The sequence below is a fragment of the Pseudomonas sp. NPDC096950 genome, from assembly GCF_044762525.1.
Classification (GTDB): Bacteria; Pseudomonadota; Gammaproteobacteria; order Pseudomonadales; family Pseudomonadaceae; genus Aquipseudomonas.
In genome coordinates this window covers 1-44,285 of the sequence record NZ_JBIWEL010000002.1, presented here as the reverse complement: position 1 = coordinate 44,285, position 44,285 = coordinate 1, and the positions used below count along the sequence as shown (strand labels likewise).

Here is a 44,285-nt window from a genome sequence, read left to right as displayed (position 1 = left end):
TTGGCCGCACGTCTGCCTTGATCGCCATCGGCTAGACGATGGTTGTCGGGATCATTGGAATGATCAACTTCGCCCACGGCGAGGTGTACATGATCGGTTCCTACGTGGCGTTCATCGCCATCGCGGGCCTGGCCATGATGGGACTCGACAGTGTCCCGCTCTTGATGACCGCCGGTTTTATCGCGAGCATCGTCGTCTGCAGTGCCTACGGCTACAGCATCGAACGGATTGCCTATCGCCCCTTGCGCGGCAGCAACCGTCTGATCCCGCTGATTTCCGCCATCGGCATGTCGATTTTCCTGCAGAACACCGTTCTGCTGGCGCAAGACTCCAAGGACAAATCCATCCCCAACCTGATCCCCGGTAATCTCTCCTTCGGGCCAGGTGGCGCACATGAAGTGCTGATTTCCTACATGCAAATCGTCGTGTTCGTGGTGACCCTGATCGCCATGCTCGGCCTGACGCTGTTCATCTCCCGCTCTCGCCTGGGTCGCGCCTGCCGCGCCTGTGCCGAAGACATCAAGATGGCCAACCTGTTGGGGATCAATACCAACAACATCATTGCCCTGACCTTCGTCATCGGTGCTGCGCTGGCGGCCATCGCGGCCGTGCTGCTGAGCATGCAATACGGCGTGATCAACCCGAACGCCGGTTTCCTCGTCGGCCTCAAGGCCTTCACCGCCGCAGTACTGGGCGGTATCGGCAGCATCCCCGGCGCCATGCTCGGCGGGTTGGTGCTTGGGGTGGCGGAAGCCTTTGGTGCCGACATTTTCGGCGACCAATACAAGGACGTCGTGGCTTTCGGCTTGTTGGTTCTGGTGCTGTTGTTCCGGCCGACCGGCATTCTGGGCCGTCCGGAGGTTGAGAAGGTATGACTAAGAATCTTAAGCAAGCGCTTTTCAGCGCGCTCCTGGTCTGGGCGGTTGCATACCCGGTACTCGGTCTGAAACTGACCATCGTCGGCATCAACCTGGAAGTTCACGGCACCAGCAACATGACCCTGGCGATCATTGCGATCTGCTCGGTCCTCATGTTCCTGCGTGTCATGTTCAACGATCCGATCAGCAAGGCCTGGAAATCCTCGCCGAACATGCCGTTGATTCCGGCCAAGGCGAGCAATTTCCTGACCCTGCCGACCACCCAGCGCTGGATCATCATCGCGTTGATCATCGGCGCATTGGTGTGGCCGTTCTTCGGCTCACGCGGCGCAGTGGACATCGCCACCCTGATCCTGATCTACGTGATGCTGGGCCTTGGCCTGAACATCGTGGTCGGCCTGGCGGGTCTGCTCGACCTGGGTTACGTCGGTTTCTATGCCGTCGGCGCCTACAGCTATGCGCTGTTGTCGCACTATCTGGGCTGGAGTTTCTGGGTCTGCCTGCCGATTGCCGGTCTGATGTCTGCCACCTTCGGCTTCCTGCTCGGCTTCCCGGTCCTGCGTTTGCGCGGCGATTACCTGGCGATCGTGACCCTGGGCTTCGGTGAAATCATCCGTCTGTTCCTGCGTAACCTGACCGACATCACCGGCGGCCCGAACGGCATCAGCAACATCGAAAAACCGACGTTCTTCGGCCTGACCTTCGAGCGTAAAGCCGCTGAAGGCATGCAGACGTTCCACGAGTACTTCGGCCTGGAATACAACTCGATCAACAAGGTGATTTTCCTTTACCTGGTTGCCCTGTTGCTGGCCCTCGGTGCGTTGTTCGTCATCAACCGCTTGCTGCGCATGCCGATCGGCCGCGCGTGGGAAGCACTGCGTGAAGACGAAATTGCCTGCCGTGCGCTGGGTCTCAATCCGACCGTGATCAAGCTGTCGGCCTTCACCCTGGGCGCGAGCTTCGCCGGTTTTGCCGGTAGCTTCTTCGCCGCCCGTCAAGGCCTGGTGACACCGGAGTCCTTCACCTTCATCGAGTCGGCGATCATTCTCGCCATCGTGGTATTGGGTGGCATGGGCTCGCAGCTGGGTGTGATCCTCGCGGCCGTGGTGATGATCCTGTTGCCGGAAATGATGCGGGAGTTCAGTGAATACCGCATGTTGATGTTCGGCGCCTTGATGGTGCTGATGATGATCTGGCGTCCTCAGGGTCTGCTGCCCATGCAACGTCCTCACATGGAGCTGCGCAAATGAGCCGCGAGATCCTTAAAGTCGAAAATCTGAGCATGCGCTTCGGCGGCTTGCTGGCGGTCAACGGCGTGGCCCTGACCGTGCATGAAAAACAGGTCGTGGCGCTGATCGGCCCTAACGGCGCCGGCAAGACCACCGTGTTCAACTGCCTGACCGGTTTCTACAAGCCGAGCGGCGGCAGCATCTTGCTCGACGGCCAGGCCATCGAAGGTTTGCCGGGCCACGAAATCGCCCGCAAAGGCGTGGTGCGCACCTTCCAGAACGTGCGGCTGTTCAAGGACATGACCGCGGTCGAGAACCTCTTGATCGCCCAGCACCGTCACTTGAACACCAACTTCCTGGCCGGTCTGTTCAAGACCCCGGCGTTCCGCAAGAGCGAGCGCGAGGCCATGGAGTTCGCCGAGTACTGGCTGGACAAGGTCAACCTCAAGGAATTTGCCAACCGGACCGCCGGCACCCTGGCCTACGGCCAGCAACGTCGCCTGGAAATCGCCCGCTGCATGATGACCCGCCCGCGGATCCTCATGCTCGACGAACCGGCCGCCGGCCTGAACCCGAAGGAAACCGAAGACCTCAAGGCGCTGATCGGCATGCTCCGCGAAGAGCACAATGTCACCGTGCTGCTGATCGAACACGACATGAAACTGGTCATGAGCATTTCCGACCACATCGTCGTGATCAACCAGGGCACGCCCCTGGCCAACGGCACGCCGGAACAGATCCGCGACAATCCTGAAGTGATCAAAGCCTACCTGGGGGAAGCGTAAATGCTGCAATTCGAAAACGTTTCCACCTTCTACGGCAAGATCCAGGCCCTGCACAGCGTCAACGTGGAAATCCGCCAGGGCGAAATCGTCACCCTGATCGGTGCCAACGGCGCGGGTAAATCTACTCTGCTGATGACGCTGTGCGGTTCGCCGCAAGCCCACAGCGGCAGCATCAAGTACATGGGCGAAGAGCTCGTGGGGCAGTCCTCGGCGCAGATCATGCGCAAGAGCATCGCCGTGGTGCCGGAAGGTCGTCGGGTGTTTGCCCGTCTGACCGTGGAAGAAAACCTCGCCATGGGCGGCTTCTTCACCGATAAGGGCGACTATCAGGAACAAATGGACAAGGTTCTCGGACTTTTCCCACGCCTGAAAGAGCGTTTTGCCCAACGCGGCGGCACCATGTCTGGCGGCGAACAGCAAATGCTCGCCATCGGCCGTGCGCTGATGAGCAAGCCCAAGTTATTGCTGCTCGACGAGCCTTCACTGGGTCTGGCACCGATCATCATCCAGCAGATTTTCGACATCATCGAACAACTGCGCAAGGACGGTGTGACAGTGTTCCTGGTGGAGCAGAACGCCAACCAGGCGCTGAAAATTGCTGACCGCGCGTACGTTCTGGAGAACGGCCGGGTGGTGATGCAAGGCACTGGTGAAGCGCTGCTGACTGACCCGAAAGTGCGCGAGGCGTATCTGGGTGGTTGAGGATTTGCGGTGAACAAAAAAACGGCCTTCGGGCCGTTTTTTTGTGCACCGAAAACTGCATGGATTAATGTGAAACACGCTGTTTCAGAAAGTCTATTCCCTCTTGTACAGTTCTGATCATTTCAGTTTCTCCGTCGAAGATTTCTATATCAAACGAGTCCTCGAGATCCATGACTAGTTCAACGCCATCCAGGGAGTTAGCGCCCAGGTCTTCAAAAAAATTGGCTTCGTTCGTTACAGCTGCCTCGGGCACGCCCAGTTGTTTAGCAACCATTTGTTTAAACCGTTCTTCAATGTCGTCCATTTTCTCGCTCCCGGATCGCAGTTATCCATCTCCGAATTTATTCAATGAGCGGGTGGTTTTCTACTGTCAGAAATAACAGGTCCCGATAACTAATCACGATCAGCCGTGGCTGTTTATGCCGAACACTTCCATCGAAATTGTTCGCCATCTCTTGTGGGAGTGGCCTTGCTCGCGAATGCAATGTCACATTCAAAAGAGATGTTGATTGACCCACCGCATTCGCGAGCAAGCCCGCTCCCACAGGGGGATTTTTGGTGTTTAAGAGGGTGTGTTTAATCAGTGTCAGTCGTTACTTCCTGCAAGCTACAACGTCTTGCGCCGTTGCCTACAGCTAGGCCAGAATCCGCCGGCTTGTGCGCCTGGGGACCGACCTCTATCGTTTGCCTGCCACTGCCCATCAGTGGTCGGGTTTAGTCGCTCGGTTGTTTTTCACAGAAACGCATAAGTGCCAAAAAAGTCAGGTATCCCCTCCCTGCACTCAATGGCGGCTGTGTGCAGGGCGCTTTCGGGCGCGCCGAGTTTCTGTGCTCATCGGTCGACTAACCTGCACACCGCTGCCACCCCTACGTTTAGTCGCGGACCGGGCGCAGCTCATATCGCGAGCACATACTTATGTTCAAAAACACTCCCAATCCCCCGCACACCCCAAGCACGATGTTCGTCGTACCCCCCGGTCTCAAAACCGAAACCCTACTGGCCCACGCCTGCGAATCACTCGCCTCGGCCAGCGTCATGGCCAGCAACTTCGCCGCATTCCTCGAAGGCTCGAACCGCCACATGCTGCTCGGCATCCAGCAAAGCATCATGCTCGGTGAACTGGTGCTGAACCAGGCACTGGACCAAATCGACCCGCAAGATTCCTGACCACCAGGACCCCCTGTGGGAGCGGGCTTGCTCGCGAAAGCGGTGGGCCAGTCAGCATCAATGTTGAATGTCAGACCGCTTTCGCGAGCAAGCCCGCTCCCACAGGTATTTATGGGGTTTGCTGGAGTCGATCAAGCGCCTCACCACTGCGCTTGAACCACCCAATCAGATAATCCGCCAGCACTTGGGTGCGTTTCGGCAAACCACCCTGATACGGGTGCACCAGGTACATCGGCATGCGACGGGTCTGATAATCCCGCAGGAGCCAGCGCAAACGGCCGTCAGCCAATTCCGCTTGCAGCAGGTACGACGGCAATCGCGCAATGCCGGCGCCGGCCAGTGCCGCTTTCTTCAGCAGGCTGTAGTGGTTACTGGCGAACGGTCCCGAGACGCGGACCCGCAGCAACTCGTGTTGTTGGTGATAGAGCCATTCTTCGCGACCGCTGTAGTGGCTGTTGAGCAGACAGCGGTGTTCGGCGAGTGCTTGCGGGGTCGGCGGTTCGCCGTATTGCTCAAGGTACGCCGGGCTGGCACAGGTCATTTCGTGCCAGGCCAGCAGTGGTCGGGCCACCAGGCGTTCGTCGTTGCCCACCTCGGAGCGAACCGCCAGGTCAAAACCGTCGCGGGACAAATCCCGGAAGTTGTTGCTCAGGTCCAGTTCGATCTGCACTTCGGGGTACTTGCTGGAGAACTCCAGCAACAGGCCATCAAAGAAGGTTTCCCCCAGGGATACCGGAACTGTCATACGCACGGGACCGGCCATATCGTCCTTCAATCGCGCCAATGCCTGACGCGCTCGTTCCACTTGGACTACAAGCGCCTGGGCTTGCGGCAACAGTGCCGCCCCCGCTGCTGTGAGACTCAATCGGCGAGTGGTGCGTTGCAGCAGGACCACGGAAAACCGCGACTCCAGAAGACTGATGCGCTTTGAGAGTTGGCCCTTGCTGCAACCCAATTGCTGGGCCGCCAGGGTGAAACTCCCGGCTTCGATCAACACCGCGAACGCCGCCAGGTCATCCATTTCGCTCATGGATTGTTTCCATTTGAAAACCAAAGGTTGCCTATTAGTGCGCTTATCCACGAAAAAAACCACTCTAGACTTAAGCCTCGTTCAACCATTTCGAGGAACAGCACGATGAAGATTCTTTTGATAGGCGCAGGCGGCACCATCGGTTCGGCGGTGGACAAAGAATTGTCCCAGCGTCACGAAGTCATTCGCATTGGCCGCAACAGCGGTGATTTGCATGTGGATATCAGCGACAGCGCCTCGATCCGCGCCCTGTTCGAAAAAACCGGCAAGTTCGATGCACTGGTCTGCGCCGCCGGCAACGTGACCTTCGCCCCGCTGGACGAAATGACCGCCGACAGCTTCGCCCTGGGCCTGAAAGACAAGTTGATGGGCCAGGTCAATTTGCTGCTGATCGGCCGCGAATTCGCTAACGATGGCGCGTCGTTCACCTTCACCACCGGCGTGCTTAGCCACGACCCGATTCGCAGCGGTGCTTCGGCAGCCTTGGTGAATGGCGCGCTGGACAGCTTCGTCCGCGCCGCCGCCATCGAACTGCCTCGCGGCCTGCGGGTGAACTCGATCAGCCCGACTGTGTTGCTGGAAGCCATGGGCAGCTACGCGCCGTACTTCCGGGGCTATAAGCCAGTTCCTGCGGCAGATGTCGCGTTGGCCTACGCCAAAAGTGTCGAAGGCCTGCAGACCGGTCAGACATTCCACGTCGGTTAAGACCAACACCTCCTACGGGGGCGACGAACCGTAAGAAAATTCGCGGGGTTGTGATGAACGGTCAGGCTGCGTAACGTGGCGGCACTTGTCTGGAGAACCAAAGATGCGTGTTGCCCGTTCCCTTGTCCTCGTTGCCCTGCTTCCATTGTTCGCCGCGTGCCAGTTGTTCGATGGCCCGCGGCAGAGCGCTTCCCATGTAGGCCAGACCCGCATGCAGGGTCAATTGACCGCGGCGGACGGCAAGCTGATGTTCCAGCCGTGCAATGAATCGCGCAGCCTGGTGGTCAACGACGCCGGCGGCACCAGCGTCCTGCAAGAGGCCGCAAGCCTGGCGGATGATCAGGGTAAGTTGTTCGCCGACGTGCGTGGCCGGATCGATGGCAGCCGCCTCGACCTGGAGCAGTTGTACCGCGTCGAGCGCTCGGGCACGGCGTGCGACGATCCCAATTTCAAACTGTTGATCCTGCGGGCCGCCGGCCATGGGCCGGAGTGGAACGTCAAGGTCAGCGGCAAAGGCATGGCCATCGACCGTGTCGGCGAACCACCGCTGGCGGTGCCCTACGTTGAAGAGCAACTGGGCGATGGCCGTTTCAATCTCAGCAGCGAAGCCAACGGCAAGCACATTGAATTGTGGGTCGCGCCGAATCGTTGCGTCGACAGCAGCACCGGCAGCATCCAGCACATGAGCGCCGAACTGCGGATCGACGGCCAGGTACAGCGCGGCTGCGGGTATTTCGGCGGCTCGCGTAACGACTGATCGTTTTTGCCTCACGGGACCGGCGTTTGGGGCTTATAATCGCCGCCTTCAAACGCCTTGGCGCAGTTGTGCGCCCCGCGAACCGGATCCTGTCATGTTACGAATCACCGAACTCAAGTTGCCGATCGACCATCCCGAAGAAGACCTGCGCCCTGCCATCGTACAGCGCCTGGGCATCGCCAGTGATGACCTGCTCGATTTCACCTTGTTCAAGCGCAGCTACGATGCGCGCAAAAAGTCCTCCGAACTGTGCTTCATCTACACCATCGACCTCACCGCCAAGGATGAGGCCGCGCTGCTGAACAAGTTCGCCGATGACCGTAACGTCAACGTGGCGCCGGATGTCAGCTACAAAGTGGTCGGCCAGGCGCCGGCCGATCTGCAGCAACGGCCGATCGTGGTCGGTTTCGGCCCGTGCGGGATTTTCGCCGGGCTGCTGCTGGCGCAAATGGGCTTCAAGCCGATCATCCTCGAGCGCGGCACCGAAGTGCGCCAGCGCACCAAGGACACCTGGGGCCTTTGGCGCAAAAGCGTGCTCAACCCGGAATCCAATGTGCAGTTCGGCGAAGGTGGCGCGGGAACGTTCTCCGACGGCAAGCTCTACAGCCAGATCAAGGACCCGAAATTCATCGGACGCAAAGTCCTGCATGAGTTCGTGAAGGCCGGCGCACCGGAAGAAATCCTCTACGTCAGCAAACCGCACATCGGTACGTTCCGCCTGACCGGCGTCGTGGAAAACATGCGTGAGCAGATTCGCGCACTGGGCGGCGAAGTGCGCTTCCAGCAGCGGGTCACCGACGTGTTGATCGAGGACGGCCAACTGGTCGGCGTCGAGCTCAATGGCGGCGAGCAAATTCATTCGAAACACGTGATTCTGGCCCTCGGCCACAGCGCCCGGGACACCTTCCGCATGCTCCACGGCCGTGGCGTGTTCATGGAAGCCAAGCCGTTCTCGGTGGGTTTCCGTATCGAGCACCCACAGTCGCTGATCGACCGCGCGCGCCTGGGTAAATACGCCGGCCACCCGAAACTCGGGGCGGCCGACTACAAACTGGTGCACCACGCCAAGAACGGTCGCTCGGTCTACAGCTTCTGCATGTGCCCCGGCGGCACCGTGGTGGCGGCGACGTCCGAGCCAGGCCGCGTGGTCACCAACGGCATGAGCCAGTACTCGCGTAACGAGCGCAACGCCAACTCCGGGATCGTCGTCGGCATCACCCCGGAAGTCGATTATCCGGGCGGTCCGTTGGCCGGCATCGAATTGCAGGAACGCCTGGAATCCCACGCCTTTGTGCTCGGCGGCAGCAACTATGAAGCGCCAGCGCAACTGGTTGGCGACTTTATCGCTGGCAAGCCGTCCACCGAACTGGGCAGCGTCGAACCGTCCTACAAACCGGGGGTTGCCCTGGGTGATCTGGCCCTGGCCCTGCCGGCGTTCGCCATCGAAGCGATTCGTGAAGCGTTGCCGGCGTTCGAGAAGCAGATTCGTGGTTACTCGCTGCATGACGCCGTGTTGACCGGGATCGAGACGCGCACCTCGTCGCCGTTGCGGATTACCCGGAACGAGTCGATGCAGAGTTTGAACGTGAAAGGCTTGTTCCCGGCCGGTGAAGGCGCGGGTTATGCAGGCGGGATTCTGTCGGCGGGGGTTGATGGCATTCGGATTGCCGAAGCCGTGGCTCGCGACATCCTCGGACTGGAAGCCTGATCGGCAATCACTGAACCACTGCAAAACCCTGTGGGAGCGGGCTTGCTCGCGAAAGCGGTCTTTCATTCAACGGAAATGTTGTCTGATCCACCGCATTCGCGAGCAAGCCCGCTCCCACATTGGTTTTTCGGTGAATTAGATATTGGCGCGCAGCACAGTCGCCGGCAGCGGTTCGCCGCGCTCGACACTCGCCGCCACGGCGTTAATCAAACCACTCAATTCATAGCCCTGGCCCTTGAGCCAAGCCTGGTCGTAATAGGTGGTGGCGTAACGTTCGCCGCCGTCGCACAGGATCGCCACGATCGACCCCGACTCCCCCGCCGCGACCATTTGCTGGGCCGCGATCAAGGCGCCGATCAGGTTGGTGCCGCTCGACCCGCCCACGCGCCGACCCAAGCGCTGCGCCAGGTAATGCATGGCCGCCAGTGACAAGGCGTCCGGCACTTTGACCATCGCATCGATTACCTTGGGCAGGAACGACGCTTCCACCCGTGGCCGGCCAATGCCCTCGATCCGCGAACCGCAGTCCAGGCGCAACGTGGCGTCGCCGGTCTGGTAGTAGTCGAAGAACACCGAACGCTCGGCATCAGCGCACAGCACGCGGGTGCAATGCTGGCGATAGCGCACGTAACGGCCGAGGGTCGCGGTGGTGCCGCCGGTGCCGGGGCTGGAAATCAGCCAGCTCGGTTCCGGGTGCTGCTCGAAACGCATCTGCTGGAAGATCGACTCGGCGATGTTGTTGTTCGCGCGCCAGTCGGTGGCACGTTCGGCGTAGGTGAACTGGTCGATGAAGTGGCCGTCGTGTTCCCGGGCCAGGCGCTCGGACTCGGCGTAGATCTGGGTCGGATCGTCCACCAGGTGGCTCTTGCCGCCATAGAAAGCGATCTGCGCGATCTTCTCTTTGGAGGTGGTCGCCGGCATCACCGCAATAAACGGCAAGCCCAGCAAACGGGCGAAATACGCCTCGGAAATCGCCGTCGAACCGCTGGACGCCTCGATCACTGGCGCACCGGGCTTGAGCCAGCCGTTACACAGCGCATAGAGGAACAGCGAACGGGCCAGTCGATGCTTCAGGCTGCCGGTGGGGTGGCTGGACTCGTCCTTGAAATACAACTCGATGCCCGGCAAACCCGGCAGCGGCAAGGGAATCAGGTGGGTGTCGGCGCTGCGCTGGAAGTCGGCTTCGATGATCCGGATGGCTTCGCGGGCCCACTGTCGGTTGTCGCTCATGGTGGTGGTCTCGTTGAATCAGGCAAGAGTCGGCCTTGTTTCAAGGCTCAGCCCACAAGCTTAGGAAAATTCCTGCATCACGCACAGATACAGCTGAGGTCCAATACGTCCGGCAACTGCTAGGCTCAGTGCTCGTTGGGTCTTGCTGGCGTTCGCGCCGCAACGGCATATAACAAAAAAGAATATAACTTTTGTTTTAACAACTAACGGTACAGGTTAGGGTGTGCCACCTTTTGAATTCATCGATGGAGAGCGACCTTGCCTCTGCGTAGCACGTTCACGCGTTTCTTTCAGTTGGAAGCTGCCAGCGGTCTGTTACTGATCGCCGCTGCCGCCCTGGCTTTAATCATCAACAACTCTTCGCTGTCGTGGCTGTATAACGGCTTGCTGGACACCCCCGTGGTGGCTCAAATCGGCGCGTTGAAAATCGCCAAGCCCTTGCTGTTGTGGATCAACGACGGACTGATGGCGCTGTTCTTCCTGCTGATTGGCCTGGAAGTGAAGCGCGAAGTCCTCGACGGCCAGTTGTCTAAGCCTTCGCAAATCGTCCTGCCCGGCGCTGCGGCGATTGGCGGCATGGTGGTGCCGGCGTTGATCTACTGGTTCCTCAACCGTGACAACCCGGCGGCGCTGGGTGGCTGGGCGATCCCGATGGCCACCGACATTGCCTTCGCCCTCGGTGTGCTGGCCCTGCTCGGCAAGCGCGTGCCGGTGTCGCTGAAGTTGTTCCTGATGACCCTGGCGATCATCGACGACCTCGGTGCCATCATCGTTATCGCGATTTTCTATTCCGGTGCATTGTCGACCTTGTCCCTGGCCTTGGCCGGCGCCTGCATCGTCGCGCTAATCGCGATGAACCGGCTCGGCGTGGTCAAGCTCGGGCCGTACCTGATCATCGGCCTGATCCTTTGGGTGTGCGTGCTCAAGAGCGGTGTCCACGCGACACTGGCCGGCGTGACCCTGGCGTTCTGCATTCCACTGCGCACCAAGAACGCCGAACCTTCGCCGCTGATGACCCTGGAACACGCCCTGCATCCGTGGGTGGCCTACGGCATCCTGCCGCTGTTCGCCTTCGCCAACGCCGGCCTGTCCCTGAGCGGCGTGACACTGGAAAGCTTTACCCACCACGTGCCGATGGGCATCGCCGTCGGCCTGCTGCTGGGCAAGACATTGGGCGTATTCGGCCTGACCTGGCTGGCCGTGAAGATCGGCATCGCTGCCCTGCCCCAAGGCGCCAACTGGGGCCAGGTGCTGGGTGTGTCGATCCTCTGCGGCATTGGTTTCACCATGAGCCTGTTTGTCGGTTCCCTGGCGTTCGTGCCGGGCGCCAGTGACTACGCAGGGATGGACCGGATGGGGATTTTGACCGGTTCGATTCTGGCGGCGTTGATTGGTTATGCGGTGACAGCGGCGGCGAGTCGCAAGAGCGCCGCGCTGCAATCCTGAGTAACAGAGAACACTCCTAGGAACATCAGAGACTCGTCCTACAGCCACGCCAAGTCACATTCGATAACGTCGTGCAGCCTCCTTTTGGGGGCTGTCGACGGACGAATTTCAAGGACGATCAGTGGCTGGCAACAAGGACATTCCCCGGGTTAAAAACCCGCCGTCAGGTGACGGTCATCGCGTCACCCATCGCTTCATGACCGCCGCCGAACTGGCCGAGCGGGACGCCCGACAGCAAGCCTACGACGACATGCTCGCCAGGCAAGCGGCCTTCGAGCGCAATCTTCCCCTCGCCTCATCAAACGACGAAACCGTGCGCGCGGGTTGCGTCTTCGCCAAATCCTGCAAACTGCAGGACGCCATCATCGATTACTCGAACCCTTCGGGGATGGTGCCCACCGACAGCCTCAAGGACTACGGCGAAGTCGCCTGGCTCGGCGCTCGCGAGGCAGACAATGCAGGGCTGCTGAATCTGCAAACGATCAGCGCCAATACCCTCCCGCTGGGTATCGGACGCATCGCTTTACGCGCCCCGGCCATTCCTGCCGTGCCAGCCATTGGCGCGGCAGGCGCCGCTGTATTGGCCGGTTTGGTCGCGTTGTTCTGGACGCCGAGCCTGGGTGATAGCGCGCTCTACACCGAAGACCAACTGCGCGCCCTGAAACAGGCTCGCACCCGTGTGCGCCTCAGAGTTGAACAACAAGCGGACGGCAGTCTCAAGGGTTACGGCTTCTACACCGGCAAAAACCGCGATTGGGAAATGGTCGATGTCGCGCAGTTCGAGTTACGCGGCAGTCAGCAGGTGGCGGACCTCGGGGATGGCGTTGAACTGATCTGGACCCCGGCGGTGGATGGGTCTGACATCCTCGGTATTCCTGCTTTGGAAGCTGCACCGCGGGCGCCATATCTGGGTTTATCCGCCGACGGAAGCGGCGGATAGCATCATCGTGAATCCGGTTTATCCGCCTGAGTACAAGGATTTCATTCTTGTGTTTCCGGTGGGGTCGGGGGTAAAGCCGGTTTACGTAGTTGTTAACGTATCTGGAAGAAAACTTCCGAACCCTGATCACGACTATCACTCACCACCTGAAACAGAAGAGATCACAGGCTTTTCAGGGTTGAAGGAGGTTAAAAAGAAGACACCCAAACAAGGGGGCGGTGGGCTGCGGTCCCGTTGGATGGATGCAAAAGGACGGACGATTTACGAATGGGATTCCCTGCATGGTGAACTAGAGGCATACCTCGCTAGCGATGGCAGTCATCTAGGCTCATTCGATCACACGACGGGCGAGCAAATAGACCCACCCAAAAAGAAACGAAGCATTAAAAAGTATTTGTGAGGATTGTATGGGCTTGAAAGTCAGTTTGGATTGGTACGATAAAAAAACAGAAATAGCGGAAGGGAAAGAATATTCCGCAGATTTAGCCGACGACGGCTCAATAATTGACGCGTTAGGCTTGATGGATGAACGTTATATTTATGACGGTGGTTTCGATGTGAAAGCAGACTGGGTTCCGAAACTTCAGCCCTTGTTTACTCACAGAATTGAACCCGCCACCTTCGATTACCAAATATCGTTTCGGTATAGGAAGGAGTGGTGAGCATCTTTATCGCACTCTCTGGATTCTTCCCCGAACACGATACAGACAATTCACTACAGTACGAAAAAGATGTACCGCAAGCCTTGGAAGGAGCGGTGCTTAAGGCCATGGGCTGGTCGACCTTGTGGGATATACCTGAAGGTGAGCACGAGTTATCCCACATTCAAGCTGTTGCGATTGTGAAAACTGTTGGTGGCTCCTTTAGACACGATTTAGTTTATTACTTGGGGCTTTGCCAAAGCCTAACGAATAAATCCTAAACGGAAACATCAGACACAAAAAACCCCAACCAGTCACCTGATCGGGGTTTTGTTTTGCCACTCGCTTGCGCTTAGTGCGAAACGCGGCTGGTCCCGCCAACAGTGGAAATCCGTACCCGCTCGCCTACACGGAACACTTCATTTTCCTGAACCTGCTGCACATAGGCGCGCATGCTGCCGTCGTCTTCACGCACGGTGATTTCTACGCCTTGGGTACGCGTCAGGCCTTCTTCAGTGGCCGAACCAATCAGGCCACCCGCAACGGCACCGATCACAGCGGCAACGATGCTGCCACGACCGCCACCGATGGCGCTGCCGCCAACACCACCCACTACGGCACCGGCAACGCCGCCGACAGGGGTCTTGGTGCCTTCGATTTTCACGGGCCGCAGGGATTCGATGGTACCCATGCGAATCGTCTGCACGCGACGCGCTTCGTCACGGGAGTAGGAGTCACCGGTCAGGCTGGATTGGCAGCCGGTGAGCAACATCGCCATCGTGGAAAAGGAAGCAACCAGCAAAACAGACTTACGCATAGCATCAACTCCAAAGGACAGGTATTCATTAAACTCCGCAGCTTGACGCCTGTCACGGCACCGCCCGGATAAAATTGGTTTCATTCAGGCCCGGTACAGGCGCCTCTGAACTCACAACACAGTAGCGTCAAATCACCAAAGCTGCGCCGTTGACCCAGGGAATTTTCATGGATTACTTCATCATTGTCGTCACGACTGTGGCCGGTTTGTACTTCCACGGGTGGCTGTACGTTCGGATCAAACGCTGGATGGACCGCGATCTGGCGTTAGCATTGGCCGGGAAGGACGAGCACAAAAAAGCTTTTATGCTCCAGCAATTGGCGAATGCTCAGACGCAGAAAATCAAGCGTCGAGACCTGCCGCAATGGCTTGAGGCCGCAGCGGCAGGCTATCCCGATCGGTAGACTGCTTAGGGTGCCAGACGTTCAAGAATCCAGTCGGCGCCCTGCAAGCGGTAGTTGAGGCGATCGTGCAGGCGGCTCGGACGGCCTTGCCAGAACTCGATGCGCTCAGGGAGCAAGCGGTAACCGCCCCAATGTTCCGGGCAGTGTGGCTGGGTGTCGCTGAAGCGCTGCTCGGTAATCTTGAGTAACTCTTCCAGTTCACCACGATCAGCAATCACTCGGCTCTGGGGCGAAGCCCAGGCGCCGAGGCGGCTGCCCAAAGGCCGGACCTGAAAGTAGGCGTCGGACTCTTCGGGCGAAACCTTGACCACCCGCCCTTCGATGCGCACCTGGCGCTCCAGGGTCGGCCAGAAGAACGTCATGGCGGCAAACGGGTTCACCGCCAGATGCTGGCCCTTGGCGCTGTCGTAATTGGTGAAGAAGGTGAAGCCCTGAGCATCCAGGCCCTTGAGCAGCAGAATGCGGCAATGGGGCCGACCGTCCAGATCGACGGTGGCCAGGGTCATTGCATTGGCCTCGACCGGCACCTGTTCGGTTTTCACCGCATCGGCAAACCACTGATGGAACAGCGCGAACGGCTCGGCCGGGGCTTGCGCCTCGGTCAGGCCGTCACGGGTGTAGTCGCGACGCATATCAGCCAGGGCCTTGGTCATGGCACATTCCTTCTGGTTAACGATCAGTTCTTCGCAGCATCCGCGGCAACGGCTTTCTTAGGATCGACAGCGGCTTTGGCCGGAGCAGCCTTTTTCGCCGGGGTCGCGGCTTTGGCGGGTGCTTTCTTGGCCGGTGCCTTGGCAGCGGCTTTCTTGGCTGGCGCCTTTTTCGCGGTAGGCACGGCAGCTTTCTTGGCGGCCGGTGCAGGCGCTACGGGTGCCACCACTGGCTTGGCGGCCTGGGCAGCGACCATGGTCACCGGCGCCGGGGCTGGCATGTTGTACTTGCTGAGCAGCGCCACCATGGTGTTTTGCGGGGTCACCAGCAATTCCACGCGACGGTTCAGGGCACGGCCTTCGTTGCTGTCGTTGGCAGCACGCGGGGCTTCGCCGCCCATGCCACGCAGCATCAGGCGATCACGCTGCAAACCGCTGAGACGGAAGATCGCGGCCACGGCCTGGGCACGTTCCTGGCTCAGTTTGACGTTGGCCGGAACGGCGCCCGAGGTATCGCTGTGACCGAGGACGAGCACGGCAGTCTTCGGATCGAGTTCGAGGATTTTCGCAACGCGGCTGAACGGGCCCAGGGTGACCGGCAGCAGCATGGCCGGGCGATCCGGGTTGAACGAGCTGTCGACCGGCGCGGTGACAACCAGCACGTTTTCACGGCGCTCGAGTTGCAGGTTGCTGTCCTTGATCGCTTCACGCAGGCGCGGTTCGTAATCGTCGAGCCAGGCTTGGGTTACTTTCGGATCAGGCATCGGCACGGCTTTGGCGGTGCTCTGCTCCTTGCCACCGAACGGCCACCACCATTTACCGCCCGCATCGGCGTCAGCCTTGGCAACGTCTGCCGGCTTGGCTTCGGGTTTGGCTTCAGGTTTGACGTCGGCCTTGGCAACAGGCTTGTCGGCGCTGTCATCGGAACCGAACGGCCAGTACCAATGGCTGCTACTTTCAGCCTTGACCACTGGCGCGGTGATGGCTGCTTTCACAGGTGCTGGCGCCGCGGCTGGGGCTGGAGCAGGGTCTTTGGCGGCGACTTTGTCGGAAGAACCGAACTGCCACCAGTGGCTGCCGCCCTCGGCGTCATTTTGCGGAGTTTGCGCGCAACCGGTGATGGCGAAGCACAGTGCCAAAGCGAGAGTTTTATTGGATGACATTGGATATCCACAAAATGAAGTAATAAACACAGGCCCACATCGGGACCGCATAAACAGACGCTTTGAATCGAAAAAGGTTACGAGGTTCCTGCGTAGGAAATTTCAGCAAAGCTTTACAGACAAGTGGCAAGCACCCGTACGAGCTGCTGCGCGCGTGGATCCATCAAGACATACGGTCCCAACGTATTTGTCACAAAACCAAAAGCCACATCGTGCTCCGGGTCAGCAAAACCGATGGAACCGCCAGCGCCCGGATGGCCGAATGCCCGTGGGCCGAGGCCGTAAGTGGCATTAGGAACGTCCGGTTGATCGAGCATGCAACCCAGGCCGAAACGGGTCCGGGTCAGCAGAGTCTTGTCCTCACCGAGGCTGTGTTCGCGGGTCAGCTCGTCGAGCATTTCGCTTTCCAGCAAGCTGCCGTCCAGCAGACCGGCGTAGAAACCGGCCAGGCTTCGGGCATTGCCATGGCCATTGGCGGCGGGTTGTTGCATGCGCCGCCATTCCGGTTTGTTGGTGCTGGTCATGATCGACGGCGGGTTGGTGAACGCCCGGGTGGTCATGGCCGTTGGCTCGCGCATGGTCACTTGCAGCAGGCGCTGGGCTGCGGCATCGCCGACGTTGCCCTTGCCCCGGGCGATGTGCGCCACGCGGTGAAATTCTTCGTCAGCCAGGCCGACATGGAAATCCAGGCCCAACGGCTTGGCGACCCGGGCGACGATGGACTCCCCCGGCCCACGACCGTCGGCACGGCGCAGCAATTCGCCCACCAGCCAGCCGTAAGTGATCGCGGCATAGCCGTGGCCATCGCCCGGCGTCCACCACGGTGTTTCCGCGGCCAGCGCGTCGACCATGGTTTGCCAGTCATACAGCGCTTCGGGGGCCAGCAACTCGCGCAGAGCCGGCAGACCGGCCTGATGGCAGAGCAATTGGCGCAGGGTCACGGATTCTTTGCCGGCGGCGGCGAATTCAGGCCAGTAGCGGGCCACCGGGGCATCGAGTTGCAGTTTGCCTTCGGCCACCAGTTGCAGCGCGGTGACGGCGGTAAACGTCTTGGTGCAGGAGAACAGGTTGGCGATGGTGTCGCTGTGCCACGCTTCAAGACCGTCCTTGTCGGAAGTACCGGCCCAGAGGTCGAGGACGGTTTCACCGCCGACCTGGATGCACAACGCTGCGCCGCGTTCCTGGGGATCGTCGAACAGCGCGGCGAAGGCTTCGCGCACTGCTTCGAACTTAAGCTCGTAATGACCCTGAATCTGCAAACGCAACTCCCCCGGATAAACGCTCTACAAAGTGGTCCGCATTGTTCCAGCCCTGGAGGGTTTTGGGAACAGGGGCGGGCTGGGCGGTGTAGCCGCCCATAGGTTTGTTCTGAAACGATGGTGCCTGTGAGGCCGCCTTCGCGAGCAAGCCCGCTCCCACATGGGATCACCGTGAACCCTGTGGGAGCGGGCTTGCCCGCGAAGAACGATAACGCGGTCCTAAGCCTTAATGCCCATTCCCGGAATGCCCACCCGCATGCCCGGCGCCCTGCCCCGGGCCTTTGCCGGCGTCGGCTTTTCTGCCGCCTTCGGCCGCATGGCTGGCTTTATCCGCTTCGGCCTTGGCCTTCTCGGCCTCTTTGCCCAGTTGATCGACGGTCGCCAGGTTGCTTTTACGCACACTGTCGACGAAGCCCTGGAACGGCACATCGGTAATGCCCACCAGGCCGAAGTGGCCGTTCTCGCCGTCCAGCAGACGACCGGTCACCGGCTGATCGAGGTACTGGAACCAGTGCACGCCGACAATCGACGGCTCGCTCAGCGCCTGTTTCAGGAAGTTGGCGTAGGCCGGACCGCGGTCTTCTTCCTTGGCCAGTTGTGTCACACCGCCCCAGAACGGGCCGCGATCCGCCGAGCCGAAGTTGAACTCGGTGATCAGCACCGGTTTATCCAGACTGCGCAGTTTGGCGAAGTCGTAACCGTCCTGGGGTTGCAGGGTGTACATGTTGAAACTCAACACATCGCAGTACTGTGCGCAGGACTCGACCGCTTCCGGGGTGCTGATGGCGAACCGGCCGCCGAGCAACAACTGGTTCGGCGCGTGCCACTTGAGCGAGTCGGAAATGGTCTTGAAGTAGGTGTCCGCAAAGACCTTCTGGAAGTATTTGTAGTCGGCTTCGATTTCCGGGTGCTCGGCGCTTGGCAGCGGTGCCACGAAGCCCGGGTCTTCCATCAATTCCCACGCCGGCAGGTCGATGCCCCAGGCTTTCGACAGGCCCGCCTGGTTGCGGTATTTGTCACGCAGTTGCTTGAGGAATGCACGTTTGGCCGGTACATCGGTGGTCATTTTCAAGGTGCCGTAAGCCAGGGCGTAACGGGCTTTCGGGTCATCACCGGGACCGGCCCAGGCCAGTTCGTTGTCGGCGAAGTAGCCGATCAGCCATGGATCGTCACGGTGATCCCGGGCCGCAATGGCCACGGCACGCTCGGTGGCCATGGCGAAACGCGGGTCGAACGGGTCGGGCATGCCGCCCCACCAGTCAGTACCGGTGCTGATGCTGGCGTAATCGCCGACGATCGACAGCGGCAAGGTGTACGGCACGCGATCCGCGTTGCCCAGCGCCGGTTCACTCCAGTTGCCGACGGTGTTGAAACCCCAGGCTTGCAGGCGATCCAGGGTGTGATGGGTCCAGCGTTGCTCATCAACCAGCGCTTTGCAGGGCTCGACCGCTTTGGCAACGGTGGCTTCGGCGGCGTTGGTCTTGGCCGCTTCGGCGATACCGGATTCGGCCGTCGAAGGCGCGACGGGTTGCTCAGCGGCTTTTTCCGCCGTCTGCGCCACCGCATCAGCCTTGGACGCTTCGGCCACACCGGCCTTGGTTTCGCTGGTCACCGCACAGGGCTGACCGTAAAGGCGTTGCAGGTTGGCCGCATAAAAGTCGAACCAGCGCCCGGTGTTGTAGGCCCGGCCCTGATCGGCGCCGTTGCCGCCACGGTTATCGCCTTCGCCATAGTGGCTGGCCAGTGGTTCATCGGGTTTTGGCAGGGATTCGAACATCCACTCGCGACCGGCGATGTAGGTTTGATCGACGTCCGGGGCAACGGTGTTCACGCCGAGGGAATAGAACGGATGGCCTTCTGGTGTCACCAGATACCAGCGACCGTCACGCTTCTCGGTGCGGAAAAAACCGCTGGCCTTGAACGACGGGCCTTTGTTCCAGCCACCAAACTTGTCCAGGGACGACTTTTCGCGTTCGGCCAGCCAGGTCTTCAGTTGTTGCTGTTCTTTCACGGCAGCGGATTTCAGTTGCTCGTCGCTGCTGACCTTTTCTGGCCATTTGGCCCGGGTCGATTGGCCGTAAGCGTCTACCAGAGCGCCATATACGGCTTTGCTCACGTCCTCACCGTCCTGCACACCGAAGCGCTCCAGCAGGATGCTCTGGGCGACTTTCGGCTGGTCCATCGACAAACTCACCGACACCACTTGGCTGCGATCCAGTTCACCGCTGCTGCTGGCAAGCAACACGCGCTGACCGTCGACCGTCATAGGCATTGGCGGGCCGGCCTTCATGCCCTGGCTCAGCGGCGAACTGGCCACCAGCGGCACCAGCAGGGTTTGCGCCGGGCCGGCCGGCAGATCGACGCGGCTGACCAGGGTCTTGCCGTCGTTGCTCTGGATGGTCACATAGAGGGTCAAGGCCCAGTTCATCGCGCTCTGGACCCGCAGGCTCATGGCACCTGACTGCGACCAGTCCCAGGCGCCGGTCTGCGGGGTCAGGCGCAAGGTAGGCTTGGCCACCGGGTTAAAAGTCACCCGGCGCAGCACTTCGCCTTCGGCCGTTTGCTCGGCGTTGGATTGCGGCAGGCTGGCGTCCTGGGTCGCCACCTGGACCACGTCGGCGGGGCGAACAAAGTTGAACAGCGTCTGCTGGCCGGCGGGCGCGGCGAGCAAGGGCGTTGCGAACAACAGGGCAAATACAGCAGGCAACGAACGACGAATCATGAGAACGAAATTCTCCCTAACGACCAACAATGGCCAATGGAAAAGCGATGACAGAGAGATAGACAACGCGGTGGGCAAAACTGCCCACGCGTGTATCAGGAAATTTCACGTCGGAAGGGAGGCAACGCATTCAGGATGGCTTTGCCGTAACGCTGGGTGACCAGGCGCCGATCGAGCAACGTAATGGTGCCGCGATCTTCTTCGGTACGCAGCAAGCGACCGCAGGCCTGGACCAGTTTCAGCGAGGCATCCGGCACGGAGATTTCCATGAACGGATTACCGCCCCGGGCTTCGATCCACTCGGCCAATGCGGCTTCCACCGGATCATCAGGGACCGAGAACGGAATCTTCGCGATCACCACGTGTTCGCAATAGGCACCGGGCAAATCCACGCCTTCAGCGAAACTCGCCAGGCCGAACAGCACGCTGGAATCCCCGCCATCGACTCGCGCCTTGTGCTTGTTCAGGGTTTCCTGTTTCGACAGGTTGCCTTGAATGAACACTTGTTTGCGCCAGTCGCGGTCCAGCCCGTCGAACACGTCCTGCATCTGTTTGCGCGAAGAGAACAGCACCAAAGTGCCCCGGGAACCTTCCACTAGCGACGGCAGATCACGAATGATCGCGGCGGTGTGAGCCGGTGCGTCACGGGGATCGGCTTTCAGGTCCGGCACCCGCAGCACGCCCGCGTCGGCGTGGTGGAACGGGCTCGGGACCACGGCGGTCACGGCTTTTTTCGGCAGGCCGGCGCGCATGCGGAAGCGGTCGAACGTACCGAGTGCGGTCAGCGTCGCCGAGGTCACCAGCGCGCCGTAAGCCACGTTCCACAAATTGCGCCGGAGCATTTCCGCCGCAAGGATCGGGCTGGCGTTGACCTCGATGTCGAACAGCGAGCCGCTTTCCGCCAGGGTCAGCCAACGGGCCATCGGCGGGTTGTCTTCCGGGTCTTCGGCGGTGAATGCGGTCCACAACTCCCAGTTGCCCGAAGAACGGGACAACAGGCTGCCGAACAGCGGATACCACTCTTCGGCCTGGTTGCTGGCGATGCCGATGTTGACCTCGCCGTCCATGCCTTCCTTGAGCAGTTCGGTGAGGCGGGTGAACAAGTCAGTCAAGCGGGCGAAGGCTTTCTTCAGCTCGACGCCCATCTCGCGCATGTGCTCGGGAATCACCCCGCCGACGAAACGATGACGCGGGCGTTCACGGCCTTCGACGTCTTCGCCGGGTTTGAAATCGGCAACTTGCTCGCACGCGGTGAACATGAACTGCTGCTGGGTCTTGATCTCCCGCGCCAGCTCCGGCACCTGTTCGATCAATTTGCCCAGATCCCCCGGCAACGGATGCTGGGCCAGCAATTTGGTGAGATTCTTGGCAGTGGTTTCCAGCCAGTCGGCGGTGGAACGCAGGCGCGTGTAGTGGGCGAAGTGACCGATTGCCTTGTCCGGCAAGTGGTGGCCTTCGTCGAACACGTAGATGGTGTCGCGCGGGTCCGGCAACACGGCGCCGCCGCCCAGGGCCAGGTCCGCCAGGACCATGTCGTGGTTGGTGACGATCACGTCGACCTTGCCCATGCCTTCGCGGGCCTTGTAGAAGGCGCACTGACCGAAGTTCGGGCAATGACGGTTGGTGCACTGGCTGTGATCGGTGGTCAGGCGCGCCCAATCGGCGTCTTCGAGGGCGGTGGACCAACTGTCGCGGTCGCCGTCCCATTTATTGCCCGCGAGCTTCTCGATCATGCTGGTGAACAGCTTCTGGCTGGCCTCATCCACTTCGATCTTGAAGCCTTCTTCCTCGAACAGCTGCGCGGTGGCGGTTTGCGCATGGCCTTCCTGGAGCAACATGTCGAGCTTGGACAGGCACATGTAGCGCCCACGGCCCTTGGCCAGGGCGAAAGTGAAATTCAGCCCGCTGTTGCGCATCAGGTCGGGCAAATCCTTGTAGACGATCTGCTCTTGCAGGGCCACGGTGGCCGTGGCGATCACCAGGCGTTTGCCCGCAGCCTTGGCCGTCGGGATCGCCGCCAGGCTGTAGGCCACGGTTTTGCCCGTACCGGTGCCGGCTTCCACCGCGACAATCGCGGGGTCGCCACTGCGCCGGCCTTCGTCGTCGGTGTCGATGTCACCGAGGACTTTGGCAATTTCGGCGATCATCAGGCGTTGGCCGTAGCGCGGCTTGAGGCTCTTGGCTTCAAGAAAACGCGTGTAGGCGCCCTGGATCGTGGTTTTGAGTTCGGTGCTGATCATGGATTGTCGGGCGCAAAAAACGCTGGATAAATTTTCAGTGGTTTCGGATGGCGGCTATCATACCGCGCTAATTAATCCCGCGCAGAACGGAGTACCTCAATGACCGCTTTTAGCCTCGTGTATACCCTGCATGTCCTGTCCGCCCTGGTGTGGGTCGGCGGCATGTTTTTCGCCTGGATGGTCCTGCGCCCGGCGGCGATGAAGGCCCTGGAAGGCCCCGGCCGGTTGAAGCTGTGGGTAGAAGTGTTTCAAGGTTTTTTCCGCTGGGTCTGGGTCGCGGTGGTGCTTTTGCCGATCAGCGGTGTGGGCATGATTCATCTGCAATACGCCGGGTTTGAGGCGGCACCGCGCTATGTGCAGGTGATGATGGGCTTGTACGTGGTGATGACCGCGCTGTTTATCCGGATTCAGGCATTGTTGCTGCCGGAGCTGCGCACAGCGGTGGACGCGCAGGACTGGCCGGCGGGTGCGGCGGCGCTAGGGAAGATTCGCAAGTTGGTGGGGATTAATCTGATTGTCGGGTTGGTGTTGGTGGCGATTGCGGCGGCTCGGCCGATGTTTTGATGGTTTTGGGGGGATTTTGAGTTTTGTGCTGGACTCAGGATCCACCCCTCACCCTAACCCTCTCCCCAAGGGGTAGAGGGGACTGACCGAGTTGTTTGTTTGAGTTACATCGACCTGAAAGTCCAAGCCGAACTCAAGTTTTGAACGGCATGAAAATCGGCTCCCTTTCCCCCTCTCCCCTCTGGGGAGAGGGTTGGGGTGAGGGGTGGTTCTAATTGACCCACCCCAAAACCCAATTACAACCGCTGAACCGTCACCGCCCCCGCCGCACCCGTAGGCCCTGGCTGGCCATCAACCCCTGGCCGACCGCTCTTGCCGCCATCAGCCTTGTAAACCAGGCATCCCTTGGACTTGCCGCCCGCCCCCGGTTTACCGCCAGGCCCGGCCAGACCACCGGCACCGCCCGCGACCTGAACCTTGATTTGCTCCGCCGGGTAATCCCGTGGCACTTGCAGGCGCACCAGTGCACCGGGCGCGCCGGGCTGGCCGTCGCTGCCATTGCTGCCGTCGAAACCGCGACCGGCCTGGCCCCAGGTGCAACCCGGATCCTCGCCGTTGGCGCCATCCAGACCGACAAACCCTGGCGCACCCGCACCGCCGCGCGCATCGACCGTCAAGGTCGGTGCGTTCAGGGTCTTGATCAGCAAATTCAGGTTACGCCCGGAGCGCGCAGCCTTGAGGTAGGTCCCCGGCGCACCGCGAGCGGTGATCAGGCTGCCTTCGGACAGTTCGGCGCGGCTGACTTTCAGTTCCAGCGCTTGTTCGCCGGGCACGATGGCGATCCGCGCGTCACGCCCCAGGTGCAATTCGCCCACCGTCACTTCCGTCACGTTCGAGGGAATCAGCAAGGTGCCGTAGTCGGCGACTTCAAGTTTTTCCAGCTGCAACGTGCTGGCGGTGTTCGGCAAGCGCATCAGGGAGTTGGTTTCGACACTCACGACCTGGGCGCAGGCCAATGGGCTGATGAGTGCAGCGAGCAGGCAGAGTTTACGCATGGGAAGCCCCTGGTACGGCCGGGGCCGGAATGGTTTGCAGGTGGAAAACGCCAAAGAACAGGATCTTCAGGCGATCACGCCACGGATGGGCGCGACCTTTGAGGCTGCGGTTGCACAGCAGCACTTCGAGAAAATGGATAGTCGCCAGCAGGGCTCCGGCCATACTGACCAACAGGTGCAGCGGATTGATAAACGGGATCAGCAGATTGACCAGCACCACCAACCAGAACAGCAGGGTCAACAGCTTCCCCAGCCCCCAAAACACCTTCATACGCTCCCCCGTTGAGAATTATTCTTTGAGCGCACAGTAACGGCTTCCACAAGGAATGCGCCAGAGGGCAACAGAAAATTCTTCAACATGGCCGCCGGATTGCCGACTTTCGTCGCCCGGCGGCTCTAAATCAAGGTTCTGCGTCATGCGTCAGCGGTTGATGTGCAATTCCACACGTCGGTTTTTCGCACGCCCTTCTTCCGTTTCGTTGTCGGCCACCGGTTGGCTTTCACCCTTGCCTTCGCTGGTGAGTTTGTTCGGCGCCAGACCCTGGCTCAGCAGATAGGCCGCCACACTGCTGGCGCGACGTTCCGACAAGGCCTGGTTGTAAGCGTCCGAACCTTTGCTGTCGGTATGGCCCACCACCTTGATGCTGACCACGTCCGCGTTCTGCAACTTGCCCATCAATGCATCCAGTTGGCTGCGGGCCGCTGGAGTCAGGTCGGACTTGTCGAACGCGAACAGCACGTTGCCGGCATCGCTCAGGGTGATGACTTCGGAGACCGGTGCCGGTTCGACGGGTTTCACGCTGGCCGGGTATTGCGGCAGCGGGCAACCGCGATGATCGACCGGGGTGTTTTCCGGCGTATCGGGGCAACGATCGCGGCGGTCGAAGACGCCGTCGCTGTCTTCGTCGCCATCCTGGGCGTAACAGATCAAGCCACCGGTCAAGATACCGAGCGCCGCACCACCGGCCGCCCAACCGCCACTTTCGATAGCACCCAGGCCACCGCCGACCAGTCCGCCAATGACGCTGCAGATCGGCCAGGTACGTTGATTCAAGGGGGCAGTGCCATCGCTGTGAGTAGCGCAACCGGTCAACAGGCTGCCAAGCAGCAGAACCGGTAAGACGGTCCTTGTGAGAACGCTCATTTGTGAATGCTCCTGTGTTACCGGCCCATACCGGTTACACAGGAGTAAAGACCCGCATCCGCGACTGCACAAGCCGCGGAGCGGAAGGGACTTTTAACGCTCGATTTTGATTTCGGTGCGACGGTTCAACGCGCGGCCGTCCGCAGTTTTGTTATCGGCCACTGGCTGGCTTTCGCCTTTACCGGTTACCGACACGAAGCTGCTGCGTGGTACGCCATCGTGGATCAGGTATTCCACCACCGAATGCGCACGTTTATCCGACAGTTTCTGGTTGTAGGCATCGCTGCCCACGCTGTCGGTGTGACCGGTCACGGTCAGGCGCGCGGTGGACGATTCCTGTTTCAGGCGAGTCGCGACTTTGTCGAGCACCTCTTTATCGGAAGGAGTGAGCGTGGCTTTGTCGAACTGGAAGTGAACATCGCGGATGACGATGGTTTCTTCCTTGACCACCACGGCCTCTTCAACCACTGGTGCAGGGACAGGTGGCGGAGGGCAACCGTCGGCATCGACTTGCACGCCGCGAGGCGTATGCGGGCACTTGTCGCGACTGTCCGGCACGCCATCGCCGTCTTCATCGCCATCGCCGTGCACCCAGCAATAAGCCGCTGCCGTGCCACCGACCAGCAGTGCGCCATACCCCGCCCACGCCGAACTTTCGGTCGCGCCGAGACCGGCACCCACGACACCGCCGACCGCCGCACAGGTCGGCCAGTCGGTTTTCTGCAAACCTGCGCAACCAGTCAACACACTGGTTAGCAGAACCAAGGGTAATGCTGTCCGAACTATGCTCATCTAGTTTTCTCCTGAGGGATCGGCTTAAAACCGATTCAGGGAGTAAAGACCCGAGTTTTAATCTCCGCCAGCAATAGGCCATCGCCGTTTTACCCAATGTTCACGGCAGATCGGCACTTTTGCCACTCAGCGGCTCTAGGCCCGAACGTTGGGGCAGGCTAGTCTTGGCAGTTCTGATTGAGGATCTTTGATGATTGCAGGTATTTCTTCACGCACGCCCCAGCAGGCACTGGCCGCTTTGCTTGACCGCTACGCACCGGCGCGCCTGTTGCTGATCGGCGCCAGCCAGTTCCCGGCACTGGAGGCGTTCAAGCTCGCGCACCCGGACAGTTGCGTCGCCCATGCGGAACCGGGGCCATTGCCGGCGGAGCTGGCAGCGCGGCGCTTTGACCTGGCGCTGGTGGTCGATTGCCTGGAGCACCTGCCCAAGCGCGACGGCCTGAACCTGCTCGGCGGGATCCGCAACCTCAACGCCAGTCGCATCGCGGTACTGGCGGACTTGCCGGCCAGCGGCTGGCAGGAAACCGATTTTTTCTCCCTGGCCCTGCAAGCCAGCGAACGCTTCCAGCGCGATGAGCAGGTGTTGACGCTGTTCACCTATGATCTTCTTGACTATAAACAGGTGCCCGACTGGCTCAATTCACGGTTCTGGGCCAATCCGGAAAACTTCGGGAAATACTGGTGGTAACGCAATGAGTACATCCATTTGCCCTTGCGGCAGCGGCACCCTGCTCGATGCCTGCTGCGGTCATTACCATGCCGGCCATCCGGCTCCGTGCGCCGAGGCCCTGATGCGTTCGCGCTACAGCGCCTATGTGCTGGGGCTGGTCGACTATCTGGTGGCGACCACCCTGCCCGCCCAACAGGCTGGGCTCGATCGCCAGTCCATCAGCGACTGGAGCGCCCAAAGCACCTGGCTGGGCCTGGAAGTGGAAAGCTCCGAGGTGTTTGGCGGTCAACCGGAACACGCTTTCGTCACGTTCACGGCGCGCTGGCACGATGGCGGTGGTGAACACAGTCACCGCGAGCGCTCCTCGTTTGTGCAGAACAACGGTCACTGGTACTTCATCGACCCGACCGTCCAGCTCAAGGCTGGGCGCAACGACGCCTGCCCGTGCGCGAGCGGGCAGAAATTCAAGAAGTGTTGCGCGGGGTATTTCGGCGCGTAGGCTGCGATCTTTTAAAGGCTAGACTGGTTCTCAAGGGAGAACCACCACCATGACCAGTCAGCGCCGCGCCTTACATCTACTCACCCTGCTCGTCCTCTTGAGCCTGGGCGGCTGCATGTCCTGGTTCAGCAACGACGAGCCCGACCCTCAGGTGCATCTGGTCAAAGTCGAAGTGGTACGTGCCAAGCTGTTGGAACAGAAATTCCTCCTGCACTTTCGCGTCGATAACCCCAACGACAGCGACTTGACCGTCCGCAGCCTCGAATACCGCATTCATTTGGGCGACATGCTGCTGACCGAAGGCGAGCACGAGCACTGGTTCACCGTGGGTCCCAAGCGCAGTGCCTATTTCAAAGTACCGATCCGCACCAACCTGTGGCCGAAGATTCGCGACCTGGTGAAAATGCTGAAAAGTCCCAAGCAACCCATCCCCTATCGTCTGGAAGGTGAACTGGAAACCGGTTTATTCATCGCGCACTACGTGCACCTGGCGCGTAATGGCGTGATAATCCCCGCCGATTTAATTCCGGAGTAACCCCGATGACCCAGCAACCCCATGTCCATGGCCCAGACTGCAATCACGATCACGACGATCATGCCCATGACCACCATGATCACGACCATGGCCATGTCCACGGCCCGAACTGCGGCCACGCTCACCAGGAACCGGTGCGCAACGCCCTGAAAGACGTCGGCCGCAACGACCCTTGCCCATGCGGCAACGGCAAGAAATTCAAGAAGTGCCACGGCGCTTGACGCTTCGCGCGGAGATCGTTTTCGCCGGTTGAATCGCCTTCGCGAGCAGGCTCGCTCCCACATTTGAGCTGTGTGAGACCCCATATTGTGGTCACCACACATCCCCTGTGGGAGCGGGCTTGCTCGCGAAAGCGGTGTGTCTGAAACAGTGATGTTGAATGTGCCGCCGCTTTCGCGAGCAAGCCCGCTCCCACAGGGGGTTTCAGTTGGGATTCAAAATCTGCGCGGTGCTGACTACCGTCGCGTATTCGCAATGCAAATTCCCCAGCGACATGGCATGCACTTCTTCAGCGGAATGCGCCTTACCGAAAAAATCCGCCTTGTCGAAGGTGAAACACGCATCCTCCGCCACCCACGCCTCAAACCCCAGGTTGCCGGCTGTGCGCGCCGTGGACTCCACCGAGTTGTGGGTTGCCACGCCAACGATGATCAACTGATCAATCCCCGCCTCTCGCAGCCCCGCCTCCAGCCCCGTCGCACAAAACGCGTCCGGCACCTGTTTCTGAATCAGTTGCTCGCCGGGCAATGGCTGAAACCGTTCCTGAAACTCCACACCCGATTGCTCGGGCCAGAACACCGATTCCGCTGAGCGGGACAGGTGTTGCACGTGGATCACCGGCCTCGCGGTTCTGCGCCAAAACGCCAGCAGATCGAGGATGCGCTCCTCGGCCTGAAGATTATTTCGACGCCCGAGTTTGGGATGCAGGATGCCTTTTTGCTGGTCGATGATGATCAGCGCCGCGTTGGTCTTGAGCTCCATGCTGACTTTTCTCATGTCGGGTCATTGAATTTCACGCACTTCAGCATCACCTCTTCCTACAGGCAAGCTCTCCGGTGCAAACAGGACGACCTAATGCGAGCGGTTGCTGTCCGTCCCTAACGACGTCTATTTTTTGGAGCACTCCATGATCGACCTGTATTACTGGACCACCCCCAACGGCCACAAAATCTCGGTATTCCTCGAAGAGGCCGGCCTCAAGTACAACGTGCACCCGATCAACATCACCCAGAACGACCAGTTCAAGCCTGAATTCCTGAAAATCTCCCCGAACAACAGAATCCCGGCGATTGTCGATCATGAGCCGGCCGATGGTGGCGAGCCGTTGTCGCTGTTCGAGTCCGGGGCCATCCTGCTGTACCTGGCGGAGAAGACCGGCAAGTTCCTGCCCAAAGACCTGCGCGGGCGTCAGCAGGCATTGCAATGGCTGTTCTGGCAGATGGGCGGCCTCGGGCCGATGGCCGGGCAGAATCATCACTTCAGTCAGTTCGCACCGGAGAAAATCCCTTACGCGATCAAACGCTACATCGATGAAACCGCCCGTCTCTACGGCGTGCTGAACAAGCAACTGGCGAACAATGAGTTCGTCGCCGGTGACGAGTACAGCATTGCCGACATGGCGATTTACCCGTGGATCGTGTCCCACAAGTGGCAGAGCCAGAACCTCGAAGACTTCCCGAATGTGCTGCGCTGGTTCAACCACATCCAGAACCGTCCGGCGACGGTGAAGGCGTATGCGATTGCGGCGAAGGTCAATCCGCCGAAATCCTGACCGTTGATCGTTCCCACGCTCTGCGTGGGAATGCAGCCCAGGACGCTCCGCGTCGCTCCAAAGCCGAACGCGGAGCGTCCGCTGAGGCATTCCCACGCAGAGCGTGGGAACGATCACGGTGAAGAAATAACCCCGCCGGCGCTTGCGCGGCCACCTCCTGCTCACTAACGTAGCGCCTTTATTGCGTTACTACCCCCGCAGGAGCTTTGCCATGGCCTCGCCAGCCCTCACACATTTTCTTCCCCGGTTCGGCGTTGCCGCAGCAGTGGCCGGTGTTTTGAGCCTGACCGGTTGTCAGACCTGGAACACCCAGGACACCCTCCCGCCAACCTCCGGTGTGCAGCCGCTCAAGGGCCTGGCGCAGAACGTGTCGGTTCGACGCAATGCCATGGGCATGCCGTTGATCGAAAGCAACAGCTTCCACGACGCGCTGTTTGCCCTCGGTTACGTCCACGCCAGCGACCGCCTCACGCAAATGGTGACCATGCGCCTGCTGGCCGAGGGCCGTCTGGCGGAAATGTCCGGCCCGGACCTGCTCGACGCCGACCGCTACATGCGCGCCGTCAACCTGAAGAAAAGCGCCGGTGAGCTGTACAAAGCCTCTTCGCCACGGCTCAAGCGCTTCTTCGAAGTGTATGCCCGGGGTGTCAACGCCTACCTGTTCCGCTACCGCGACAAGCTGCCGGCCGATCTCGCCGCCAGCGGCTACAAGCCTGAATACTGGAAGCCGGAAGACTCGGCGCTGATTTTCTGCCTGCTGAATTTCAGCCAGTCGGCCAACCTGCCGGAAGAAATTTCCTCGCTGGTGCTCGCCCAAACCGTCACCACCGACAAGCTTGCGTGGCTGACGCCGTCTGCCCCGGACGAAAAACTGCCTGTGGCCGAAGCCGACAAGCTCCAGGGCATCAAGCTCAACGGCGCGATTCCGGGCCTGACGGAAATCACCAAGGCCACCGGGCAACTCTCCGACCTGAATCTGCTGGGCGCCACCTCGTCGAACAACTGGGCCATCGGTCCACAACGCAGCCGCAGCGGCAAAAGCCTGTTGGCCAGCGACAGCCACGGCCCGATGGGCGTGCCGTCGTTGTTCAGCTACGTGCAGATCCGCGCGCCGAAATATCAGGCGGCGGGCGTCAGCATCGCCGGCCTGCCGATGGTTCTCGGCGGTTTCAACGGCAAAGTGGCGTGGAGCATGACCACGGTCATGGGCGACAACCAGGACCTGTTCCTGGAAAAAATCAAACGCCAGGGCAATGGCCTGACCTACGAAGCCAATGGCAAATGGCAGCCGGTGGTGGTGCGTAACGAAACCTACTTCGTCAAAGGCCAGCGGCCTCTGCGCGAAGCGGTGTACGAAACCCGCCACGGGCCGCTGCTCAACAGCGCCCAGGGCCTGACCATGGCCAACGGTTTCGGCCTCGCCTTGCAGACTCCAAGCTTCACCGACGACAAAACCCTGGACGCGTTCTTCGACCTGTCCCGCGCGCAAACCGTCGAGAAAGCCTCGGACGCCAGCCGTGAAATCCGCGCCATCGCCCTGAACCTGGTATTTGCCGACGCCAGCAACATCGGCTGGCAAGTCACCGGTCGCTACCCGAACCGTCGCGAAGGCGAAGGCCTGTTGCCGTCGCCGGGCTGGGAAGGTCGCTACGATTGGGACGGTTACGCCGACCCGATGCTGCACCCGTATGACCAGGACCCGGCCCAAGGCTGGCTCGGCACCGCCAACCAACGGGTTATCCCCCACGGCTACGGCATGCAATTGTCCAATTCCTGGTCCGCCCCGGAACGTGGCGAGCGCATGGCCGAACTGGCCGGCGCGGGCAAGCACGACACACGTAGCCTGATCGCCATGCAGTACGACCAGACCACCACGTTCGCCGCCAAGCTGAAGAAAATGTTTGATGCGCCGGGCATGGCCCAGCCGCTGAAACAGGCGATCGAAGCGTTGCCGGAAGCTGATCGCGGCAAGGCGCGCGAGGCGTTGACGCGTTTGATGGCGTTCGACGGCAAACTCAGCCCGACCTCTGCCGACGCGGCGATTTACGAACTGTTCCTGCAGGAAAGCGCCAAGCAGATCTTCCTCGACGAACTGGGCCCGGAAAGCAGCCCGGCGTGGAAAGCCTTTATCGCGAACGGTAAGTTGTCCTACGCGGCCCAGGCCGATCACCTGCTCGGGCGCGAAGACAGCCCGTTCTGGGATGACGCGCGCACCCCGCAGAAAGAAGACAAACCAGCGATCCTCGCCCGCAGCCTGGCGGCGGCCATCAGTGCCGGCGACAGTCAGTTGGGCGGCGATCACAAAGCCTGGCAGTGGGGCAAACTGCACCGCTACGAGTGGAAGAATGCCAGTGGCCAGACCGTGCGCGGTCCGTTGGCGGCCGGCGGCGATCACACCACGCTGAACACGGCGGCGTTCGCCTGGGGCCAGGACTTCAACACCACGCTGGCGCCGTCCATGCGCTTTATCGTCGACTTCGGCCAGGCCGAACCGTTGATGGGGCAAAACGGTACGGGTCAGTCCGGTAACCCGGCGAGCCCGAACTACCTCGACAGCATCGACCCGTGGCTCAAGGGTCAATACATGAGCCTGCCGATGCAGCCGCAGAACTTTGACAAGGCGTATGGCAAGGCGCGGTTGACCCTGACACCGGGGAAATAACGCTTAACACCGACCCAATGTGGGAGCGGGCGAGCCCGCTCCCACAATGACTGATCGTTCCCACGCTCTGCGTGGGAATGCAGCCCGTGACGCTCCGCGTCACTGGACGCGGAGCGTCCCCAGAGGCATTCCCACGCAGAGCGTGGGAACGATCATCTCGCTAAAACTCGATAGAACTTCTCGCCTCGCAAAAACCTCCTAGCTAACAAGCCCCCCATTTTGGTAACGACATGGACCTTGTTATCGCGCGTCCCGAAGGTTTGTACTGCCCCGCCGGCGATTTCTATATCGATCCGTGGCGTCCGGTAGAGCGCGCGGTGATAACCCACGCTCACGGCGATCATGCCCGCACCGGCAATCAACATTACCTGGCTGCCGCCCCCGGCGAAGGGATCCTGCGTTCGCGCCTGGGCCAGGACATCAACCTGCAAACCCTGCCCTACGGCGATCGCTTGCTGCACCACGGCGTCACCCTGAGTTTTCACCCCGCCGGCCATGTACTCGGCTCGGCCCAGGTGCGCCTGGAATACGGCGGTGAAGTCTGGGTCGCCTCGGGGGATTACAAGATTGAGCCCGACGGCACCTGCGCGCCGTTCGAACCGGTGCGTTGCCACACCTTCATCACTGAATCGACCTTCGGCCTGCCGATCTATCGCTGGCAGCCCCAGGCCCAGGTGTTTGCCGAGATCAATCAGTGGTGGCGGGCCAACATCGCTGCCGAAAAAGCCAGCGTGTTGTTCTGCTATTCCTTCGGTAAGGCCCAGCGCATTCTCCATGGCATCGACGCCAGCCTCGGCCCCATTCTGGTGCATGGCGCGGTGGAACCGCTCAACCAGGTTTATCGCGACAGTGGCGTTCATCTACCGCCAACGATTTATGCCGGCGATGTAAAAAAGAACGACCCGATCATGCGCCAGGCCCTGGTCCTTGCCCCACCGTCAGCCGGTGGCAGCACCTGGATGCGCCGCTTCGGCGACTACAGCGACGCCTTCGCCAGCGGCTGGATGCGCTTGCGCGGCACGCGGCGGCGGCGCGGTGTGGATCGGGGCTTCGTGTTGTCGGACCATGCCGACTGGCCGGGCCTGCTCTGGGCCATCGAACAGACCGGGGCTGAACGGGTGATGGTCACCCATGGCTCGGTCGCGGTGCTGGTGCGGCATCTGCGTGAACAAGGGCTGGATGCCCAGGGTTTCAGCACCGAATACGGCGATGATGAAGAAGACCACGGCGTTGTCGTGGAAATTGCCGAGGTGCAACCATGAAAGCCTTCGCCGAGTTGTACGCCGAACTCGACGCCACCACCTCGAGCAACGCCAAACTGGCGGCGATGCAGGTGTACTTCGCCCAGGCCGCGCCGGAAGATGCCGCGTGGGCGGTGTATTTCCTGTCCGGCGGCCGGCCTCGGCAGTTGGTGCCAGTGCGCGCATTGCGGGAGTTGGCGGTAGAGATTTCCGGGCTCTCGACATGGTTGTTCGAAGAGAGTTATCAAGCGGTCGGCGACCTCGCGGAAACCATTTCGTTGGTGCTACCCGAAGCGCCCCACAGTTCTACCGAAGGCCTGGCGGTGTGGATCGAAGACAAACTGCTGCCACTGCGCGGTGAAACCCCGGAGTTTCTGGCCCAGCGCCTGCCGGCCCTGTGGGCGCAACTCGACCGCCCCAGCCTGATGCTCTGCATTAAGTTGATCACCGGCAGTTTTCGCGTCGGCGTGTCCAAGTTGCTGGTGACCCGGGCGCTGGCCGCCATGGCCGGGCTCGACAGCAAGCGCGTGGCTCAGCGGCTGGTGGGTTACACCGACCTGTCCAATCGCCCGACGGCGGCCCACTACCTCAAACTCATCGCGCCGCCCTCTGACGACGAACATGCCCAACGGGGCGGCCAGCCGTACCCGTTTTTCCTCGCTCATGCCCTGTCACAACCGGTGGAACAGTTCGAGGCGCTGCTCGGCCCGGCCAGCCAATGGCAGGTGGAATGGAAGTGGGATGGCATCCGCGCTCAACTGGTCAAGCGCGAGGGCCGGTTGTGGATCTGGTCCCGGGGCGAAGAACTGGTCAGCGAGCGTTTTCCCGAACTGGATGTGCTGACCCACGGCTTACCCGACGGCACGGTGATCGACGGGGAAATCGTCGCCTGGAAATCGACCCATCCCATCACCGAGGACGCCTTCGACCCGCAATCGACAACGCCCCCGGCGGTGCAACCCTTCGCCCTGCTGCAACAACGCATCGGCCGTAAAACCCTGGGCAAGAAAATCCTCGACGACGTGCCGGTGGTGTTACTCGCCTACGACCTGCTGGAATGGCAAGGCGAAGACTGGCGCAACCACACCCAGGCCGAACGGCGCACCCAACTGGAGCAGGTGATCGCCCGGTGCAACAGCCCGGTGCTACTGGCCTCACCCGTGCTGACCGGTGAAGACTGGTTCGACCTCGCCCAACAACGGGAAGCGTCGCGGCGACTCGGAGTCGAAGGCATGATGCTCAAGGCCCGGGATGCGCTGTACGGCGTGGGACGAACCAAGGACATGGGCGTCTGGTGGAAATGGAAAGTCGAGCCTTTCAGCGTCGATGCGGTGCTGATCTATGCCCAACGGGGCCATGGCCGCCGGGCGAGTCTGTTCAGCGACTACACCTTCGCCGTATGGGACGGCCCGCCCGACGCCAGCGAGCGCACGCTGGTGCCGTTCGCCAAGGCGTATTCGGGCCTGACCGACGAGGAAATGCGTCAAGTCGACAGCATCGTGCGCAAAACCACCGTGGAGAAGTTCGGGCCGGTGAGCAGCGTGAAGCCGAGCCTGGTGTTTGAGCTGGGGTTTGAAGGAATTGCCCTGTCCCGGCGCCACAAGAGCGGGATCGCAGTGCGGTTTCCGAGGATGTTGCGCTGGCGGCAGGATAAGACGGTCGAGGACGCGGATAACCTCTCAACCCTGCAAGACCTACTGAGCTAAACCCAATAAAAATGTGGGAGCGAGCCTGCTCGCGAAAGCGGTGTATCAGCTAACACTAATTTGACTGAGACTCCGTCTTCGCGAGCAGGCTCGCTCCCACAGTGGATCTGTGCCGATATGATCTATATTGGTGCAAGAAATTTCCGCCGCCCATTTTCGTGCACAAATGCGTCACATCCTTTTCTTTAATCACCTTTTAAAACGCTTGTTCGGGACTCTGGTTCGGAAATTGCTACTTTCATTAGGTCTTACGCTTTCCAGTAACAATAATTCTGCGCCACAAGCGCTCATATTGGTTCTTAGGGATTGAATAATGAAAAAAGCATTGCTGACCCTTTCTGCACTGGCGTTGTGCATGGCTGCCGGCTCCGCGCTGGCCAAGGAGTACAAAGAACTGCGTTTTGGCGTTGACCCTTCCTACGCACCCTTCGAGTCCAAAGCGGCCGACGGCAGCCTGGTGGGCTTCGATATCGATCTGGGCAATGCGATCTGCGCCGAGCTGAAGGTCAAGTGCAAATGGGTCGAAAGCGATTTCGACGGCATGATTCCGGGCCTCAAGGCCAATAAATTCGACGGTGTCATCTCTTCGATGACCGTCACCGAAGCCCGCGAAAAAGTCATCGACTTCTCCAGCGAGCTGTTCTCTGGCCCAACCGCTTACGTGTCGAAGAAAGGTTCTGGCATTACCACCGACGTGGCTTCGCTCAAGGGCAAAACCGTCGGCTACGAACAAGGCACCATCCAGGAAGCCTACGCCAAAGCCGTTCTGGACAAGGCTGGCGTGAAAACCCAGGCCTATCAGAACCAGGATCAGGTGTATTCGGACCTGACTTCCGGTCGTCTCGACGCCGGGGTTCAGGACATGCTGCAAGCCGAATTGGGCTTTTTGAAGTCGCCACAGGGCGCCGATTACGAAGTCAGCAAGCCGATTGATGCGCCACTGCTGCCAGCCAAAACTGCTGTCGGTATCTCGAAAGGTAACAAAGACCTGAAGGCACTTCTGGATAAAGGTATCAAAGCGTTACACGACGATGGCACCTACGCCACCATTCAGAAGAAACACTTTGGCGATCTGAATCTGTACAGCGGCAAATAATGCCCGGCGCCCATCTCGCGATGGGCGCTTTTTTTATTCGATCAGGTTGCTGATTTATGTTCGAAAACCTCTTACAAAACCTGGGGCTCTCAGCCTTCAGCTTGAAGGGCTTCGGTCCCTTGCTGTTGGAAGGCACCTGGATGACCATCAAATTATCGGCGTTGTCGCTGCTGGTGGCCGTGTTGCTCGGCCTGCTGGGCGCCAGTGCCAAACTGTCGAAATCCAAATTGGTGCGCTTGCCTGCCCAGCTCTACACCACGCTGATTCGCGGCGTGCCGGACCTGGTGCTGATGCTGTTGATTTTCTACAGCCTGCAAACCTGGTTGACGACGTTCACTGAGTACATGGAATGGGAATACATCGAGATAAACCCGTTCAGCGCCGGGGTCATCACCCTGGGCTTCATTTATGGCGCGTACTTCACTGAAACTTTCCGTGGGGCAATCCTCGCCGTGCCACGGGGCCAGGTCGAAGCCGCCACCGCGTATGGCCTCAAACGTGGCCAGCGTTTCCGCATCGTGGTGTTCCCGCAGATGATGCGCTTCGCCCTGCCGGGCATCGGTAACAACTGGATGGTGATGCTCAAGGCCACCGCGCTGGTGTCGATTATCGGCCTCGCCGACCTGGTCAAGGCTGCGCAGGACGCCGGTAAAAGCACCTATCAATTGTTTTACTTTTTGGTCCTCGCCGCGTTGATCTACCTGCTGATCACCAGCGCCTCCAACTTCGTCCTGCGCTGGCTTGAACACCGCTACGCCGCCGGCTCCCGGGAGGCCGTACGATGATCGAACTCTTGCAGGAATACTGGAAACCCTTCCTTTATAGCGACGGTTACCACATCACCGGCCTGGCCATGACCATGTGGCTGCTCAGCGCGTCGATCTTCATCGGTTTTCTGGTGTCGATCCCGCTGTCCATCGCCCGGGTGTCGCCGCACTTCTACATTCGCTGGCCGGTGCAGTTCTACACCTACCTGTTCCGAGGCACGCCGCTCTATATCCAGTTGCTGATCTGCTACACCGGGATCTACAGCCTGGCTGCCATTCGTGCGCAACCGGTGCTGGACGCGTTCTTCCGCGATGCAATGAACTGCACCATCCTCGCCTTCGCCCTGAACACCTGCGCCTACACCACGGAGATTTTCGCCGGGGCGATCCGCAGCATGAACCACGGTGAAGTCGAAGCGGCCAAGGCCTATGGTCTGACCGGCTGGAAGCTGTATGCCTACGTGATCATGCCCTCGGCCCTGCGTCGCTCGTTGCCGTATTACAGCAACGAAGTGATCCTGATGCTGCACTCGACCACCGTGGCGTTCACCGCGACCATCCCCGACATCCTGAAAGTCGCGCGGGACGCCAACTCGGCGACCTTCCTGACCTTCCAGTCGTTCGGCATCGCCGCGCTGATCTACCTGACCGTGACCTTTGCGCTGGTCGGCCTGTTCCGTCTCGCCGAACGCCGATGGCTGGCCTTCCTCGGGCCGACCCACTAGGACTCTCTGCAAATGCGCCACCAGATACATGACTTGCTGGCCCCGCTGCCGGGGACCGCACGACAGATTCACAGCTTTCACTTCGGCCCCGCGTCGGCCAAAGGCAAGATCTACATCCAGTCGTCCCTGCACGCCGATGAAATGCCCGGCATGCTGGTGGCCTGGCACCTCAAGCAACGCCTGGCGGAGCTGGAAGCCGCCGGGCGCCTGCGCAGCGAAATCGTGTTGGTCCCTGTGGCCAACCCGGTGGGCCTGGAACAGGTGCTGATGGATGTGCCGCTGGGCCGCTACGAGCTGGAGAGCGGGCAGAACTTCAATCGCTGGTTTGTGGATTTGAGCGAAGAGGTTGGCAACGAGATCGAAGGCCAGCTCGGCGACGATTCGCGGCACAACCTCGAACTGATCCGCACCAGCCTGCGCAACGCCCTCGCCCGCCAGACCGCCGGCACGCAACTGCAATCCCAGCGCCTGACCCTGCAACGGCTGGCCTGTGACGCGGACATGGTGCTGGACCTGCATTGCGATTTCGAAGCCGTCGCACACCTTTACACCACGCCCGAGGCCTGGCCGCAGGTCGAGCCGCTGGCGCGCTACATCGGTGCCGAGGCGAGTCTGCTGGCTACCGATTCCGGCGGTCAGTCGTTCGATGAATGTTTCACGCTGCTTTGGTGGCAGTTGAAGGAACGCTTCGGCGAGCACTTCGATATTCCGTTGGGCAGCTTCTCGGTCACCGTCGAATTGCGCGGCCAGGGCGATGTGTATCACCCGTTGGCCAGCAACGACTGCCAGGCGCTGATCGATTACCTGATTCACTTCGGCGCCATCGCCGGCGAAGCGGCGCCCCTGCCCGAACTGCCCTACCCGGCCACGCCGCTGGCCGGCGTTGAACCGGTGGCCACGCCGGTTGGCGGGTTGCTGGTGTTCTGCGCGGTGCCGGGGCAATACCTGGACGCCGGGCAACTGATCGCCGAAATCATCGACCCGATCAACGATCGCGTCACCCCCATCCATTGCACCGCCGCCGGGTTGATGTACGCCCGTTCGCTGCGACGCATGGCCACTGCCGGCATGGTGATCGCCCACGTCGCGGGCACCGAAGCCTATCGCAGCGGCTACCTACTTTCGCCTTGAGGATGCATGCCCCATGTATAAATTGACCATCGACGGCCTGCATAAAAGCTATGGCGACCATCATGTGCTCAAAGGTGTTTCGCTCAAGGCCAACACCGGCGACGTCATCAGCCTGATCGGCGCCAGCGGCTCGGGGAAAAGTACCTTCCTGCGCTGCATCAACTTCCTCGAACAACCCAACGACGGCGCCATGAGCCTGGATGGCAAAGACATCCGCATGGTCAAGGACCGTCACGGCATGCACGTGGCCGATCCCGATGAACTGCAACGCATCCGCACGCGCCTGGCCATGGTGTTCCAGCACTTCAACCTGTGGAGCCACATGACCGTGCTGGAAAACATCACCATGGCCCCGCGCCGGGTGCTGGGTTGCAGCAAGGAAGAAGCCGAAGACCGTGCCCGACGCTACCTCGACAAGGTGGGCCTGGCGGCGCGCGTTGCCGACCAGTACCCGGCGTTTCTTTCCGGTGGCCAGCAACAACGGGTGGCGATTGCCCGTGCACTGGCGATGGAGCCGGAAGTCATGCTGTTCGACGAACCGACCTCGGCCCTCGACCCGGAGCTGGTGGGTGAAGTACTGCGCGTGATCCAGGGCCTGGCCGAGGAAGGCCGGACCATGATCATGGTGACCCACGAAATGAGCTTCGCCCGCAAAGTGTCGAGCCAGGTGTTGTTCCTGCACCAAGGGTTGGTGGAAGAAGAAGGCGCGCCGGAGGATGTGCTGGGCAGTCCGAAGAGCGAGCGGTTGAAGCAGTTCCTCAGCGGTAATCTCAAGTAACGCATTGCACGATCCCCTGTGGGAGCGGGCTTGCTCGCGAAGGCCTCTTGTCAGGCAACGATGATGCTGCCTGACAAGAGGTCTTCGCGAGCAAGCCCGCTCCCACAAAAAATAAAGCAATTCAAACTTGTCGTATCCCGCCGCGGTCACTGAAAGAACACTTTCAGAGCGCAAACCGCCGGCATGGGAACCTCCCCCGATTACGCCAAACAATGGTTCACCCTCCGTGGCTGGAAGCCGTTCGCCTTTCAGAAACAGGTGTGGACCGCAATTAAACGTGGCGAGTCCGGGTTGCTGCATGCCAGCACCGGCGCCGGTAAAACCTATGCGGTGTGGTTCGGAGCACTCAATCGCTTTGCCTCCTGCGTCGCGCCGGTTGAAACACCGCGTAAACGCAAACCGGTTGCCGAACCGCTGACCGTGCTGTGGATAACTCCGATGCGCGCCTTGGCCGCCGACACCGCGCGCGCCCTGGAGGCGCCGTTGCACGACTTGCAGATTCCATGGAGCGTCGGCCTGCGCACCGGTGATACCAGCAGCAGCGAACGCGCCCGACAGAGCCGACGCCTGCCCACCACACTGATCACGACCCCGGAGAGCCTGACCCTGATGCTCGCCCGGGCCGATGCGCAAACCGCGTTGTCGACTTTGCGCATGGTGGTGGTCGACGAATGGCACGAACTGCTCGGCAATAAGCGCGGCGTGCAGCTGCAATTGGCCCTCGCCCGATTGCGTCGTTGGCATCCCGAATTGATCGTCTGGGGCGTTTCCGCGACGCTCGGTAATCAATCCCACGCCGAACAAGTCCTGATCCCACAAGGTGGCGGCATCAGCGTCCAGGGGCAGACCAGCAAGGACCTGCGCGTCGATACCCTGTTGCCACCGGCCATCGAGCGCTTCCCTTGGGCCGGGCACATAGGTTTGAAAATGTTGCCGCAAGTGGTCGCCGAGATCGATTCCAGCCCCAGCAGCCTGGTGTTCACCAACACCCGCGCCCAGTCGGAGATCTGGTATCAAGCCTTGCTGGAGGCGCGCCCGGATTGGGCCGGGTTGATTGCCTTGCATCACAGTTCGCTGTCCCGAGATACCCGTGACTGGGTTGAGCGGGCCCTCAAGGACGGGCACCTCAAAGCCGTGGTCTGTACGTCGAGCCTGGACTTGGGCGTGGACTTCCTGCCGGTGGAACGCGTGCTGCAAATTGGCTCGGCCAAAGGCGTGGCGCGGCTGATGCAGCGGGCGGGACGCTCCGGGCATGCGCCAGGACGCGTCTCGCGGGTGACGCTGGTGCCGACCCACAGCCTGGAACTGATCGAAGCGGCCGCCGCGCAAGATGCCGTGGCACAACGGCGGATCGAACCTCGTGAGTCACCCTATAAACCGCTGGATGTGTTAGTGCAGCATCTGGTCAGCATCGCTTTGGGCGGTGGGTTTATTCCCGATGAACTGTACGAAGAAGTCCGCAGTGCCTGGACTTATCGTGACCTGACGCCGGCGGATTGGGCCTGGGCGCTGGCCTTCGTACGTTACGGCGGACTTTCCCTGACAGCCTATCCGGATTATCGCCGGGTCGAGCCCGATGAACAGGGCATCTGGCGTGTGCCGGATGCACGCTTGGCACGCCGCCATCGCATGAGCATCGGCACCATCGTCAGTGATGCGAGCATTCAGTTGAAGTTCTGGAGCAAGGGCGGCGGTGGCAAGACGCTGGGCAGTGTCGAGGAAGGGTTTATCGCCCGGCTCAAACCCGGCGATGGTTTTCTGTTCGCCGGACGTTTGCTGGAGCTGGTGCGCGTCGAAAACATGACCGCGTACGTACGGCGCAGCAATGTAAAAAAAGCCGCAGTACCGCGTTGGAATGGTGGGCGCATGCCATTGTCCAGTGAGCTGGCCCAGGCCGTGGTCGCGCGTTTCAGTGCAGCGGCATCGGGTCATTTCATCGGCCCGGAAATGACCGCGCTGCGTCCACTGCTGGAGGTGCAGCAACGCTGGTCCGGTTTGCCGACCGAGAGTTCGCTGCTGGCTGAGGCACTTAAGTCGCGCGAGGGCTGGCATTTGTTCCTCTATCCCTTCGCCGGGCGCCAGGTGCATTTGGGGTTGGCCAGCCTGCTGGCGTGGCGGGTCAGTCAGCGGCAACCGGTGACGTTTTCGATTGCGGTCAACGATTACGGTCTGGAATTGCTCAGCGCAACACCCATTGACTGGTCTCTACATCTGAATCCCGATTTGTTCAACGCCGAGCACCTGCTGCCCGACGTGCTCGACAGCCTGAACGCTGGCGAACTGGCGCTGCGGCGTTTTCGCGAGATCGCGCGGATTGCCGGCCTGGTGTTCGCCGGCTACCCCGGCGCGCCGAAAAGTACGCGACAGGTCCAGGCATCGAGTGGCTTGTTTTTCGAAGTGTTCAAACAATACGACGCCGACAATTTGTTACTGGCCCAAGCCGGGGAAGAAGTCCTACGGGAAGAATTGGATATTCGGCGACTGGAGCAGACCTTGGCCCGCATCAACAACCTGAGATTCGACTTGCATCAGATCAAACGTCCTACACCACTAGGTTTTCCACTGCTGGTGGAACGGATGCGCGAAAGCATGAGTTCCGAAAAACTGGCGGATCGAATCCGGCGCATGGTCGGCGATCTCGAGAAAACCGCGCAGACCGGGAAAGCCTGATGGGCACGTCTTATCCCGTGCGCCTGGCCGGCGAAGATCTCTGGCTGCTACCCGAGAAAGCGGTTTACTGGCCTGCCCAGCAAGCGCTATTGATCGCCGATGTGCATTTCGGCAAGGCGGCGGCCTATCGCAGCCTCGGTCAACCCGTGCCTCGGGGTACGACTGCGCAAAACATCGCGGTGCTGGATGGGTTGCTGGCGGCCCTGCCCTGTCGTCAGTTGATATTCCTCGGTGACTTCCTCCACGGGCCCGGTTCACACGCCGTGGACACCTTGAAGGCGCTGACAGGCTGGCGAGAACGCCATCGCGATCTGCCGATGACGCTGATTCGCGGCAATCATGACAAACGGGCGGGAGATCCGCCGGCCTCGCTGAACATCCGCGTGGTGCCCGAACCAATGTTGCTGGGACCGTTTGCCCTGCAGCATGAACCGGATCCCCACCCCGGCCGCCATGTCCTAGCGGGGCACGTGCACCCGGTTTATCGGCTGAACGGCAGAGGGCGTCAAAGCTTGCGCCTTGCGTGTTTCAGGCTGGGGACGGAAATCAGCCTGTTGCCCGCATTCGGTGCGTTTACCGGCGGGTATCAAGTCGAAGCGGACGAGAGCTGTAGGATCTTTGTCATCGGCGACGACGAAATATGGCCAGTCAGCTGAAGTCTTCAGAGACTACAGCTGACTGGCCATTCTTTTTCAACAGCAGGTATCAGGCAACAGGCGCCGGAGGCGGCTCATCCGGCAGGGTTGGCTCACCGGGTTCGGTAGGCTGTTCGTTGGGGGTATCGGGATCGGGTTGGCCGGGGATGCCCCCTGCCATATTGATTGGCGGATGCGCCAACAAGGACCAGGCCAGAACGCCGACCTGATTGGGCTCAAGCCTAGCCAGTTCGGCGCTGATTTGCGGATCGATCTTCATGGAGCACTCCTGAGCAGTGGCCCGGTTCGCTGTGCGCAAACCGGGCAGTACACCCAATAGAGTGTCTACCTGCAGAAGAATTCCCGTGAACTGTCAGATGGACGGATCAGGTGCGTGGCAGGGTGACGCCGCGTTGGCCCTGATACTTGCCGCCACGGTCCTTGTAGGAGACTTCGCACTCTTCGTCGGATTCAAAGAACAGCATCTGTGCGACACCTTCATTGGCGTAGATTTTCGCCGGCAATGTGGTGGTGTTGGAGAATTCCAGGGTCACGTGGCCTTCCCACTCAGGCTCGAGCGGCGTCACGTTGACGATAATGCCGCAACGGGCGTAGGTGCTTTTACCGAGGCAGATAGTCAGCACGTTGCGCGGGATGCGGAAAAATTCCACGGTGCGCGCCAGGGCGAACGAGTTCGGCGGGATGATGCAGACATCACTGGTCACATCGACGAAGCTCTTTTCATCAAAGTTCTTCGGATCGACGATTGCCGAGTTGATGTTGGTGAACACCTTGAATTCACCGGCGCAGCGTACGTCGTAGCCATAGCTCGACACGCCGTAGGAAATCAGCCGCTCGGCACCTTCGCCGCGCATCTGGCGCTCGACGAACGGTTCGATCATGCCGTGCTCTTGCGCCATGCGGCGAATCCACTTGTCCGATTTGATGCTCATGGCGGGTGTCCTGAATAGCGAGGTGGAAAAATTCTGTCCGGCATCTTACTAGGCGCGCGCTCCGGGTTCAAAGCGCAGGTATTAATTCTCGCCGATCCCCCCTGATTGCAGGGCCTTGGGGTCAATAAGATGCACCGTCAGTCACGAAAACAGAGAAACCTTCGCAAGAAGCATTGGCACGTTCCGGAAAAAGGGTTAAGGTGGCGCCACTGTGCTGCTTGTGTCACTGAGAATCTCTACACGATATGTTGAATTTCGATCCAACCATCTACAAGAATTTTTCCTGCTCTTTGCTCTCAGTCTCGGCCAGGGTTCTTCCTGCGTCGCAGTTATCTTTGTTCAAGGAGTTACACCATGTCTAATCGCCAAACCGGTACCGTTAAGTGGATAAACGATTAAAAAGGCTTCGGCTTCATCACTCCACAATCCGGTGACGACCTGTTCTTACACTTAAAAGCTATCCAATCCGACGTCATC

The 44,285-nt window shown here is 60.4% G+C and carries 43 protein-coding genes and 3 pseudogenes; 30 read left to right on the top strand and 16 right to left on the bottom strand.

Annotated elements, in window-relative coordinates; translation table 11 throughout:
- The 4 genes and pseudogenes from livH to ACIQY3_RS04535 all read left to right on the top strand — a co-directional run.
- Positions 1-875 (top strand): annotated as a pseudogene (gene livH / locus ACIQY3_RS04550) (high-affinity branched-chain amino acid ABC transporter permease LivH); the annotation flags it as partial.
- Positions 872-2,128, top strand: coding sequence for a high-affinity branched-chain amino acid ABC transporter permease LivM (locus tag ACIQY3_RS04545; RefSeq protein ID WP_054046927.1), 1,257 nt, complete (start codon positions 872-874; stop codon positions 2,126-2,128). The pseudogene livH and the gene ACIQY3_RS04545, both read left to right, overlap by 4 nt.
- Positions 2,125-2,892 (top strand): high-affinity branched-chain amino acid ABC transporter ATP-binding protein LivG, encoded by a 768-nt coding sequence (gene livG, locus ACIQY3_RS04540; protein WP_123405990.1) that lies wholly within the window; start codon positions 2,125-2,127, stop codon positions 2,890-2,892. The genes ACIQY3_RS04545 and livG overlap by 4 nt, the downstream gene beginning before the upstream one ends.
- Positions 2,893-3,594, top strand: a complete 702-nt coding sequence (locus tag ACIQY3_RS04535) for an ABC transporter ATP-binding protein (RefSeq protein WP_054046931.1) — start codon at positions 2,893-2,895, stop codon at positions 3,592-3,594.
- Positions 3,595-3,658: 64 nt separating this feature from the next.
- Here the strand turns inward: ACIQY3_RS04535 and acpP are convergent, their stop codons facing one another.
- Complete coding sequence (gene acpP / locus ACIQY3_RS04530; RefSeq protein WP_403017735.1) at positions 3,659-3,898, bottom strand: acyl carrier protein; 240 nt, start codon at positions 3,896-3,898, stop codon at positions 3,659-3,661.
- A 612-nt stretch (positions 3,899-4,510) separates the two neighbouring features.
- On the opposite strand from acpP, the gene ACIQY3_RS04525 reads away from it, so the two are divergent.
- Positions 4,511-4,762: a DUF6124 family protein gene (locus ACIQY3_RS04525; RefSeq protein ID WP_403017734.1), complete on the top strand. Its 252-nt coding sequence runs from the start codon at positions 4,511-4,513 to the stop codon at positions 4,760-4,762.
- 109 nt (positions 4,763-4,871) lie between these two features.
- Here ACIQY3_RS04525 and ACIQY3_RS04520 read toward each other — a convergent pair whose 3' ends face one another.
- Complete coding sequence (locus ACIQY3_RS04520) at positions 4,872-5,792, bottom strand: LysR family transcriptional regulator (RefSeq protein ID WP_403017732.1); 921 nt, start codon at positions 5,790-5,792, stop codon at positions 4,872-4,874.
- Between the two features lie 105 nt (positions 5,793-5,897).
- On the opposite strand from ACIQY3_RS04520, the gene ACIQY3_RS04515 reads away from it, so the two are divergent.
- The 3 genes from ACIQY3_RS04515 (at position 5,898) to ACIQY3_RS04505 (ending at position 8,962) form a co-directional block, all read left to right on the top strand.
- Positions 5,898-6,497: a short chain dehydrogenase gene (locus ACIQY3_RS04515; protein WP_054615940.1), complete on the top strand. Its 600-nt coding sequence runs from the start codon at positions 5,898-5,900 to the stop codon at positions 6,495-6,497.
- Positions 6,498-6,600: 103 nt separating this feature from the next.
- A complete protein-coding gene (locus tag ACIQY3_RS04510; RefSeq protein ID WP_403017729.1) occupies positions 6,601-7,254 on the top strand; it encodes a COG3650 family protein in 654 nt (217 codons plus the stop codon).
- A 94-nt stretch (positions 7,255-7,348) separates the two neighbouring features.
- Positions 7,349-8,962: an NAD(P)/FAD-dependent oxidoreductase gene (locus tag ACIQY3_RS04505; RefSeq protein WP_403017727.1), complete on the top strand. Its 1,614-nt coding sequence runs from the start codon at positions 7,349-7,351 to the stop codon at positions 8,960-8,962.
- Positions 8,963-9,097: 135 nt separating this feature from the next.
- Here ACIQY3_RS04505 and ACIQY3_RS04500 read toward each other — a convergent pair whose 3' ends face one another.
- Entirely contained in the window at positions 9,098-10,192 is a 1,095-nt protein-coding gene (locus tag ACIQY3_RS04500; protein WP_403017725.1) for a PLP-dependent cysteine synthase family protein, read from the bottom strand.
- Between the two features lie 258 nt (positions 10,193-10,450).
- Here ACIQY3_RS04500 and nhaA point away from each other — a divergent pair, with 258 nt between their 5' ends.
- The 4 genes and pseudogenes from nhaA (at position 10,451) to ACIQY3_RS04480 (ending at position 13,500) form a co-directional block, all read left to right on the top strand.
- Positions 10,451-11,638 carry a Na+/H+ antiporter NhaA gene (gene nhaA / locus ACIQY3_RS04495; protein WP_403017723.1) on the top strand — a complete coding sequence of 396 codons (1,188 nt, stop codon included), beginning with the start codon at positions 10,451-10,453 and terminating at the stop codon, positions 11,636-11,638.
- A 121-nt stretch (positions 11,639-11,759) separates the two neighbouring features.
- A pseudogene (locus tag ACIQY3_RS04490) lies at positions 11,760-12,978 on the top strand (colicin E3/pyocin S6 family cytotoxin).
- A gap of 7 nt (positions 12,979-12,985) precedes the next feature.
- Entirely contained in the window at positions 12,986-13,240 is a 255-nt protein-coding gene (locus ACIQY3_RS04485; RefSeq protein ID WP_403017721.1) for a colicin E3-like toxin immunity protein, read from the top strand.
- Positions 13,237-13,500: a pyocin S6 family toxin immunity protein gene (locus ACIQY3_RS04480; protein WP_403017719.1), complete on the top strand. Its 264-nt coding sequence runs from the start codon at positions 13,237-13,239 to the stop codon at positions 13,498-13,500. Before ACIQY3_RS04485 ends, ACIQY3_RS04480 begins: the two co-directional genes overlap by 4 nt.
- Positions 13,501-13,571: 71 nt before the next feature.
- Here the strand turns inward: ACIQY3_RS04480 and ACIQY3_RS04475 are convergent, their stop codons facing one another.
- Entirely contained in the window at positions 13,572-14,036 is a 465-nt protein-coding gene (locus ACIQY3_RS04475; protein ID WP_054046952.1) for a glycine zipper 2TM domain-containing protein, read from the bottom strand.
- Between the two features lie 167 nt (positions 14,037-14,203).
- Here ACIQY3_RS04475 and ACIQY3_RS04470 point away from each other — a divergent pair, with 167 nt between their 5' ends.
- Positions 14,204-14,440, top strand: coding sequence for a hypothetical protein (locus tag ACIQY3_RS04470; protein ID WP_403017716.1), 237 nt, complete (start codon positions 14,204-14,206; stop codon positions 14,438-14,440).
- 5 nt (positions 14,441-14,445) lie between these two features.
- Here the strand turns inward: ACIQY3_RS04470 and pdxH are convergent, their stop codons facing one another.
- The 5 genes from pdxH to dinG form a co-directional block, all read right to left on the bottom strand.
- Positions 14,446-15,093, bottom strand: coding sequence for a pyridoxamine 5'-phosphate oxidase (pdxH, locus tag ACIQY3_RS04465; RefSeq protein WP_403017714.1), 648 nt, complete (start codon positions 15,091-15,093; stop codon positions 14,446-14,448).
- Positions 15,094-15,116: 23 nt separating this feature from the next.
- On the bottom strand, positions 15,117-16,253 hold the full coding sequence (locus ACIQY3_RS04460; protein ID WP_403017712.1) for an OmpA family protein: 1,137 nt from the start codon (positions 16,251-16,253) through the stop codon (positions 15,117-15,119).
- A 113-nt stretch (positions 16,254-16,366) separates the two neighbouring features.
- Positions 16,367-17,512, bottom strand: a complete 1,146-nt coding sequence (locus ACIQY3_RS04455) for a serine hydrolase domain-containing protein (RefSeq protein WP_403017710.1) — start codon at positions 17,510-17,512, stop codon at positions 16,367-16,369.
- A gap of 226 nt (positions 17,513-17,738) precedes the next feature.
- Positions 17,739-20,234 (bottom strand): beta-galactosidase, encoded by a 2,496-nt coding sequence (locus ACIQY3_RS04450; protein ID WP_403017707.1) that lies wholly within the window; start codon positions 20,232-20,234, stop codon positions 17,739-17,741.
- A 95-nt stretch (positions 20,235-20,329) separates the two neighbouring features.
- Complete coding sequence (dinG, locus tag ACIQY3_RS04445; RefSeq protein WP_054615949.1) at positions 20,330-22,474, bottom strand: ATP-dependent DNA helicase DinG; 2,145 nt, start codon at positions 22,472-22,474, stop codon at positions 20,330-20,332.
- A 99-nt stretch (positions 22,475-22,573) separates the two neighbouring features.
- Between dinG and ACIQY3_RS04440 the strand changes: the two genes are divergently transcribed.
- On the top strand, positions 22,574-23,038 hold the full coding sequence (locus tag ACIQY3_RS04440; protein ID WP_403017704.1) for a CopD family protein: 465 nt from the start codon (positions 22,574-22,576) through the stop codon (positions 23,036-23,038).
- A 236-nt stretch (positions 23,039-23,274) separates the two neighbouring features.
- On the opposite strand, the gene ACIQY3_RS04435 is transcribed toward ACIQY3_RS04440, so the two are convergent.
- The 4 genes from ACIQY3_RS04435 to ACIQY3_RS04420 form a co-directional block, all read right to left on the bottom strand.
- Positions 23,275-24,033, bottom strand: coding sequence for a collagen-like protein (locus tag ACIQY3_RS04435; RefSeq protein WP_403017702.1), 759 nt, complete (start codon positions 24,031-24,033; stop codon positions 23,275-23,277).
- Positions 24,026-24,304: a DUF1145 domain-containing protein gene (locus tag ACIQY3_RS04430; protein WP_403017700.1), complete on the bottom strand. Its 279-nt coding sequence runs from the start codon at positions 24,302-24,304 to the stop codon at positions 24,026-24,028. The genes ACIQY3_RS04435 and ACIQY3_RS04430 overlap by 8 nt, the downstream gene beginning before the upstream one ends.
- Before the next feature lie 150 nt (positions 24,305-24,454).
- On the bottom strand, positions 24,455-25,177 hold the full coding sequence (locus tag ACIQY3_RS04425) for an OmpA family protein (protein ID WP_123507340.1): 723 nt from the start codon (positions 25,175-25,177) through the stop codon (positions 24,455-24,457).
- A gap of 93 nt (positions 25,178-25,270) precedes the next feature.
- The gene (locus tag ACIQY3_RS04420; protein ID WP_403017696.1) at positions 25,271-25,969 is read right to left on the bottom strand and encodes an OmpA family protein; all 699 of its coding nucleotides are present in this window, start codon (positions 25,967-25,969) and stop codon (positions 25,271-25,273) included.
- A gap of 190 nt (positions 25,970-26,159) precedes the next feature.
- Here ACIQY3_RS04420 and ACIQY3_RS04415 point away from each other — a divergent pair, with 190 nt between their 5' ends.
- The 4 genes from ACIQY3_RS04415 to ACIQY3_RS04400 are packed head-to-tail and all read left to right on the top strand — an operon-like array spanning position 26,160 to position 27,894.
- Positions 26,160-26,657 (top strand): DUF6231 family protein, encoded by a 498-nt coding sequence (locus ACIQY3_RS04415; protein WP_054046975.1) that lies wholly within the window; start codon positions 26,160-26,162, stop codon positions 26,655-26,657.
- Positions 26,658-26,661: 4 nt separating this feature from the next.
- Positions 26,662-27,138 (top strand): YchJ family protein, encoded by a 477-nt coding sequence (locus tag ACIQY3_RS04410; protein ID WP_403017694.1) that lies wholly within the window; start codon positions 26,662-26,664, stop codon positions 27,136-27,138.
- A 49-nt stretch (positions 27,139-27,187) separates the two neighbouring features.
- On the top strand, positions 27,188-27,673 hold the full coding sequence (locus ACIQY3_RS04405; protein ID WP_403017692.1) for an LEA type 2 family protein: 486 nt from the start codon (positions 27,188-27,190) through the stop codon (positions 27,671-27,673).
- Between the two features lie 5 nt (positions 27,674-27,678).
- Positions 27,679-27,894, top strand: a complete 216-nt coding sequence (locus ACIQY3_RS04400; RefSeq protein ID WP_054046981.1) for an SEC-C metal-binding domain-containing protein — start codon at positions 27,679-27,681, stop codon at positions 27,892-27,894.
- Between the two features lie 202 nt (positions 27,895-28,096).
- Here ACIQY3_RS04400 and ACIQY3_RS04395 read toward each other — a convergent pair whose 3' ends face one another.
- Positions 28,097-28,654, bottom strand: coding sequence for a cysteine hydrolase family protein (locus ACIQY3_RS04395; RefSeq protein ID WP_403018128.1), 558 nt, complete (start codon positions 28,652-28,654; stop codon positions 28,097-28,099).
- A 145-nt stretch (positions 28,655-28,799) separates the two neighbouring features.
- On the opposite strand from ACIQY3_RS04395, the gene ACIQY3_RS04390 reads away from it, so the two are divergent.
- The 11 genes from ACIQY3_RS04390 (at position 28,800) to pdeM (ending at position 42,876) form a co-directional block, all read left to right on the top strand.
- Positions 28,800-29,444: a glutathione binding-like protein gene (locus tag ACIQY3_RS04390; protein ID WP_403017689.1), complete on the top strand. Its 645-nt coding sequence runs from the start codon at positions 28,800-28,802 to the stop codon at positions 29,442-29,444.
- Positions 29,445-29,655: 211 nt separating this feature from the next.
- Positions 29,656-32,106, top strand: coding sequence for a penicillin acylase family protein (locus tag ACIQY3_RS04385; RefSeq protein WP_403017687.1), 2,451 nt, complete (start codon positions 29,656-29,658; stop codon positions 32,104-32,106).
- Positions 32,107-32,336: 230 nt separating this feature from the next.
- On the top strand, positions 32,337-33,368 hold the full coding sequence (locus tag ACIQY3_RS04380; protein ID WP_403017685.1) for a ligase-associated DNA damage response exonuclease: 1,032 nt from the start codon (positions 32,337-32,339) through the stop codon (positions 33,366-33,368).
- Positions 33,365-35,053 carry an ATP-dependent DNA ligase gene (locus tag ACIQY3_RS04375; RefSeq protein WP_403017683.1) on the top strand — a complete coding sequence of 563 codons (1,689 nt, stop codon included), beginning with the start codon at positions 33,365-33,367 and terminating at the stop codon, positions 35,051-35,053. The genes ACIQY3_RS04380 and ACIQY3_RS04375 overlap by 4 nt, the downstream gene beginning before the upstream one ends.
- Before the next feature lie 313 nt (positions 35,054-35,366).
- Entirely contained in the window at positions 35,367-36,149 is a 783-nt protein-coding gene (locus ACIQY3_RS04370) for a transporter substrate-binding domain-containing protein (protein ID WP_213937465.1), read from the top strand.
- A 56-nt stretch (positions 36,150-36,205) separates the two neighbouring features.
- On the top strand, positions 36,206-36,934 hold the full coding sequence (locus tag ACIQY3_RS04365) for an ABC transporter permease (RefSeq protein ID WP_403017681.1): 729 nt from the start codon (positions 36,206-36,208) through the stop codon (positions 36,932-36,934).
- Complete coding sequence (locus tag ACIQY3_RS04360) at positions 36,931-37,641, top strand: ABC transporter permease (RefSeq protein WP_123405927.1); 711 nt, start codon at positions 36,931-36,933, stop codon at positions 37,639-37,641. Before ACIQY3_RS04365 ends, ACIQY3_RS04360 begins: the two co-directional genes overlap by 4 nt.
- A gap of 12 nt (positions 37,642-37,653) precedes the next feature.
- Positions 37,654-38,772 carry a succinylglutamate desuccinylase/aspartoacylase family protein gene (locus ACIQY3_RS04355; RefSeq protein ID WP_403017679.1) on the top strand — a complete coding sequence of 373 codons (1,119 nt, stop codon included), beginning with the start codon at positions 37,654-37,656 and terminating at the stop codon, positions 38,770-38,772.
- Between the two features lie 13 nt (positions 38,773-38,785).
- Positions 38,786-39,550 carry an ABC transporter ATP-binding protein gene (locus ACIQY3_RS04350; RefSeq protein WP_403017677.1) on the top strand — a complete coding sequence of 255 codons (765 nt, stop codon included), beginning with the start codon at positions 38,786-38,788 and terminating at the stop codon, positions 39,548-39,550.
- A gap of 183 nt (positions 39,551-39,733) precedes the next feature.
- The gene (locus ACIQY3_RS04345; RefSeq protein WP_403017675.1) at positions 39,734-42,220 is read left to right on the top strand and encodes a ligase-associated DNA damage response DEXH box helicase; all 2,487 of its coding nucleotides are present in this window, start codon (positions 39,734-39,736) and stop codon (positions 42,218-42,220) included.
- Positions 42,220-42,876 (top strand): ligase-associated DNA damage response endonuclease PdeM, encoded by a 657-nt coding sequence (gene pdeM / locus ACIQY3_RS04340; RefSeq protein ID WP_403017673.1) that lies wholly within the window; start codon positions 42,220-42,222, stop codon positions 42,874-42,876. Before ACIQY3_RS04345 ends, pdeM begins: the two co-directional genes overlap by 1 nt.
- A gap of 49 nt (positions 42,877-42,925) precedes the next feature.
- Here the strand turns inward: pdeM and ACIQY3_RS04335 are convergent, their stop codons facing one another.
- Entirely contained in the window at positions 42,926-43,135 is a 210-nt protein-coding gene (locus ACIQY3_RS04335; protein ID WP_054047009.1) for a hypothetical protein, read from the bottom strand.
- A 106-nt stretch (positions 43,136-43,241) separates the two neighbouring features.
- Complete coding sequence (dcd, locus tag ACIQY3_RS04330; protein WP_054047011.1) at positions 43,242-43,808, bottom strand: dCTP deaminase; 567 nt, start codon at positions 43,806-43,808, stop codon at positions 43,242-43,244.
- Between the two features lie 354 nt (positions 43,809-44,162).
- On the opposite strand from dcd, the pseudogene ACIQY3_RS04325 reads away from it, so the two are divergent.
- Positions 44,163-44,285, top strand: a pseudogene (locus ACIQY3_RS04325) (cold shock domain-containing protein); the annotation flags it as partial.

Excerpts from the sequence above, each read along its gene's own strand:
- pdxH (WP_403017714.1), bottom strand. The coding sequence starts at position 15,093 with ATGACCAAGGCCCTGGCTGATATGCGTCGCGACTACACCCGTGACGGC.
- ACIQY3_RS04505 (WP_403017727.1), top strand. The coding sequence starts at position 7,349 with ATGTTACGAATCACCGAACTCAAGTTGCCGATCGACCATCCCGAAGAA.
- ACIQY3_RS04420 (WP_403017696.1), bottom strand. The coding sequence starts at position 25,969 with ATGAGCATAGTTCGGACAGCATTACCCTTGGTTCTGCTAACCAGTGTG.
- ACIQY3_RS04485 (WP_403017721.1), top strand. The coding sequence starts at position 12,986 with ATGGGCTTGAAAGTCAGTTTGGATTGGTACGATAAAAAAACAGAAATA.
- ACIQY3_RS04390 (WP_403017689.1), top strand. The coding sequence starts at position 28,800 with ATGATCGACCTGTATTACTGGACCACCCCCAACGGCCACAAAATCTCG.
- ACIQY3_RS04385 (WP_403017687.1), top strand. The coding sequence starts at position 29,656 with ATGGCCTCGCCAGCCCTCACACATTTTCTTCCCCGGTTCGGCGTTGCC.
- ACIQY3_RS04435 (WP_403017702.1), bottom strand. The coding sequence starts at position 24,033 with ATGCGTAAACTCTGCCTGCTCGCTGCACTCATCAGCCCATTGGCCTGC.
- ACIQY3_RS04460 (WP_403017712.1), bottom strand. The coding sequence starts at position 16,253 with ATGTCATCCAATAAAACTCTCGCTTTGGCACTGTGCTTCGCCATCACC.
- ACIQY3_RS04450 (WP_403017707.1), bottom strand. The coding sequence starts at position 20,234 with ATGATTCGTCGTTCGTTGCCTGCTGTATTTGCCCTGTTGTTCGCAACG.
- ACIQY3_RS04350 (WP_403017677.1), top strand. The coding sequence starts at position 38,786 with ATGTATAAATTGACCATCGACGGCCTGCATAAAAGCTATGGCGACCAT.
- ACIQY3_RS04475 (WP_054046952.1), bottom strand. The coding sequence starts at position 14,036 with ATGCGTAAGTCTGTTTTGCTGGTTGCTTCCTTTTCCACGATGGCGATG.
- ACIQY3_RS04405 (WP_403017692.1), top strand. The coding sequence starts at position 27,188 with ATGACCAGTCAGCGCCGCGCCTTACATCTACTCACCCTGCTCGTCCTC.
- ACIQY3_RS04430 (WP_403017700.1), bottom strand. The coding sequence starts at position 24,304 with ATGAAGGTGTTTTGGGGGCTGGGGAAGCTGTTGACCCTGCTGTTCTGG.
- ACIQY3_RS04545 (WP_054046927.1), top strand. The coding sequence starts at position 872 with ATGACTAAGAATCTTAAGCAAGCGCTTTTCAGCGCGCTCCTGGTCTGG.
- ACIQY3_RS04335 (WP_054047009.1), bottom strand. The coding sequence starts at position 43,135 with ATGAAGATCGATCCGCAAATCAGCGCCGAACTGGCTAGGCTTGAGCCC.
- ACIQY3_RS04500 (WP_403017725.1), bottom strand. The coding sequence starts at position 10,192 with ATGAGCGACAACCGACAGTGGGCCCGCGAAGCCATCCGGATCATCGAA.
- ACIQY3_RS04370 (WP_213937465.1), top strand. The coding sequence starts at position 35,367 with ATGAAAAAAGCATTGCTGACCCTTTCTGCACTGGCGTTGTGCATGGCT.
- acpP (WP_403017735.1), bottom strand. The coding sequence starts at position 3,898 with ATGGACGACATTGAAGAACGGTTTAAACAAATGGTTGCTAAACAACTG.
- ACIQY3_RS04375 (WP_403017683.1), top strand. The coding sequence starts at position 33,365 with ATGAAAGCCTTCGCCGAGTTGTACGCCGAACTCGACGCCACCACCTCG.
- ACIQY3_RS04535 (WP_054046931.1), top strand. The coding sequence starts at position 2,893 with ATGCTGCAATTCGAAAACGTTTCCACCTTCTACGGCAAGATCCAGGCC.
- ACIQY3_RS04395 (WP_403018128.1), bottom strand. The coding sequence starts at position 28,654 with ATGGAGCTCAAGACCAACGCGGCGCTGATCATCATCGACCAGCAAAAA.
- ACIQY3_RS04515 (WP_054615940.1), top strand. The coding sequence starts at position 5,898 with ATGAAGATTCTTTTGATAGGCGCAGGCGGCACCATCGGTTCGGCGGTG.
- livG (WP_123405990.1), top strand. The coding sequence starts at position 2,125 with ATGAGCCGCGAGATCCTTAAAGTCGAAAATCTGAGCATGCGCTTCGGC.
- ACIQY3_RS04345 (WP_403017675.1), top strand. The coding sequence starts at position 39,734 with ATGGGAACCTCCCCCGATTACGCCAAACAATGGTTCACCCTCCGTGGC.
- ACIQY3_RS04525 (WP_403017734.1), top strand. The coding sequence starts at position 4,511 with ATGTTCAAAAACACTCCCAATCCCCCGCACACCCCAAGCACGATGTTC.
- ACIQY3_RS04410 (WP_403017694.1), top strand. The coding sequence starts at position 26,662 with ATGAGTACATCCATTTGCCCTTGCGGCAGCGGCACCCTGCTCGATGCC.
- ACIQY3_RS04380 (WP_403017685.1), top strand. The coding sequence starts at position 32,337 with ATGGACCTTGTTATCGCGCGTCCCGAAGGTTTGTACTGCCCCGCCGGC.
- ACIQY3_RS04365 (WP_403017681.1), top strand. The coding sequence starts at position 36,206 with ATGTTCGAAAACCTCTTACAAAACCTGGGGCTCTCAGCCTTCAGCTTG.
- ACIQY3_RS04470 (WP_403017716.1), top strand. The coding sequence starts at position 14,204 with ATGGATTACTTCATCATTGTCGTCACGACTGTGGCCGGTTTGTACTTC.
- ACIQY3_RS04355 (WP_403017679.1), top strand. The coding sequence starts at position 37,654 with ATGCGCCACCAGATACATGACTTGCTGGCCCCGCTGCCGGGGACCGCA.
- ACIQY3_RS04360 (WP_123405927.1), top strand. The coding sequence starts at position 36,931 with ATGATCGAACTCTTGCAGGAATACTGGAAACCCTTCCTTTATAGCGAC.
- ACIQY3_RS04520 (WP_403017732.1), bottom strand. The coding sequence starts at position 5,792 with ATGAGCGAAATGGATGACCTGGCGGCGTTCGCGGTGTTGATCGAAGCC.
- ACIQY3_RS04400 (WP_054046981.1), top strand. The coding sequence starts at position 27,679 with ATGACCCAGCAACCCCATGTCCATGGCCCAGACTGCAATCACGATCAC.
- ACIQY3_RS04415 (WP_054046975.1), top strand. The coding sequence starts at position 26,160 with ATGATTGCAGGTATTTCTTCACGCACGCCCCAGCAGGCACTGGCCGCT.
- ACIQY3_RS04425 (WP_123507340.1), bottom strand. The coding sequence starts at position 25,177 with ATGAGCGTTCTCACAAGGACCGTCTTACCGGTTCTGCTGCTTGGCAGC.
- ACIQY3_RS04510 (WP_403017729.1), top strand. The coding sequence starts at position 6,601 with ATGCGTGTTGCCCGTTCCCTTGTCCTCGTTGCCCTGCTTCCATTGTTC.
- pdeM (WP_403017673.1), top strand. The coding sequence starts at position 42,220 with ATGGGCACGTCTTATCCCGTGCGCCTGGCCGGCGAAGATCTCTGGCTG.
- dinG (WP_054615949.1), bottom strand. The coding sequence starts at position 22,474 with ATGATCAGCACCGAACTCAAAACCACGATCCAGGGCGCCTACACGCGT.
- dcd (WP_054047011.1), bottom strand. The coding sequence starts at position 43,808 with ATGAGCATCAAATCGGACAAGTGGATTCGCCGCATGGCGCAAGAGCAC.
- ACIQY3_RS04440 (WP_403017704.1), top strand. The coding sequence starts at position 22,574 with ATGACCGCTTTTAGCCTCGTGTATACCCTGCATGTCCTGTCCGCCCTG.